General features: G+C 60.8%; 48 protein-coding genes (1 of these 48 running past the window's edge). 37 read left to right on the top strand and 11 right to left on the bottom strand.

What is annotated here, in order from left to right; genetic code table 11:
• Positions 1–1,290, bottom strand: the 5' portion of a protein-coding gene (gene nadB / locus ACFC20_RS11095; protein ID WP_375193080.1) for an L-aspartate oxidase. It extends 315 nt beyond the left edge of the window; only the first 1,290 of its 1,605 coding nucleotides appear in the window; the start codon lies at positions 1,288–1,290; its stop codon lies beyond the left edge, outside the window.
• Positions 1,291–1,425: 135 nt separating this feature from the next.
• Here nadB and rpoE point away from each other — a divergent pair, with 135 nt between their 5' ends.
• The 13 genes from rpoE (at position 1,426) to pdxJ (ending at position 14,820) form a co-directional block, all read left to right on the top strand.
• Positions 1,426–2,112 (top strand): RNA polymerase sigma factor RpoE, encoded by a 687-nt coding sequence (rpoE, locus tag ACFC20_RS11090; RefSeq protein ID WP_375193067.1) that lies wholly within the window; start codon positions 1,426–1,428, stop codon positions 2,110–2,112.
• 15 nt (positions 2,113–2,127) lie between these two features.
• Positions 2,128–2,688, top strand: a complete 561-nt coding sequence (locus ACFC20_RS11085) for a sigma-E factor negative regulatory protein (protein WP_375193066.1) — start codon at positions 2,128–2,130, stop codon at positions 2,686–2,688.
• 81 nt (positions 2,689–2,769) lie between these two features.
• Positions 2,770–3,720 carry a MucB/RseB C-terminal domain-containing protein gene (locus ACFC20_RS11080; protein ID WP_375193079.1) on the top strand — a complete coding sequence of 317 codons (951 nt, stop codon included), beginning with the start codon at positions 2,770–2,772 and terminating at the stop codon, positions 3,718–3,720.
• Complete coding sequence (locus ACFC20_RS11075; protein ID WP_375193065.1) at positions 3,717–4,166, top strand: SoxR reducing system RseC family protein; 450 nt, start codon at positions 3,717–3,719, stop codon at positions 4,164–4,166. Before ACFC20_RS11080 ends, ACFC20_RS11075 begins: the two co-directional genes overlap by 4 nt.
• Positions 4,167–4,316: 150 nt before the next feature.
• Positions 4,317–5,726: a DegQ family serine endoprotease gene (locus tag ACFC20_RS11070; protein ID WP_375193078.1), complete on the top strand. Its 1,410-nt coding sequence runs from the start codon at positions 4,317–4,319 to the stop codon at positions 5,724–5,726.
• A 149-nt stretch (positions 5,727–5,875) separates the two neighbouring features.
• Positions 5,876–8,602, top strand: a complete 2,727-nt coding sequence (locus ACFC20_RS11065) for an EAL domain-containing protein (protein ID WP_375193064.1) — start codon at positions 5,876–5,878, stop codon at positions 8,600–8,602.
• Positions 8,603–8,707: 105 nt separating this feature from the next.
• A complete protein-coding gene (gene lepA, locus ACFC20_RS11060; protein WP_375193063.1) occupies positions 8,708–10,510 on the top strand; it encodes a translation elongation factor 4 in 1,803 nt (600 codons plus the stop codon).
• Between the two features lie 12 nt (positions 10,511–10,522).
• Positions 10,523–11,326: a signal peptidase I gene (lepB, locus tag ACFC20_RS11055; RefSeq protein ID WP_375193062.1), complete on the top strand. Its 804-nt coding sequence runs from the start codon at positions 10,523–10,525 to the stop codon at positions 11,324–11,326.
• A 26-nt stretch (positions 11,327–11,352) separates the two neighbouring features.
• Positions 11,353–11,742 carry a DUF4845 domain-containing protein gene (locus ACFC20_RS11050; protein ID WP_375193061.1) on the top strand — a complete coding sequence of 130 codons (390 nt, stop codon included), beginning with the start codon at positions 11,353–11,355 and terminating at the stop codon, positions 11,740–11,742.
• Complete coding sequence (gene rnc, locus ACFC20_RS11045; RefSeq protein ID WP_091991523.1) at positions 11,739–12,428, top strand: ribonuclease III; 690 nt, start codon at positions 11,739–11,741, stop codon at positions 12,426–12,428. The genes ACFC20_RS11050 and rnc overlap by 4 nt, the downstream gene beginning before the upstream one ends.
• The gene (gene era / locus ACFC20_RS11040; protein WP_375193060.1) at positions 12,428–13,345 is read left to right on the top strand and encodes a GTPase Era; all 918 of its coding nucleotides are present in this window, start codon (positions 12,428–12,430) and stop codon (positions 13,343–13,345) included. The genes rnc and era overlap by 1 nt, the downstream gene beginning before the upstream one ends.
• Before the next feature lie 16 nt (positions 13,346–13,361).
• Positions 13,362–14,090, top strand: a complete 729-nt coding sequence (gene recO / locus ACFC20_RS11035; RefSeq protein ID WP_375193077.1) for a DNA repair protein RecO — start codon at positions 13,362–13,364, stop codon at positions 14,088–14,090.
• Positions 14,080–14,820, top strand: a complete 741-nt coding sequence (gene pdxJ, locus ACFC20_RS11030; RefSeq protein WP_375193059.1) for a pyridoxine 5'-phosphate synthase — start codon at positions 14,080–14,082, stop codon at positions 14,818–14,820. Before recO ends, pdxJ begins: the two co-directional genes overlap by 11 nt.
• 21 nt (positions 14,821–14,841) lie before the next feature.
• Here pdxJ and ACFC20_RS11025 read toward each other — a convergent pair whose 3' ends face one another.
• Positions 14,842–17,718, bottom strand: coding sequence for an ATP-binding protein (locus tag ACFC20_RS11025; protein WP_375193058.1), 2,877 nt, complete (start codon positions 17,716–17,718; stop codon positions 14,842–14,844).
• A 222-nt stretch (positions 17,719–17,940) separates the two neighbouring features.
• On the opposite strand from ACFC20_RS11025, the gene cysM reads away from it, so the two are divergent.
• The 5 genes from cysM to ACFC20_RS11000 all read left to right on the top strand — a co-directional run bounded on the left by cysM (position 17,941) and on the right by ACFC20_RS11000 (position 23,848).
• A complete protein-coding gene (gene cysM / locus ACFC20_RS11020; protein WP_091991514.1) occupies positions 17,941–18,834 on the top strand; it encodes a cysteine synthase CysM in 894 nt (297 codons plus the stop codon).
• 22 nt (positions 18,835–18,856) lie between these two features.
• Entirely contained in the window at positions 18,857–20,206 is a 1,350-nt protein-coding gene (rlmD, locus tag ACFC20_RS11015) for a 23S rRNA (uracil(1939)-C(5))-methyltransferase RlmD (protein ID WP_375193057.1), read from the top strand.
• A 69-nt stretch (positions 20,207–20,275) separates the two neighbouring features.
• Positions 20,276–22,513 (top strand): GTP diphosphokinase, encoded by a 2,238-nt coding sequence (gene relA, locus ACFC20_RS11010; RefSeq protein WP_375193056.1) that lies wholly within the window; start codon positions 20,276–20,278, stop codon positions 22,511–22,513.
• Positions 22,510–23,370 (top strand): nucleoside triphosphate pyrophosphohydrolase, encoded by an 861-nt coding sequence (gene mazG, locus ACFC20_RS11005; RefSeq protein WP_375193055.1) that lies wholly within the window; start codon positions 22,510–22,512, stop codon positions 23,368–23,370. Before relA ends, mazG begins: the two co-directional genes overlap by 4 nt.
• 133 nt (positions 23,371–23,503) lie before the next feature.
• A complete protein-coding gene (locus ACFC20_RS11000; RefSeq protein WP_008176163.1) occupies positions 23,504–23,848 on the top strand; it encodes a hypothetical protein in 345 nt (114 codons plus the stop codon).
• Between the two features lie 25 nt (positions 23,849–23,873).
• Here the strand turns inward: ACFC20_RS11000 and ACFC20_RS10995 are convergent, their stop codons facing one another.
• Positions 23,874–24,107 (bottom strand): hypothetical protein, encoded by a 234-nt coding sequence (locus tag ACFC20_RS10995; RefSeq protein WP_091991508.1) that lies wholly within the window; start codon positions 24,105–24,107, stop codon positions 23,874–23,876.
• 114 nt (positions 24,108–24,221) lie between these two features.
• Here ACFC20_RS10995 and ppc point away from each other — a divergent pair, with 114 nt between their 5' ends.
• From ppc to ACFC20_RS10965, 6 genes are all read left to right on the top strand, one after another.
• Positions 24,222–26,867 (top strand): phosphoenolpyruvate carboxylase, encoded by a 2,646-nt coding sequence (ppc, locus tag ACFC20_RS10990; protein ID WP_375193054.1) that lies wholly within the window; start codon positions 24,222–24,224, stop codon positions 26,865–26,867.
• Between the two features lie 59 nt (positions 26,868–26,926).
• Positions 26,927–28,297, top strand: a complete 1,371-nt coding sequence (locus ACFC20_RS10985) for an HDOD domain-containing protein (RefSeq protein ID WP_375193053.1) — start codon at positions 26,927–26,929, stop codon at positions 28,295–28,297.
• Positions 28,298–28,498: 201 nt separating this feature from the next.
• Complete coding sequence (gene adk, locus ACFC20_RS10980; protein ID WP_091991502.1) at positions 28,499–29,152, top strand: adenylate kinase; 654 nt, start codon at positions 28,499–28,501, stop codon at positions 29,150–29,152.
• Between the two features lie 34 nt (positions 29,153–29,186).
• Entirely contained in the window at positions 29,187–29,882 is a 696-nt protein-coding gene (gene tsaB / locus ACFC20_RS10975) for a tRNA (adenosine(37)-N6)-threonylcarbamoyltransferase complex dimerization subunit type 1 TsaB (RefSeq protein ID WP_375193052.1), read from the top strand.
• 120 nt (positions 29,883–30,002) lie between these two features.
• Positions 30,003–30,359 carry a UDP pyrophosphate phosphatase gene (locus tag ACFC20_RS10970; protein ID WP_375193051.1) on the top strand — a complete coding sequence of 119 codons (357 nt, stop codon included), beginning with the start codon at positions 30,003–30,005 and terminating at the stop codon, positions 30,357–30,359.
• Positions 30,359–31,186 carry a class I SAM-dependent methyltransferase gene (locus ACFC20_RS10965; protein ID WP_375193050.1) on the top strand — a complete coding sequence of 276 codons (828 nt, stop codon included), beginning with the start codon at positions 30,359–30,361 and terminating at the stop codon, positions 31,184–31,186. The genes ACFC20_RS10970 and ACFC20_RS10965 overlap by 1 nt, the downstream gene beginning before the upstream one ends.
• Before the next feature lie 26 nt (positions 31,187–31,212).
• Here ACFC20_RS10965 and plsB read toward each other — a convergent pair whose 3' ends face one another.
• The gene (gene plsB, locus ACFC20_RS10960) at positions 31,213–33,681 is read right to left on the bottom strand and encodes a glycerol-3-phosphate 1-O-acyltransferase PlsB (protein WP_375193049.1); all 2,469 of its coding nucleotides are present in this window, start codon (positions 33,679–33,681) and stop codon (positions 31,213–31,215) included.
• Between the two features lie 152 nt (positions 33,682–33,833).
• On the opposite strand from plsB, the gene nudC reads away from it, so the two are divergent.
• Both nudC and murI read left to right on the top strand, forming a co-directional pair.
• Positions 33,834–34,649, top strand: coding sequence for an NAD(+) diphosphatase (gene nudC, locus ACFC20_RS10955; protein WP_375183493.1), 816 nt, complete (start codon positions 33,834–33,836; stop codon positions 34,647–34,649).
• Positions 34,646–35,518, top strand: a complete 873-nt coding sequence (gene murI / locus ACFC20_RS10950; RefSeq protein WP_375183494.1) for a glutamate racemase — start codon at positions 34,646–34,648, stop codon at positions 35,516–35,518. The genes nudC and murI overlap by 4 nt, the downstream gene beginning before the upstream one ends.
• On the opposite strand, the gene ACFC20_RS10945 is transcribed toward murI, so the two are convergent.
• The 4 genes from ACFC20_RS10945 to ACFC20_RS10930 form a co-directional block, all read right to left on the bottom strand.
• Complete coding sequence (locus ACFC20_RS10945; RefSeq protein WP_375193048.1) at positions 35,496–36,503, bottom strand: DUF2156 domain-containing protein; 1,008 nt, start codon at positions 36,501–36,503, stop codon at positions 35,496–35,498. The genes murI and ACFC20_RS10945 overlap by 23 nt on opposite strands.
• Positions 36,504–36,548: 45 nt before the next feature.
• A complete protein-coding gene (locus ACFC20_RS10940; protein WP_375193047.1) occupies positions 36,549–37,202 on the bottom strand; it encodes a class I SAM-dependent methyltransferase in 654 nt (217 codons plus the stop codon).
• A 236-nt stretch (positions 37,203–37,438) separates the two neighbouring features.
• Positions 37,439–39,613, bottom strand: coding sequence for an EAL domain-containing protein (locus tag ACFC20_RS10935; protein WP_375193046.1), 2,175 nt, complete (start codon positions 39,611–39,613; stop codon positions 37,439–37,441).
• 24 nt (positions 39,614–39,637) lie between these two features.
• A complete protein-coding gene (locus ACFC20_RS10930) occupies positions 39,638–41,623 on the bottom strand; it encodes an HDOD domain-containing protein (protein WP_375193045.1) in 1,986 nt (661 codons plus the stop codon).
• A gap of 204 nt (positions 41,624–41,827) precedes the next feature.
• Between ACFC20_RS10930 and ACFC20_RS10925 the strand changes: the two genes are divergently transcribed.
• The 5 genes from ACFC20_RS10925 to ACFC20_RS10905 all read left to right on the top strand — a co-directional run bounded on the left by ACFC20_RS10925 (position 41,828) and on the right by ACFC20_RS10905 (position 49,473).
• Positions 41,828–43,156 carry a MinD/ParA family protein gene (locus ACFC20_RS10925; RefSeq protein WP_375193044.1) on the top strand — a complete coding sequence of 443 codons (1,329 nt, stop codon included), beginning with the start codon at positions 41,828–41,830 and terminating at the stop codon, positions 43,154–43,156.
• A gap of 223 nt (positions 43,157–43,379) precedes the next feature.
• On the top strand, positions 43,380–44,915 hold the full coding sequence (locus ACFC20_RS10920; protein ID WP_375193043.1) for a fatty acyl-CoA reductase: 1,536 nt from the start codon (positions 43,380–43,382) through the stop codon (positions 44,913–44,915).
• Between the two features lie 338 nt (positions 44,916–45,253).
• On the top strand, positions 45,254–47,203 hold the full coding sequence (gene acs / locus ACFC20_RS10915) for an acetate--CoA ligase (RefSeq protein WP_375193042.1): 1,950 nt from the start codon (positions 45,254–45,256) through the stop codon (positions 47,201–47,203).
• Between the two features lie 43 nt (positions 47,204–47,246).
• Positions 47,247–47,912, top strand: a complete 666-nt coding sequence (locus ACFC20_RS10910) for a LuxR C-terminal-related transcriptional regulator (protein ID WP_375193041.1) — start codon at positions 47,247–47,249, stop codon at positions 47,910–47,912.
• A 472-nt stretch (positions 47,913–48,384) separates the two neighbouring features.
• Positions 48,385–49,473, top strand: a complete 1,089-nt coding sequence (locus ACFC20_RS10905) for a fatty acid desaturase family protein (protein WP_375193040.1) — start codon at positions 48,385–48,387, stop codon at positions 49,471–49,473.
• Between the two features lie 48 nt (positions 49,474–49,521).
• On the opposite strand, the gene ACFC20_RS10900 is transcribed toward ACFC20_RS10905, so the two are convergent.
• Entirely contained in the window at positions 49,522–50,505 is a 984-nt protein-coding gene (locus tag ACFC20_RS10900) for a D-2-hydroxyacid dehydrogenase (protein ID WP_375193039.1), read from the bottom strand.
• A gap of 236 nt (positions 50,506–50,741) precedes the next feature.
• On the opposite strand from ACFC20_RS10900, the gene ACFC20_RS10895 reads away from it, so the two are divergent.
• Genes ACFC20_RS10895 through ACFC20_RS10885 form a run of 3 tightly spaced genes read left to right on the top strand, consistent with a single transcriptional unit; the run spans position 50,742 to position 52,737 of the window.
• Entirely contained in the window at positions 50,742–51,968 is a 1,227-nt protein-coding gene (locus ACFC20_RS10895) for a pyridoxal phosphate-dependent aminotransferase (RefSeq protein ID WP_375193038.1), read from the top strand.
• A 9-nt stretch (positions 51,969–51,977) separates the two neighbouring features.
• A complete protein-coding gene (locus tag ACFC20_RS10890) occupies positions 51,978–52,169 on the top strand; it encodes a CPXCG motif-containing cysteine-rich protein (RefSeq protein ID WP_091991466.1) in 192 nt (63 codons plus the stop codon).
• On the top strand, positions 52,162–52,737 hold the full coding sequence (locus ACFC20_RS10885) for a DUF1439 domain-containing protein (protein WP_375193037.1): 576 nt from the start codon (positions 52,162–52,164) through the stop codon (positions 52,735–52,737). The genes ACFC20_RS10890 and ACFC20_RS10885 overlap by 8 nt, the downstream gene beginning before the upstream one ends.
• A gap of 10 nt (positions 52,738–52,747) precedes the next feature.
• On the opposite strand, the gene ACFC20_RS10880 is transcribed toward ACFC20_RS10885, so the two are convergent.
• Complete coding sequence (locus ACFC20_RS10880) at positions 52,748–53,902, bottom strand: isocitrate/isopropylmalate dehydrogenase family protein (protein WP_375193036.1); 1,155 nt, start codon at positions 53,900–53,902, stop codon at positions 52,748–52,750.
• A gap of 179 nt (positions 53,903–54,081) precedes the next feature.
• Here ACFC20_RS10880 and ACFC20_RS10875 point away from each other — a divergent pair, with 179 nt between their 5' ends.
• A complete protein-coding gene (locus ACFC20_RS10875; RefSeq protein WP_375193035.1) occupies positions 54,082–54,852 on the top strand; it encodes an EAL domain-containing protein in 771 nt (256 codons plus the stop codon).
• A gap of 29 nt (positions 54,853–54,881) precedes the next feature.
• The gene (locus tag ACFC20_RS10870; protein WP_375193034.1) at positions 54,882–55,238 is read left to right on the top strand and encodes a hypothetical protein; all 357 of its coding nucleotides are present in this window, start codon (positions 54,882–54,884) and stop codon (positions 55,236–55,238) included.
• Positions 55,239–55,293: 55 nt separating this feature from the next.
• Here the strand turns inward: ACFC20_RS10870 and ACFC20_RS10865 are convergent, their stop codons facing one another.
• Positions 55,294–56,202 carry a LysR family transcriptional regulator gene (locus ACFC20_RS10865; RefSeq protein ID WP_375193033.1) on the bottom strand — a complete coding sequence of 303 codons (909 nt, stop codon included), beginning with the start codon at positions 56,200–56,202 and terminating at the stop codon, positions 55,294–55,296.
• A gap of 154 nt (positions 56,203–56,356) precedes the next feature.
• Here ACFC20_RS10865 and ACFC20_RS10860 point away from each other — a divergent pair, with 154 nt between their 5' ends.
• Positions 56,357–57,568, top strand: coding sequence for an acyl-CoA dehydrogenase family protein (locus ACFC20_RS10860; RefSeq protein WP_375193032.1), 1,212 nt, complete (start codon positions 56,357–56,359; stop codon positions 57,566–57,568).
• Positions 57,569–57,671 lie beyond the last annotated feature (103 nt).

The raw sequence follows: 57,671 nt of genomic DNA, 5'->3' as shown, positions 1-57,671 counted from the left end.
GGAAATGACCACGTCTTCATCGGAGTCCCGGACCTGGCTCTCGTCCCAGTCCGGCGCCTGTGGGGGCGATGGAATGTCCGCTTCCCGGCGGGCAATGTCGGCGGCCGCCGCGCGCCCGTACACCAGGCATTCCAGCAGCGAGTTGCTGGCCATGCGGTTGGCGCCGTGCAGTCCGGTAAAGGCCGCTTCGCCCACCACATACAGCTGATTGATGTCGGTGCGGGCACGCTCGTCGCTCATGATGCCCCCGCAGGTATAGTGGGCCGCGGGAACCACGGGGATCGGCTCCCGGGTTATGTCGATGCCGAACCCGAGGCACTTCTCGTAGATAGTCGGGAAGTGGTGCTTGATGAAGTCCGCCGGTTTATGGCTGATATCCAGCAGCAGGTGATCGGCACCCAGTCGTTTCATTTCATGGTCAATGGCCCGGGCCACGATGTCCCGGGGCGCCAGCTCGCCCCGCTCGTCAAACCGGTCCATGAAGCGGGAGCCATCCGGAAGTTTCAGCAGGCCGCCTTCGCCCCGTACCGCCTCGGTTATCAGGAACGATTTGGCGTGGGGGTGATACAGGCAGGTGGGATGGAACTGATTGAACTCCATGTTGGCGACCCGGCAGCCGGCCCGCCAGGCCATGGCAATGCCGTCGCCTGAAGCGCCGTCCGGATTGGTGGTGTAGCGATAGGCCTTGGACGCACCGCCGGTGGCGATCACCGTAAACCTGGCCCGGAACAGCTCTACATGATTGTCCTTCAGATTCAGGATGTAGGCGCCCACACAGCGATTCCCGGGTAGCGCCAACTTGCGGTTGGTGATCAGGTCTACCGCCACGCGGCCGGACATCAACTCGATGTTGGGCCTGGCCTGGGCCTGGCTGGTCAGTGTGGTGGACACTGCGTGGCCGGTGGCGTCGGCAGCGTGGATAATGCGCCGATGGCTGTGGCCGCCTTCCCGGGTGAGGTGGTATTGGGCATCGTCGTTGCGGGTGAAATCCACGCCTGAATCGATCAGCCAGTCAATGCTTTCCCGCCCGTGTTCCACGGTAAAGCGCACGGCATCCTCATGGCACAGGCCAGCGCCGGCGTTCAGGGTATCCGTGATATGGTTTTCGGTGGAGTCCTGGTCGTCCAGTACCGCCGCAATTCCGCCCTGGGCCCAGAGGGTGGCGCCACTGCTGATGTCGGCCTTACTCACCACGCAGACGCGCAGGTGCTCGGGCAGGTTCAGCGCGACGGTCAGGCCGGCAGCTCCGCTGCCGATAATGAGAACATCGTATTCGAAGGACTGTGGCATCGGGTCGTTATCGCGGGCCATAATGTGGACGTGTATTGAACTAAACTTTACGCGTGCTGTCTATTTGGCCTGACGGGGCACGCCGCCGGAACAGGTGGTGGACCCGACTCAATGAACGGAGGCCGGACAGCCGCAATGATCGAGAAACACCCGGTACAGGCCGGACAGTTGGCCATCAAATCAGAACTTCCCGGCAACCGGTCCATGACTGCTGATACAGACAAGGTACAAGGCGAACATCCCGAGAGCCAGACGGACCTGCAACTGGTTCGCAAGGTACGCAATGGCGATCGCGCTGCGTTCGACCTGCTGGTGGTCAAGTACCAGTCGCGGGTCGCCTCCATCATCAGCCGCTACGTTTACGATAGCCAGGAAGTCATGGATCTGACCCAGGAAACCTTCGTCAAGGCGTACCGCGCCATTGATCGTTTTCGGGGCGATAGCGCCTTTTATACATGGCTCTACCGCATTGCCGTGAACACCGCCAAGAACTTCCTCGAGGCGCGCGGGCGGCGACCACAGGGCAGCGCGGATTCGTCCGAGGCGGAAAACTTTGATGAGGGGGCCCGGTTGCGGGATACCGCCTCGCCGGAACGCCTGTTGCAGCGGGAGCAGCTCCAGAAGGAACTGAACAGGGCTATTGCGCAGTTGCCGGAAGAACTCCGGTCGGCGTTCCTGCTCAGGGAATACGATGGCCTCAGCTATGAGGACATCGCCGGCATACTCGAGTGTCCGATCGGAACCGTTCGCTCTCGAATTTTCAGGGCCCGGGACGCGGTAGACCGCCATCTCGGACCCCTGCTCAACCATTCGGTGACGTAATTGAGGTTGCATCCCATGGATGATCGTCTCAGAGAAACACTGTCTGCCATGATGGACGACGAGGCCGATGAGCTGTCGGTTCGCCGCCTGTTGTCCCATGACCGCCAGGACGAGGTGCGTGCCCAGTGGCAACGCTGGCAGGATGTGCGCGATCTCATGCACGATACCCATGTGCCGGCCGATCGCCTTGATATCAGCAAGGGGGTTCGGGAGGTTCTGGACGGTCGCCACTCGGCCCTGGACCGCTCCGGGGCGGGTGCCCTCAGGGCATCCACGAGACGCTGGCACTGGCCTGCCGTTGCCATGGTAGCCATGGCCCTGCTCGTGGGGTTTGGTGCCGGCGCGGGATGGGATTCCTCCGCGACCGGGACGGTTCAGCCGGTGACTGCGGCCACTACAGACGCTGCCGCACCGCAAGCGCCGGTTCGGGAAATCGCCCTGCAGGGGCTGGATGAGGAGCAGTGGCAACAGATGAGCCGGTACCTGCTGGAGCACGCGCAACACAACAGCGTCGGGGCTGGTCGCGGTGCAGTTGGCTATGCCCGACTGGTCAGCGCCAACGGCGGCGGATACTGAGTTCCCGGAGCGACAGTGAGTACTATGCAGACCCCAACCGCCCATCGACATCCCTGGTCAACGGCACTGCTCATTGTGTTGATGGCCTTCGCTGTGCCGGTTCTCTCCGATGAACAGGAAGCCTCTGACTGGCTCAAGCGGCTGGGCCCGGCGCTGAACATGACCTCCTACCAGGGCGTGTTTGTCTACGCCCGCGGAGACAGTGTTCACTCCATGCAGATTGCCCACCGTTACCACAATGGCGTGGTGGAAGAGCGGCTGGTGCTACAGGATGGCGGTAACGGCGAGATTGTCCGCAAGGGCATGAACGTGGTGTGTGTGCTCCCGGAGCGCGGTCGCGTGAAGCTCGACCAGGTGATTCCGTCAGGGCCTTTCGCCGAGGCGTTTACGAGCCAGCTGGTTCCGGTCAGTCGCTGGTATCGGGCAGAGATGAAAGGCGAAGACCGGGTCGCCGGTTATGACGTGGTTTCGGTGGCCCTGAGTGCCCGGGACGCCTACCGCTACAGCCATCGTCTTTGGCTGGAGAAAACCACGGGTCTGCTGGTCAAGAGCCAGGTCCGCAACGCCGACGGCGAGGTTCTGGAACACTTTCAGTTCACCAGCCTGAGAATCGGCAACGACATTCCGGACAGTGAGTTCGAGATTCGTACCGAGGGTCGCGAAATAGCGACCACCCTGGATGCCGGGAAGCCCGAGGCCTCCCGGATTGGCCAGATGGACGGCTGGCACCTCGGTTGGCGACCGGACGGTTTCATGCCCGCGGCGGCACCCCGTTCGGGCAAGGGGCAGGCCGTGGCCTTTTCCGACGGTCTGGCCGCGTTCTCGGTGTTTGTCGAGCCGGCAGGTCAGGTGGACATGCCCACCGGTGCCTCATTGATTGGCGCAACAACGGTGTACATGCACCAGGTGAATAAAGGCGGCAGTGGGTTCCTGGTGACTGTGGTCGGTGAATTGCCGCCTCACACCGCGCGGCAGGTGGCCGAATCGGTTCGCATCGAGAACGCCGTCGCCGCCCGATCGGAGAGCCCATGATCACGGAAACCGGAAAGGTCGTTGCCGAGAAAGGGGAGAGGGTCTGGGTCCAGACCATTCGTGCCAGTGCCTGCCAGAGTTGCGCCGCCCGCAGCGGCTGCGGGCAGCGCGTGCTCGCCTCGGCCACCGGTGGTCGGGCAAACCAGATTCTCGTGCCCAACTCGATCAACGCGCGGGTTGGCGATGAAGTAACCATCGGTATCGATGAGCGCGCCCTTCTGGGTGCCTCGCTGCTGGTCTACGCACTGCCACTCCTGCTGATGGTGGTGGCCAGTGTTCTGGGTCATCGCCTCAGCGGTGGTCAGGATGCACCGGCGATGATGGCCGCCGTCGTGGGCCTCGCCGCAGGCTTCTGGGGAGGACGTAAACTGCAAAGCCGGGTCGGCAGTCACTACGAGCCCCGTCTGGTTCGGGTGAACCGTATCACCTCCGCGAACTGTCCCTGAACCCTACGGTTTTTTAAGTTGAAAACGCCCTGGGTGATCCCAAAATCTACCGTCAGCCATGACAAAGAACTGGAGTTTATGATGTCAAGCAGAGCACACGTTGTTGAGCTGCCCTGGAATGCCCAGTCGCAGACCAGGCCCCTGGGTATGATGCTGGTTCTGAGCTTCCTGTTGCTGGTGGCCTGGAGTCAGCCGGGCTCCGCAAGAAGCCTTCCCGACTTCACCGAGCTGGTGGAGGAAAACGCCGGCGCAGTGGTGAACATCAGTACCACGACCGCCCCGAAAGCCAACACCTCGGGTAACCGGGGCATGCCGTTTGATGAGCGTCAACTGGAGCAGCTCCCTGAGTTTTTCCAGGATTTCTTCCGAGGGCCCCAGTCGCCCTATGGTGGCGGCCCCGGACAGTCGCAGCCGCGCCGCTCCATGGGCTCCGGATTCATTGTGTCCTCGGACGGCTACGTTCTGACCAACAATCACGTTGTGGAAGGTGCCGACGAGATCATCGTGCGCCTGAACGATCGAAGGGAGCTTCCCGCCACCTTGGTTGGCACTGACCCGCGCTCCGACATGGCCGTCCTGAAGATCGAGAACGGGGAAGATCTGCCGGTAGTCCAGATCGGGAAGTCGGAAGAGCTGAAAGTCGGTGAATGGGTGTTTGCCATTGGCTCACCGTTCGGATTCGACTACACGGTAACGGCCGGCATCGTCAGCGCCCTCGGTCGGTCCCTGCCGTCCGAGAACTACGTGCCGTTCATCCAGACCGATGTCGCAATCAACCCGGGCAACTCGGGCGGGCCGCTGTTCAACCTGGACGGCGAAGTGGTTGGCATCAACTCCCAGATCTACACCCGCTCCGGCGGCTTCATGGGCGTGTCTTTTGCCATTCCCATCGACGACGCCATGAACGTGTTCCGCCAGATCCGGGACAAGGGTTCCGTTTCCCGGGGCTGGTTGGGTGTGCTGATTCAGGAAGTCAATCGCGACCTGGCGGAGTCCTTTGGCCTCAGCCGGCCGCGGGGCGCCCTGATTGCCGAGGTGATGGCGGATTCCCCGGCCCAGGCGGCTGGTTTGCAGGCCGGTGATATTGTTCTCAGCTACGACGGAGAGGAAGTCGAGCTGTCCTCCGATCTGCCACCCATGGTGGGCCGGACGCCGGTCGGCGAGACAGCCAACCTGACGGTGCTGCGTGGCGGCAAGGAAATGGAGCTGCAGGTCGAGATCGGCCGTTTGCCGGAGCAGGGCGGTCAGCAGGCCTCGGCGCCCGCCGGTGACAGCAGCGGTCCCGCCTCCGCACCTCTGGGTATGACGGTTGAGCCGCTGCCCTCCAAGCTGGCGGAATCTCTTGGGGTTGAAAGCGGAGTGCTGGTCAATAATGTGGCCCGCGGCCCGGCCGCCGAGGCAGGCATTCGTCCGCGCGATGTGATCACCGAGATCAACCGCCAGAACGTGTCCTCGGTTGATGAGTTCCGGGAGGTTGTCCGCGGGTTGCCAGAGGGCAAGGCGGTGTCGGTCCGGATTGTCCGGGAAGGCCGTGCCCTGTATCTGGTGATGAAACCCTGATCGGCTGATCCCGAAGGAATCTGATCAGCAGCCCGTCTAACCAACGGGTGTACGAGCCCCCGGGGGTGTCCGCGAGGACATCCCCGGGGGCTTTTGTTATACTCAGCCGGTTAAAAGAAGAATGAATGGCCAGGGAACGGACCAGAACCATGATGAACCGACAGGAAATTTCCCTCCGAAAACTTCTGGAATTCCGTCACGCCTGGGTGGCCTGGCTCGTTTTCCTGGTGTCCATAGGGGTGACCGTGCTGCTCTGGCAGGTGTCGATACGCCTGGTGGAGGATCGCACCGAAGCCCGGTTTCGCACCCAGTCCCTGCAGCTGAAATCCGCCATCGAAGAGCGTCTGCTGAACTATGAGCAGGTGCTGGCTGGTAGCGCTGGCCTGTTTGCGGTCGCCGGCGAGGTTTCCCGGGATCAGTGGCGGGAGTACGTCGACAAGGTCGACATCAACCGTTACTACCCAGGCATCCAGGGTATCGGTTATGTCCGTCGGATTGGTGTCCGGCAGATGGCAGATCACATTTCATCGGTCCGGACGGAAGGTGTGCACAACTACCTGGTTAATCCGCTCGGCTCCGGCCCCTACTATTACCCGATGGTTTACCTTGAGCCGGGCACCGAACGGAATCGACGCGCGCTCGGCTACAATGCGTTCAGCGATCCGATCCATCGTCGCGCCATGGAGCGGGCCCGGGATGAAGCAACGCCCACGGTAACGGCAAAGGTGGTTCTGGTGCAGGAGGAGCTTGCCGAGGACCAGGCCAGCTTCCTGATGTACTACCCGGTGTTCCAGGGCGGAGACATTCCCGAGATCCGGGCCGAACGACGGATGATGCTGGCCGGGTATGTGTTCAGTGCCTTCCGCATGAACAACCTGATCGACGGCATTGTGGGCCTGATTTCGCCGTTTCTGGACGTTCGCATCTACGATGCGGGTGTGGTCGCCCGGCAAAACCTCATGTACGGCTCTAACCTGGGCTCTCTCGACAACGAGTTCAGCTTCCAGATGAGCCAGACCATCAGCCACGGGGGACGGGAGTGGCTGTTGCAGACCCGCTCCACTCCCGCGTTCGATTTCCTCGCGTCGGATCCCCGGCCGCCCATCGTGCTGGGCAGCGGGCTGGTGATCAGTGTTCTGCTGTTCCTGTTCGTGCTGGCCCTCATTCGCTCACGACTGATGGCGCAGGTGAGTGCCGGTCGGTACCGTGCCATCACCGAGGGCGCTGCCAACGTCACGCTGGTGATGGACCAGGATGGGCAGCCCCTGTACGCCAGCCCATCCAGTCTCGACATACTCGGTTTCGAGCCGGACGAAGTGCAGGCGCTGGACTTCGAGCAGCTGGTTCACGGAGACGACTGGCCGCAGCTGCAGAAGGGGTTCGATGAATCGCTGGCCGCCCCGGGCAAGCAGATGCCGGTGATTCGCACCCGGATAAGGGATGCGGAAGGCCATTGGCGGGATATGGAAGGCACCTTCACAGCCATGCTCTCGGTGCCCGGGGTAAACGGTGTGGTACTGAGCCTGCGGGATCTCACCCAGCTCAAGGCAGCCCAGTCCGAATTGCATCGCCTGGCCTTCTACGATCCCCTGACCGGGCTGGCCAACCGGCAGCTGTTCCGCGACCGCCTGGAGCATGTGGTCAGTCGCTGCCGACGAAGCGGCGAGCCCGCGGCGCTGATGTTCCTGGATCTGGATGGCTTCAAGCGTATCAACGATACCCTCGGCCACGACGCCGGCGACGAGCTTCTGAAGCAGGTGGCCCAGTGGCTCGTTGGCTGTGTCCGGGAAGAGGACTCCGTGGCCCGCCTTGGCGGTGACGAGTTTGTGGTGCTGCTGTCCCGCATCAGCGGGTCGGACGCCGCCGGCAAAGTCGCCGAAAGTATTCTGCGCAGCCTTTGCCAACGGATCCGGCTCAATGATCACGAGGTTGGCATTACCGTCAGTATTGGCATCACCATGCTCCCCCACGACAGCGAAGATGCCGGCACCCTGATGAAGTTCGCCGACCTCGCGATGTACCGGGCCAAGGAGTTGGGGCGCAACACCTTCCAGTTCTTCACGCCGGCCATGAACATCAAGGCCGCCCGCCGCCTGTTGCAGCAGGAGGAGCTTGCCAGCGCCCTCGACGGCGAGCGCTTCGTGCTTCATTACCAGCCCAAGGTGGATCTGGCGACCGAGCGTGTGATAGGCGTGGAAGCCTTCCTGCGCTGGCATCATCCGGAGAAGGGCCTGGTATCGGCCCAGCAGTTCATTGGCCTTGCCGAGGAAACCGGCCTGATCGTCCGGCTGGGTGAGCTGGCCCTGCGCCAGGCCTGCATTCAGGTGCAGGCGCTGGAGCGCGCCGGTTTCGAGTCCCTCAAGATGGCCGTGAATCTTTCGGTTCGTCAGCTCACCGATACCGGCTTCCTCGACATGATCCGGCAGGTGATCACTGAAACCGGCGTGGCACCGGAACGTCTGGAGCTGGAGATGCCGGCCGAGCTACTGAACGAAGACCCCCGGATGCTTCGGGAACTGCTGGTGTCCCTCCACGACCTGGGTGTTTGCCTGATTCTCGACGATTTTGGTACCGGTTCCTGTTCCCTGGTGGCCCTGCAACAGTTGCCCCTGGACGTAATCAAGATTGATCACCGGTTCATTCGCGACATTCCCTACAACGTCAGCGCCACCGACGTTGCCTCGGCGGTCATCGCCCTGGCCCGCAAGCTCCACCTCACCGTTGTCGCCGAGGGCGTGGAAACGCCGCAGCAGTTGAGCTTCCTCAAAACCCATGGCTGCGCCCAGTGCCAGGGCAATCTGTTCAGCTATCCGCTGGATGAAGATGCCCTTATTGGCTTCCTGATTCGCCAGTACGAGCGGCCGCTCATTTCCTGATCATGGCAATGGCGGCCGGTAACCGGTAAAATCACGCCGTTCCCGGACCGCGGTCGCGGCCCCTCCGGGCTCAATCCTTCGTCTTTTTATGAGTATTCATCGTCTGTGACTGAACTGAGCCGAATCCGTAACTTTTCCATCATTGCCCACATTGACCATGGTAAATCCACACTGGCAGACCGTTTTATCCAGGTCTGTGGCGGCCTGACCGACCGTGAAATGGCCGAGCAGGTTCTGGACTCCATGGATCTTGAGCGGGAGCGCGGGATTACCATCAAGGCCCAGAGTGTCACGCTGAACTACAAGGCCCGGGATGGCCAGGTCTACAAGCTGAACTTCATCGATACCCCGGGACACGTTGACTTCTCCTACGAGGTGTCCCGCTCCCTGTACGCGTGCGAAGGCGCGCTGCTGGTGGTGGACGCGGGTCAGGGCGTTGAGGCCCAGTCGGTGGCCAACTGCTACACGGCGATTGAACAGGGCCTGGAAGTGGTGCCGGTACTGAACAAGATGGACCTGCCCCAGGCAGAGCCGGAGCGCGTGGCCGCGGAGATTGAGGACATCATTGGCATTGAGGCCGGTGACGCGGTGCGCTGCAGTGCCAAAAGCGGCATGGGCGTTGAGGACGTGCTGGAGGACCTGATCCGGAAGATCCCGCCGCCCAAGGGCGATCGCAGTGCGCCGCTGCAGGCGCTGATCATCGACTCCTGGTTCGATAACTACCTGGGGGTTGTATCTCTCGTTCGGGTAACTGAGGGCGCCCTGAAGAAAGGCGACAAGATTGTCATCAAATCCACCGGCAAAGCCTGGAACGCTGACAAGGTGGGTATCTTCAATCCCAAGCCTACCGATACCGATGTGCTTGAGGCTGGCGATGTAGGGTTTGTTGTAGCCGGCATCAAGGACATCCACGGTGCGCCGGTAGGCGACACCATTGTGCACCAGAAATTTGCCGAGCAGACGCCCATGCTGCCGGGCTTCAAGAAGGTCAAGCCGCAGGTCTACGCCGGCCTGTTCCCGGTCAGTGCCGACGATTACAACGATTTCCGGGACGCCCTGGAAAAGCTGACCCTCAACGACGCCTCCCTGTTCTTCGAGCCGGAAAACTCCGACGCCCTCGGTTTTGGCTTCCGCTGCGGGTTCCTGGGCATGCTGCACATGGAAATCATCCAGGAGCGGCTGGAGCGAGAATACGACATTGATCTGATCACCACGGCACCGACGGTGATCTATGAGGTGGTTACCAGGCAGGGTGAGACCCTGTCGGTGGACAACCCCTCACGGCTTCCGGATATTGGTTCCATTGAGGAAATGCGCGAGCCGATCGTGGAAGCCAACATCCTGGTGCCCCAGGAGCATATCGGGAACGTGATCGCCCTGTGCGAGGAGAAACGGGGCATTCAGAAGAACATGCACTTCATGTCGACCCAGGTCCAGCTCACCTACGAGCTGCCCATGGCCGAGGTGGTGATGGACTTCTTCGACCGGATCAAGTCGGCCAGCCGGGGCTTTGCCTCGCTCGATTACCATTTCACCCGGTTCCAGACCGCCAATCTGGTTCGGTTGGACGTACTGATCAACGGCGAGCGGGTGGATGCCCTGGCGCTGATCGTGCACAAGGAACAGGCCCATCACAAGGGGCGTCAGCTGATTGAAAAAATGAAGGAGCTGATCCCCCGGCAGATGTTCGATATTGCGATCCAGGCTGCCATTGGCAACCAGGTGGTGTCGCGGGTGACTGTCAAGGCGCTGCGCAAGAACGTGACCGCCAAGTGTTACGGCGGCGATGTCAGCCGCAAGAAGAAACTGCTGCAGAAGCAGAAAGAAGGTAAAAAGCGTATGAAGCAGCTGGGTAACGTCGAGGTGCCTCAGGAAGCGTTTCTTGCCGTACTGAAAGTAGACAAATAAAAGGCGTCCTCGATGGATATCGATTTTCCCCTGGTTCTGGTGGTACTGACCTTTGCAACGGGTCTGATCTGGCTGGCGGACAAGCTGTTTCTGCGTGAACGTCGGATGGCGGCTTACCGCGCCAGTGGTGGCACGGCCGTTGACGCGGGCGAGGGCGCCGAGTCCGAGGAGCCCAGGGAGCCCTACCTGGTGGATCTCAGCCGGTCGTTCTTTCCGGTGCTGGCCATTGTTCTGGTGTTGCGATCGTTCCTGGTGGAGCCCTTCCAGATTCCCTCCGGCTCCATGTTGCCGACCCTGGAGGTGGGTGACTTCATCCTGGTGAACAAATACGCCTATGGCCTGAGACTGCCAGTGGTGGGCACCAAGGTGGTCGAGGTTGGCGACCCGCAGCGCGGCGACGTGATGGTGTTCAAGTTTCCGGAAGACGGCGAGACCAACTACATCAAGCGGGTGATCGGCCTGCCCGGTGACCGGATCCGCTACCGCGACAAGCAGTTGTATATCAACGGCGAGCGTGTGGAAACCCGCTTCATTGCCCGGTTGCCACCGGTGGAATTGCGCCGGGAAGACCTGGGCCGGGTGGAGCACGATATCTTCCTCACCCTCGGGCAACCCGGTGGCAGTGGCGAGGGCGAGTGGGTCGTGCCCGAGAACCACTATTTCGTAATGGGTGATAACCGCGACAACAGCAACGACAGCCGCTACTGGGGCACGGTCCCCGATGAAATGGTTGTCGGCAAGGCGTTTGCCATCTGGATGCACTGGAAATCCCTTACCAGTCTGCCATCCTTTGATCGTGTGGGCGGAATCGAGTAACTCGGACTATTCGGAGCGCAGTTGTAATGAAGAAAAGCAATCTTTCCGGCCTCGGCCGTCAGCGCGGTGCGTCGGCCCTGACCATGATGGTCATGGTGCTGTTTTTTGGTGGTCTGCTGACCCTGGTGATCAAGCTCGGTCCGGCCTACCTCGATGACATCACCATTCGGGAGGCGCTGGAAAGTCTCGATGGTACCGAGGGGCTCTCGCAGATGGGACCTGCCCAGGTGCGCACCCTGATCAATAAACGCCTGAGCGTGAATAACGTGCGTGGCTTTGATGCCAAGAATATCTCCGTTGAGAAAAACGGTGAGTTCGTGGTGATCAAGGTGGACTATGAGGTGCGCAATAACCTGTTCAGCAACGTGGACACGGTGGTCCACTTCAAGCACGAATACGAGATGAAGGGCAAGTGAGTTCGCAACCGGATCTGGATCAGCTACAGCGCCGCATTGGCTATCAGTTCAAATCGCCGGAGCGGCTGCTGCTGGCGCTTACCCATCGCAGTTACGGCAACCAGAACAACGAGCGCCTGGAGTTCCTGGGCGATTCCATTGTAAACATGGTGATTGCCGAGTACCTTTTCCTGCACTTTGAAAAAGCCCGAGAGGGGCAGCTGAGCCGCCTGCGCGCCCGCATGGTGAAGGGGGTGACTCTGGCGGAGATCGGGCGGGAGTTTCAGCTCGGCAACTACCTGCGACTGGGCTCCGGTGAGCTGAAGAGCGGCGGGTATCGCCGGGAATCCATCCTGGCCGACGCCGTGGAATCCATCATCGGTGCCATCTACCTGGACAGCGACTTCCACACTTGCCGGGCGCAGGTGTTGCGCTGGTTCGAGCACCGCCTGGAGAAGCTGGATCTGCAGGACACCCAGAAAGACCCGAAAACCCGGCTGCAGGAATACCTTCAGTCCCGACAGTTTCCGCTGCCGCGCTACGATGTGATTTCCGTGGATGGCGAGGCCCACAACCAGACTTTTCACGTGTCCTGTGCGCTCCCTTCCCTGGACCGGAAAACCACCGGCACCGGCAGCAGCCGCCGCGTCGCTGAGCAGCAGGCAGCCCGAAACGCCCTGAAAGAACTGGGCGTGGAGAACCAGTAATGAACGATATCACCCGTCCGGAGAATCCAGACAGCCGCTGCGGTTTTGTGGCCATTGTGGGCCGCCCCAACGTGGGCAAGTCCACGCTGCTGAATCACATCCTCGGCCAGAAGCTCAGCATCACCTCCCGCAAGCCCCAGACCACGCGCCACCAGGTGCTCGGTATCAAGACCGACGGGCCGGTACAGGCCATCTACGTGGACACGCCGGGTATGCACGAGGAGGAGCCACGGGCCCTGAACCGTTACATGAACAAAGCCGCTACCTCGGCCCTGGTCGACGTCGATGTGGTGGTGTTCGTGGTGGATCAGCTGGCCTGGACCACCGCCGATGAACTGGTGCTGGAGAAACTCAGCCGCCTGACCTGTCCGGTAATCCTGGCGGTCAACAAGGTCGACAAGATTGAAAAGCGGGAAAGCCTGCTGCCGCACCTGGACATGCTTTCCAGGAAGCGTGACTTCGCCGAGATCATCCCGCTGTCGGCGCTGAAAGAGACCAATCTCGAACCCCTGGAAGAGGCTGTGGGCCGCTATCTGCCCGAGAGCATTCACTTCTACCCGGATGACCAGATTACCGATCGCAGCGAACGTTTTCTGGCCTCGGAAATCGTGCGCGAGAAAATCACCCGGCAGTTGGGGGCCGAGTTGCCCTATTCGGTGGCCGTGGAAATCGAGGAATTCAAGCGTCAGGGCAAGACCCTGCACATTTCCGCGCTGATTCTGGTGGAGCGGGAAGGCCAGAAGAAAATCATCATCGGAGACAAGGGTGAGCGCATGCGTCGCATCGGCCAGGAGGCCAGGACCGATATGGAGCGGCTGTTTGACAGCAAGGTCATGCTCCGGCTCTGGGTCAAGGTCAAGCGCGGCTGGGCCGACAGCGACCGGGCCCTCAAGAGCCTGGGCATGAACGACCTCTGAGGCGCTGATGGCGCGGATGAAGGAGCCGCCGTCCCAGGAACCCGCCTATGTTCTGCATCGCCGTCCATGGCGTGAAACCAGTCTGCTGGTGGATGTGTTTACCCTCAACCATGGCCGGATGACGGTGATTGCCCGTGGTGCCAGCAGCGCGAAAAGCCCCCTGAAAGCCCAGTTGCAGCCGTTCCAGCCCCTGATGCTGGACTGGGCCGGTCGGGGCGATCTGAAAACCCTGACCCAGGTGGATGTTCGTCATGGGCCGACGCTGACCCGAACCGTCGCCCTGTACAGTGGCCTCTACCTGAACGAGCTGCTCCAGCGGGTGCTCCCCGTCGCCGATCCGCATCCGACCCTGTTTGCCGCCTACATCGAGGCACTTGAGCAGCTGTCCCAATCCACTGACGTGGAGCCGGTGCTCCGGCATTTCGAACGGGCCTTTGCCAGCGCCCTGGGCTATGACTTTGCCTGGGATCTGGCCACGGATACCGGCCAGCCCGTCGAGCCCGACGGCCAGTATTGTTATGATCCGGAGCAGGGCATAGTTTCGAACCCGGCACCCGGTGTGCGCCTGCAGAACCTTTCCGGGCAGGTGCTGCTGGATCTGGCCGGCGGAGACTTTCGGTCTGAGCCGTGCAGACGCATGGCGAAGCGGGTCATGCGTGTTCTGGTGGACTATCTTCTGCAGGGGCGGCCCCTCAACAGTCGCAGCCTGTTCATGCACCTTCGGGGAGAATCTGATGAATCCTAGAGTATTGCTTGGCGTCAATATCGATCACGTGGCCACCCTCCGTCAGGCCCGCGGGACCCGGTATCCGGATCCGGTGCAGGCGGCCCTGCTGGCTGAGGAAGCCGGTGCGGATGGCATTACTATCCACCCGAGAGAAGACCGTCGGCATATTCAGGATCGGGACGTCCTGCTGCTCAAGGAAGTGCTGCAGACCAAGATGAATCTTGAAATGGCCGTGACCGATGCCATGCTCGCTTTTGCCGAACAGGTGCGCCCGGAATGCGTCTGTCTGGTGCCGGAAAAGCGCGAGGAGCTGACCACCGAGGGTGGTCTGGATGTGGACGGCCAGGAATCCCGGGTGGCCAAGGCGTGTGAACGCCTCGGTCGCATTGGCGCCGAGGTGTCCCTGTTTATCGACCCGGACCCGTTGCAGATTGATGCTGCCGTGCGCTGCGGTGCACCGGTGGTGGAGTTGCACACCGGCGAATACGCTGAGGCCGACACGCCGGAGGCCGAAGACGCCGCGTTCCGGACCATTGCCGAGGCGGTGGCCTATGCCCGAAAGAAAGGGCTGGTGGTGAACGCCGGCCACGGTCTGCACTACCACAACACCGAACGGGTGGCGGCCATTGCAGGGATTAACGAACTCAACATCGGCCACGCCATCATCGCCCGGGCGGTCTTTACCGGCCTCAAGGATGCGGTCAGGGACATGAAGGCGATCCTGGAGCTGGCCCGAAACCGGGCCTGATCGGGCCCGGAACGGGAAAAGTCAGCTGGTCTCGGCTGCCTGGTGGCGCTCGCGGAACAGCTGCTGCCAGTCGGTCTGGTCGCTCCAGATCTGCAGCCGTTCCATGGCGGAGAGCAACTGATCCTTCTGGTGCTCAAGATCCGCCGCCGAGCACTTGATGGCCGTTTCCAGGCGATTGGCCGAGGCCCGCAATTCCGGCACACCGCAGTAACGGGTCGCGCCGTGAAGCTTGTGCACGCACTCAAGCAGTTCGTCCATGCGCTCAGCGCTCCATAATTCCGGAATGCGCTCCCTGTCGACGTGCACCTGCTCCAGCAGCATGCTGAACAGCTCCTCGGCCAGGTCGGCCTTGCCCGCAGCCAACTGGATGCTCTCGTCAACACTGACGCAATCCTGCTGAAGCTTTCTCGTGGATGGGCGCAGCGCCCGACGGGTGTCGCGAATCTCCGGTACCTGAATCCGGCCGCCGGTAGTGGCACCGGGACATACGTAACCGGTGTACTCGTGAATGATGTCATTCAGTTGGCCGCTGCTGATGGGTTTGGCCATATAGCCGTCAAACCCTTGCCGGGTGAGCCGGTCCTGTTCTTCGGCAAGGGCATGGGCGGTCAACGCGATAATGGGCGTGCGGTGGTTGCCGGTGTCCATTTCCCGAAGCCGCGCGGTGGTTTCAACCCCGTCCATTCCCGGCATCTGCAAATCCATGAACACCAGATCAAACGGCTTCTGTCGTGCCTTGCTGAGAGCCTCGAACCCGCTCGACGCGCCCTCCGCCTCAAGCTGGCAGTCGGCTAGAAGGGTCATGACAAGCTTCAGGTTGGCTTCGTTGTCGTCGACGGCCAGGACCCGTGGCACCGGGCTGCCGGTCAGGCGTTTGCCCGGAACTTCCTGTTCTTCCGGTAGTCGACCGCCCGTGTTGATGCCGTGCACCAGAAGCAGCAGCTCGTCGTACAGCGCGCCACGACACACCGGTTTGGTGAGGTGCCCGCTGGCCAGTCCGGACAGCGGTGTGTCGTGGGTTTCCAGTGTCGGGGTCAGCAGCAGGGTACGGCAATCGCGCTCGATTTCCAGGGTGCGCACCAGCCCGCAGTACTGGCTCGAGTTCAGCAGGTGGCGGGTGATACCGATGATGGCGAGCGCGTAACCGGTCTGGCTCTTCTGGGCTTCCTCTATCTGTTCCTGCAGCGCCCCTGGCGAGGCGACCCGGTCCACCACCATACCCCAGTCACGGAGCAGGTGTTCCACCGCCAGACCGGTGGTTTTCTGCTGTTCGAGGTAGATCACCCGTTCGCCCCGCAAGGCGTCTCTGGGGGCAACCGCCTCGCCTGCGCCGGTAAGTTCGGAGGTGAGTGTGAACCAGAACGTGGAGCCCTTGCCAAGTTCGCTTTCCAGGCCGATCTTGCCCCCCATCTCTTCCACCAGGCGCTTGGAAATGGCCAGGCCGAGGCCGGTGCCGCCGTACTGCCGGGCCGTGGACGCATCGGCCTGGCTGAAGGCATTGAACAGCGACTGCTGCTGTGCCCTGGAGAGGCCCACGCCGGAATCCGAGATGCTCAGGCGCAGGGTAACCTGGTTGGACTCGGCATCTTCTTCCTCCAGGCTGGCCCGGAGCACTACTTCGCCGGTCTGGGTGAACTTGATGGCGTTGTTCACCAGGTTGGTAATGACCTGTTTCACCCGAAGCGGATCGCCCATGATGTTGTCGGGCACATCGTTGTAGACCAGCGGCACCAGATCCAGGTTCTTGCTGTGGGCCGCCGGGGCCAGCATCACCATCACCTCCTCGACAATATCGCGAAGCTGGAAAGGCACCCGATCGAGGATCAGCTTGCCGGCCTCGATCTTCGAGAAGTCGAGAATATCGTTGATGATGGTCAGCAGTATCTCCGAGGACTTGCGGATGGTGCTCAGGTGGTCCCGCTGCTGCCGGGGCAGGGGGCTTTTGAGCAATAGCTCGGTAAACCCGATGATACCGTTCAGTGGGGTGCGGATCTCGTGGGACATGTTAGCCAGGAACTCGGATTTGATCCGGCTGGCCTCCAGGGCTTCCTTGCGGGCAAAGTCCAGCTCGATGTTCTGGATCTCGATGGTTTCCAGGGTTTCCCGGAGGTCTTCGGTGGCCTGATCGATGTTCTGCTGCATCTCGGCCTGGGCTTTGCTCAGTTCCTCGGCCATGGCGTTGAGGCCGGATTCCAGCTGCTCGAATTCGGGGCCTGCCCCGGTGTAAACCCGGGTATCCAGTTTGCCTTCCTTGAGCTTCGCCACGGCCGCGTTCAGCTCGAACACCGGGTTGGTGAAGGCCCGGCTCAGCCTCAGGGCGATCACCAGGCTGATGATGACGCCGGCGAGCACCAGCAGCAGTGAGATCAGCAGGGCTTTGTAGGTTTCCTTTTCGGTCCGGATGTGGGACATCTCCACCACCACCCAGCCCAGGGGTTCGCGCAGGCTCGACATGGATTGTCGCGCATCCGGGTCCAGCATGTTCTCGATCATCAGATCCTGGAGAAACACCGGTGTGACAAAGCGGGTGCTGTCCTGGCGGGAAACCCGTGTGGCCTGTTCCGCGTTCAGTTCACTTGCCTGGACCGTGTCCGAACTGCCCGGACCAGTGTGCAGCAGGCGCGAGCCGTCACTGCCGAAGAAGGTTATGGAGCGGACATCCTGCTCCTCGAGCAGGGCGTTGGAAAGGCTGCTTAACAGACTCCGGTTGGCGGTGAACAGGCCGTATTCGGAGCCGGCCGCCAGTTGCCGGGAGAGAGATTCGCCCCGATCCCTGAGCAGACTCTCGATGTTGTTGACCCAGCTGTAGGTAAAGAAAAGTCCCAGCATCAGCGTGGTCAGCAGGGTGGGAACCAGAGTTACCACCAGAACTTTCTTGCGAATGCCCCAACGTCGCATACGGTGTTCCTGAGTCAATGCCTTGCTCCGCACCCGGTGCGGAGTACGTCCCTGTGAAGAATAGTTGATCCGGAGGCGGATAACTGTGGTATCAGTCCCGGCTGCGCCAGATAATGCCGGCGGATATAGCCGCCGGTCATGGATATAGCGAGAAGCTGTATTGGGAGACCGGCGTCATTACGCGTATCATGCGAAGCCAAAAGTGTACCACAGGGTAATCCTATGCATTTTCCCACCATCGAAGATTTTGTTGGCCATACCCCTCTGGTTCGCCTGCAGCGTCTCCCGGGTGACACCAGCAATGTGATTCTGGCCAAACTGGAGGGCAACAACCCGGCCGGCTCGGTAAAGGATCGGCCGGCCATCAGTATGATCCAGGAAGCCGAGCGCCGGGGTGAGATCAAGCCCGGTGACACCCTGATCGAGGCGACCAGCGGCAATACCGGCATCGCCCTGGCCATGGCCGCGGCCATCAAGGGTTACCGGATGGTTCTGATCATGCCCGCCAATATGAGCGAGGAGCGCCGGGCGTCCATGCGGGCCTACGGTGCGGAGATTGTCACGGTGACCAAAGAAGAGGGCATGGAAACCGCCCGTGACCTGGCACTCAAAATGGAAGCCGAGGGCAAGGGCAAAGTACTCGATCAGTTCAGCAACCAGGACAACCCGCTGGCTCACTATCGCACAACGGGTCCGGAGATCTGGGAGCAGACCGGCGGCCGGGTCACCCATTTCGTCAGCTCCATGGGAACCACGGGCACTATTATGGGGGTTTCCAGGTACCTGAAGGAGCGCAACCCTGATATCCGGATTATCGGGCTGCAACCGAAGGAAGGCGCCTCTATTCCCGGCATCCGGCGCTGGCCCGAAGCCTACCTGCCGAAAATCTATGACGCCACCCGGGTGGATCAGGTGCTGGATATCGGCCAGGAAGAGGCCGAAAACACCATGCGCGCCCTGGCCTCTGAAGAGGGAATCTTCTGTGGCGTGTCTTCCGGCGGTTCCATTGCGGCCGCGCTGAAGCTTTCACAGCAGGTTGAAAACGCCATCATCGTGGCCATTATCTGTGACCGTGGCGACCGGTACCTGTCCACCGGTGTGTTTCCCGGCGCCTGAATCCTTTTCAAGAGAACCCAGTATGAGCAGACGACGCAGGAAGGTTCTTCCCAAAGAGCCCGTGCGCTGTGAGATTGAAACACTGAGCCATGATGGCCGTGGTATCGCCCGCCAGGATGGCAAGACTCAGTTCGTTGACGGTGCCCTGCCCGGGGAAACCGTGATGGCCAAGGTGGTCTCCAGCCGCAGCAAATTCGATGAGCTGCGCACCCTGGAGGTGCTCGAGCCGGCTGTAGATCGCCAGACCCCGCCCTGCGAGTTCGCCGACCTGTGTGGTGGCTGTAGCCTGCAGCACATGAGTGGCGATGCCCAGATCCGGTTCAAGGAAAATACCCTGCGTGAGCATTTTGCCCACTTCGGGGGCATTGAGCCGGAGCAGTGGATCGAGCCGCTTCGCTCGGAAAACAGCCTTGGCTATCGCCGCAAGGCGCGTCTGGGCGTGCGTTATGTTAAGGCCCGTGAATCCGTGCTGGTGGGGTTCCGGGAAAAGCGCAACAGCTTCCTGACCGATATCGACCGCTGTGTGGTGCTGGATCCCCGGATCGGTGAGCGCATCCTGCCGTTGCGCAATCTGCTTCATGACCTTGAGGCCTACAGCCGGATTGCCCAGGTGGAAGTGGCCTGTGGTGACGATGTGGCGGTGATGGTGTTCCGTAACATGGACGAGCTGTCGGCAAGCGATCGCGAGAAGCTGATTGCCTTCGGTCAGGCCCATCAATTGCATATTTACCTGCAGCCCAAGGGCCCTGACACCGTCCACCGGATCTGGCCGGAGTCTTCCGGCCCGCAGGACGAGCGACTGAGTTACCGGCTGGACGAGTTCGACCTGACCCTGGCGTTTCATCCCATGGACTTTACCCAGGTCAATGCAGGCATCAACCGGGCCATGGTACACCGGGCCGTGGAATGGCTGGATGTGCAGCCTGAAGACCGCGTGCTCGACCTGTTTTGCGGGCTGGGCAATTTTACCCTGCCGTTGGCCCGCAAAGGTGGCCAGGTAGTGGGCGTTGAGGGCGACGAGACCATGGTGGTCCGGGGTCGTGAAAACGCGGAACTGAACGGTCTGGAGAATGTCACCTTCCACGGCGCTGACCTGCATGGGGATTTTACCGGGCAGAGCTGGGCGAAGGAGGGGTTCGACAAGATCCTGATTGATCCCCCGCGTTCCGGGGCCGAGGACATCTGCAAATACCTGACCGCTTTCGGGGCCAGGCGGATTGTCTACGTTTCCTGCAATCCGGCAACCCTTGCCCGGGACGCCGGCGTTATGGTGCGCAACGGCTACCGGCTGAAGCGGGCCGGTGTGATGGACATGTTTCCGCACACCACCCATGTGGAATCGATTGCACTGTTTGAGCGCGACGCTGTCTGACGGGCTTGCTGAGAGGATAACGGCCAGTCAGGGATGGCTGAGCAAACCATCAGGAACAACAAGACTGATATGGTAAAAGTTCGAGAAGACTACGCGATGACCGGCGATGGCCAGGTGGACATTGAGGGCTGGGTAAACCAGATTGCCTCGCAAACCCACCTGGACAACCCGGACCAGTTCCGTCGCGCCTGCGAGAAGGCGGCCGAGATTGACCTGCAGGCGTTTCGGGAGGATCGCCTCTGGGCGCCCGGGTCCAGCAGCTTCCGCATTGGCATTGAAATGGCCCAGGTGCTGGCCGAGCTGCACCTTGATCAGGCCAGCCTGGTGGCTGCCATCCTTTACCGCGCCGTACGGGAAGAGCGGGTGCCCCTGGAGGAGATACGCAAGGCGTTCGGTGACGAGGTGGCCGGCCTGATCAACGGCGTCCAGCAGATGGCGGCGATTTCCTCCATTCACCATCCTCTCAAGGGCAACGTGTTGGGGCAGAGCGAGGGCCAGCTGGACAACGTCCGAAAGATGCTCGTGACCATGATCGACGACGTCCGGGTTGCCCTGATCAAGCTTGCCGAACGTACCTGCGCCATCCGGGCGGTGAAGAACGCCCCGGAAGAAAAGCGCATGCGCGTGGCCCGGGAAGTCTTCGATATCTACGCGCCGCTGGCACACCGCCTGGGCATTGGCCACATCAAGTGGGAGCTGGAGGATCTCTCGTTCCGTTACCTGCACGACTCGGCCTACAAGAAAATTGCCAAGCTGCTCGATGAGAAGCGCCTCGACCGGGACAGCTACATCAAGCGCGTCATCGAAACCCTGCAGACCGAACTGAAGGCCTATGGCATTGAGGCAGAGCTTACCGGTCGGGCCAAACATATCTACAGTATCTGGCGGAAGATGCGGCGCAAGGGCATCGACTTCTCCCAGGTCTACGATGTGCGTGCCGTTCGCATCCTGGTACCCGAAGTACGCGACTGCTACGCCGCCCTGGGTATCGTGCATACGCTCTGGCGCCACATTCCCAATGAGTTTGACGACTACATCGCCAACCCCAAGGAAAACGGTTACCAGTCCCTGCACACCGCCGTGATCGGGCCCGAGGGCAAGGTCATGGAAGTGCAGATCCGCACCCACAAGATGCACGAGGAAGCGGAGCTGGGGGTCTGTGCCCACTGGCTCTACAAGGGCACGGACAAGGGCAACAAGTCCACCGGGTACGATGCCAAGATCAACTGGCTGCGCCAGGTTCTGGAATGGCAGGAAGAACTGGGGGACCTGTCCGGGCTGGCGGACCATCTTAAATCCGACGTGGCCTCCGACAGGGTCTATGTGTTCACCCCCGAGGGGCATGTGGTGGATCTGCCCCAGGGCGCCACCCCGGTGGATTTCGCCTACCGGGTCCACACCGAGATTGGTCACGCCTGCCGTGGCGCGCGGGTGAATAGTCGCATCGTGCCGCTGACCTACCCCCTGAAAACCGGCGACCAGGTGTTCATCCTGACCTCCAACAACCCGGCGCCCAGCCGCGACTGGCTGAACCCTAGCCTGGGCTACATCCAGACCTCCCGGGCCCGGGCCAAGGTGACCCACTGGTTCAAGCAACAGGATCGTGGTCGCAATATCTCTGACGGCCGGGCCATTCTGGAAGACGAGTTCAAGCGCCTGTCACTGTATGACGTGGATCTGGGAGAACTGGCGGAGAAGGTGAATTATCACAGCGCCGAGGACATGTTTGCCGCGATTGGCGCCGGTGATCTTCGCCCCACCCACGTGGCCAACGTGGCCCAGCAGATGCTGGAGCCCAAGTCCGAGCAGCTGGATCTCAAGCTGACGACGGCGCGGCGTAAGCCCTACGATACTGAATCGGATATCCAGATTGTCGGTGTCGGCAAGTTGAAAACCCAGGTGGCGAAGTGCTGCAAACCCCTGCCCGGTGACGCCATCGGTGGTTACATCACAGTGGGACGGGGAGTGACGGTGCACCGCCAGGACTGTCTCACGTTCCTGAATCTGCGCGAGTTCGAGCCCAACCGTATTATCGAGGTGAGCTGGGGTGGTCGGCCAGCGGCGGTCTATCCGGTGGATATCGAGATAGAAGCCTACGACCGGTCTGGCCTGCTGCGGGACATTACCCAGGTGCTGTCGTCCTCCAAGAGTGATGTGCTGGCGCTGAATACCCTCAGCAACAAGGACGAGAACACCGCCACCATGACGGTCACCGTGGAGATTTCCAGTCTGGAGCAACTGGCGCGGCTGCTGGCGCAGATCCGCAACCTGCCCAATATTATCGACGTAAGGCGAAAGCGGGGATGAGATACACCATCGAGGACCTGAAAACGCTGATGGCGCGCCTGCGGGACCCGGAGACCGGGTGCCCCTGGGACATCAAACAGTCCTACCGGACCATCGTGCCCCACACCCTGGAAGAAGCCTACGAAGTGGCGGACGCCATTGAGCGGGAAGACTATCCGCACCTGAAGGACGAGCTGGGTGATCTGCTGTTCCAGGTGATCTTCTATGCCCAGCTGGGTCGGGAGGATGGCCACTTCGATTTTGATGGTGTGGTGGACCATCTGGTGCGCAAGCTGGTGCGCCGGCACCCCCACGTTTTTCCAGAGGGAACCCTGGACAGCCGGATCGACCCGGATAACCGGCCCGATGAAGCCTGGATCAAGGAAAGCTGGGAAAGGATCAAGGCGGAGGAACGGGCAATGAAGCCGGCTCCGGATGCCGAGGCGGCTACCAGTCGGCTGGATGGCATTGCCCGAACCCTGCCGGCCATGGCCCGGGCCGAGAAGCTCCAGAAGCGGGCGGCTCGCCACGGCTTTGACTGGCCCGAGATCGGCCCCGTGTTCGACAAGCTGCACGAGGAAATCGACGAGCTCAAGGAAGCGTGGCAGGCGGCGCATGCCGGAAGCGGCGATCTGGATGCCGTTGAAGACGAATTGGGCGACCTGCTGTTTGTCTGCGTCAATCTGGCACGGTTCATGAAGGTGAATCCTGAGCAGGCCCTAAATCGCACCAACCACAAGTTCGATGCCCGCTTCCGGGCCATTGAACAAGTGCTGGAGCGGGAGGGGCGTGACATGGACGAAGAATCGCTCGAGGCGCTGGATGCCGTCTGGCAGGCGGTCAAGGGTGTCGAGCGGGAGGGCGGGGGCCGCCCGTGACGGCGGTCCGGTAAGTACAATCCGTTACCAATTTCCTTGCCCCCGGACCGACGGCTTCGTCTACACTTCCGGAAACGGATGCACAGATGCAGTGCGCCGTACGCCAGCGAAAAGATGCAGGAGTGAAGGCACCATGAAGATCAAAGATCTGGTCAACTACTGGGACAAGCATGCACGCGGTCGGCTTACCCGAGACGCCTATTTCATGGCGTTGTCTGACCAGCATCACAAGCGCCTGGAAAAGCTTGCAGCACTCTACCCGATGAAATCGCCGCAGGATCTGATGCGCGATCTTATCTCTGCCGCACTGGATGAAATGGAAACCAGCTTTCCCTACGTTCAGGGCACCAAAGTAGTGGCCTACGACGAAGACGGCTTCGAGATCTATGAGGACCAGGGGCTGACACCGAAGTTTGTCAGCCTGAGCCAGAAGCACATCCAGCGGCTCAAGGCCCGGCAGTTGGAGTCGGTAGCCTGACGGGCAGCGGACTGCCCGTCACCGCTTACTTGTCTTTCCCTTCCAGTTTGTCCTTCAGCGGGCTCTGGCGAACGAGATCGTCCAGGGCCGCGCCAATCATGTCGTTCAGAATATCGCTCTCGCTGCGGTCGGGGTAGAGCTCGGCCAGCGCGGCAACCCGTGCAGCATCCTCCAGGGGCAGGCGTAGATTGTAGTCGTGGGTGCGCTCCACAGGCTCTTTTTGCTTTTCCCAGTGTTTGGGCAGATCGGTCACCTTCATGATGGCTCCTTACGGCTACTCGCGGCTACAGGCTTGAATCGCCAATAGACTTTCTCGTCGTTTCCTTAGTATCGTAAGTTTACTTTGCCTCCGTCAATTCAAAAGGACGTCAATGTGACTGAGCTACACCCCGATCTGCGAGAGAATGTCCGAATGCTGGGCGAGCTTCTGGGCCAGAGTATCCGCGGCTATCCAGGGCAGGAGTGCTACGAACTGATCGAGGAGATCCGGGCCGCCGCCAAGGCAGACCGGCGCCAGGAGAGCGGCTCCGGGCAGCGGCTGGTCAACCTTCTGGGCAAGCTCAGCGACGACGAACTTCTCCCGGTGACCCGGGCGTTCAACCAGTTCCTGAACCTGGCGAATCTGGCCGAACAGTACCACGGCATTCGCCGAAAACGTGGTCATCAGTCCGACCTGATGGTGGAATCCCTGGGGGAAGTGTTCGGGCGTCTGAAATCGGGCGGCATCAGTGCCGAGGAGCTGCACCGCCGGGTCTCTGATCTGCGGATTGAATTCGTGCTGACCGCGCACCCCACCGAAGTGGCCCGTCGGACCCTGATCATGAAGTACGACGAGATGTCCGATTGCCTGGCCAGGCTGGACCATGAGGACCTGATGCCGGCTGAGCGTGACGAGGTGGTCGACCGGCTGGCCCAGCTGGTGACCGAGGCCTGGCACACCGACGAAATCCGGCACGAACGGCCAACGGCGGTGGATGAGGCCAAATGGGGCTTTGCGGTGATCGAAAACAGCCTCTGGCAGGCTCTGCCCCAGTTTTTGCGCAGCCTGGATCTCTCCCTGGAGGAAGCCACCGGCAGCGGGTTACCCCTGGGGGCATCGCCCATCCGTATTGCCTCCTGGATGGGGGGCGACCGGGATGGTAACCCCAATGTGACCCATCAGGTAACCGAGCGGGTGTTTCTGCTCGGGCGCTGGATGGCGGCGGACCTCTACCTGCGCGATATCCAGGCCCTGCGAGCTGAGCTGTCCATGTGGCAGGCCAGCGATGAACTCAGGGCGGTCGTTGGCGATGCCCGGGAGCCCTATCGCCAGGTACTGGCAGACCTCCGCGAACGCCTGATTCGCACCCGGGACTGGGCCGAAGCCAGTGTCAATGGCGAATCCGCCGACGCCTCCGGCATCCTGTTCGAGAACGAGGACTTCACCGGGCCCCTGGAACTGTGCTATCGCTCCCTGGTGGAGTGCGGCCTGGAGACCATTGCCAATGGACCGCTTCTGGACACCATTCGCCGGGCCCACACCTTCGGTCTGCCGCTCATACGCCTGGATATCCGTCAGGAGGCCTCGCGGCACGCGGAGGCAGTGGCGGAAATGGTCAATTACCTTGGGCTCGGGGATTACCTGTCCTGGTCGGAGGCGGATCGTCAGGCTTTCCTGGTGAAGGAACTTCAGGGGCGGCGGCCGCTTGTGCCGCGCAACTGGGAGCCGTCTGATCCGGTTCGGGAGGTACTGGCCACCTGCGAAGTGGTTGCCCGACAGACCCCCGAAGCGCTGGGCTCCTACGTGATCTCCATGGCCAGCAAGCCCTCGGATGTGCTCAGCGTGATCCTGCTGCTGCGCGAATCGGGCATGAAATTCCCGATGCGGGTCGTGCCTCTGTTTGAAACCCTGGATGACCTGCGCGGTGCACCGGACAGCATGGCCGCCCTGTACGAGGTTGAATGGTACCGGGAGTACTGCCAGGGGCGTCAGGAAGTGATGATTGGCTACTCGGACTCGTCCAAGGACGCTGGCCAGTTGATGGCCGCCTGGGCGCAATACCAGGCGCAGGAGGAACTGACCCGGGTGGCCAGCGAATATGGCGTGCACCTGACCCTGTTCCACGGCCGCGGCGGTACCGTTGGTCGCGGCGGCGGTCCGGCCAACCGCGCCATCCTGTCCCAGCCGCCGGGGTCGGTGAACGGCAGTTTCCGGATTACCGAGCAGGGCGAGATGATCCGGTTCAAATTCGGTCTGCCCCGGCTTGCGGTCCAGAGCCTGACCCTCTACACCACGGCAGTTATTGAAGCCACCCTGGCACCCCCTCCGAAGCCCGAGGACAGCTGGCGGGAAACCATGGACTGGCTCACCGAGCGGTCCCTGAAGGCCTACCGGGATGTGGTGCGGGAGAATCCGGACTTCGTGCCCTATTTCCGGCAGGTAACGCCGGAGCAGGCCCTGGGCAAGCTGGCCCTGGGCAGCCGTCCTGCGCGCCGCAAGGCCACCGGCGGCGTGGAAAGCCTGCGCGCGATCCCCTGGATCTTTGCCTGGACCCAGATGCGGTTGATGTTGCCCAGCTGGCTGGGCAGTGATGTGGCGCTGGAAGAGGCAGCGAGGGATAACCGGCTGCCGGTGCTGCGGCAAATGATGCAGGGCTGGCCGTTTTTCCGCACCTATGTGGACATGCTGGAAATGGTTCTCGCCAAGGCCGACCTGCGGATTGCCAGCTACTATGAACAGACACTGCTGGATGATGACCGGCTCACGTCCCTTGGTGAGAGCCTGAGGGTTCGCCTGCAGGGTTGTATTCAGCGGTTGCTTGAACTCAAGGAGCAGAACGAGCTGCTCGAGGATGAGCCGGTGTTCGCTCATTCCATGAAAGTGCGTAACCCCTACACGGACCCACTTCATTATCTGCAGGCGGAGTTGCTCCGCAGGGACCGCGAGAGCGAGGGCAAGGGCGAGGTGCCCGAGCTGGTCGAGCGGGCCCTGAAGGTGACCATGGCCGGTATTGCCGCGGGCATGCGCAACACCGGCTGAGTATTGACAGCAGGGGCCGGAGGAACCGGCCGTTGATCATTATTTGACAGGAGCAGGGTGTGGCACTGGCAGCGCGTTTGGATCATTTCTTTGCCCGCAAAGGGCTCAACTACCGGGAGCTGCCGATCGATCAGGTCACCAGCCTCGACGCTGCTGTTATTGCCTCCGGGCTGAGCCAGGAGAAGATCATCCGGGCAACCCTGCTGATCGACATCAGTGGCGTGGTCATGGCCGTGCACCGGTTTGACAGTTCCCTCGATCCCGATGCGGTTCAACAACTGACTAGCCGACGCCTGCAACCCCTGACCGCCCGCCAGACCATGCGCCTGTTCGGGGACTGCGACCCGGGTTTCACGCCGCCGATCGGGCAGGCCTATGACCTGGCGGTTATTGTCGATGAAGATGTCATGCAGGCGGAAACGGTGGTGTTCACCAGTGGCACAGACCATTCCCTGGTGGAAATGACGGGCCGTGACTTCCGGCTGGCGCTCGCCGGCGCCCGAGAAGGCCACCTGGTGATTCGGGGCCCGGGCAATGGTGCCCGGGAAGCACTGACTCTGGAAGAGGTGGCCGACAAGCTGCAGCGGCTGTATCGCTTGCCGCCGATGCCGGCACTGGCCCTTCGTATCCTGAGGCTGACGGCCAATACCGACGCCACCGCCCGGGAACTGGCCGAGCTGATCGAGTTCGACCCCAGCCTGACCGCTCAGGTCATGCGTTACGCCCGGTCGGCGCTGTTCAACTATCCCGGCCAGATTCATTCGGTACAGGAAGCGGTTACCCGGGTTCTGGGATTTGACCGGGTGGCCCACATTGCACTGGGTATTGCCTCGGTGCGCGCCTTTGATGTGCCCCGCAAGGGCATGCTGGGGATGGACAGTTTCTGGCGCCATTCCCTGTATTGTGCGTTCCTGTGCCAGAGTATTGCGCCGCGCTGTGGCGCCGACAAAGGGCTTGCCTACCTGTGTGGCCTGCTGCACAACTTCGGGTTGTTGCTGGTGGGCCACCTGTTCCCCGCCGAGTTCGACGAACTCAACCAGCTCCGGGAGGCCAATCCCGAGGCCAGCATGCATTCCCTGGAGCAACAGGTGTTCGGTTCGGGTAACGGCCAGGAAATCCTGTCGGTGGGACACGGCGCCATCGGCGGCATACTGCATCGCCTCTGGCAGCTTCCGGATCCGGTGGTCAAGTCCGCGGGTGTCCATCAGCAGCCCGGTTATCACGGTGAGCACGAGCACTACGTGGTGATGGTGCAACTTGCCAACGCCCTGCTCAAGGAACGGGGCATTGGTGATGAGTTCAATCCCGACGATGTTCCCGCCATGTTGGACCAGTTGGGGCTGGGTCCGGACATCATCGGGGATCTGACCTCCGATATGGACCGTGTGGCGCCCGACCTGGACGCACTGGCCAACTCCCTGTCATCCTGACGATCAGCCCTGACCGGCCTCCTGATGCGTCCTTTCGGTGCATGATACGGAGGTCGACTTTCTCTGTGGTGGCTGAGTTCGTATAATGCGCCTTCGCCGGTCCCGGCTGACACCTGTTCCGGGCAGGAGAGGCTGTCGCAAAGGCAGAGGTTTTTGCCACAGCTTTTCAAACGATAATGACTACAACGGGAGCACAGCGTTATGCGAATCATCATGTTAGGCGCGCCGGGCGCAGGCAAGGGGACCCAGGCCCAGTTCATCACTGAACGGTTTGGTATTCCCCAGATCTCCACGGGAGACATGCTGAGGGCCGCAGTGAAGGCCGAGTCCGAGCTGGGCAAACAGGTGAAGGAAGTCATGGCCACCGGGGGGCTGGTCTCTGACGACATCATCATCGCGCTGATCGAGGAGCGTATCCAGCAGCCGGATTGCAAGAACGGCTTCCTGCTGGATGGATTCCCCCGCACCATTCCCCAGGCCGAAGCTCTGAAAGAGCAGGGCATCGCCATTGATTACGTGGTTGAGATCGCCGTGGACGACGAGGAGATTGTCAGCCGCCTGTCCGGCCGTCGAGTGCATGAGGCGAGCGGTCGTATCTATCACGTGAAATACGATCCGCCCAAGGTTGAAGGCAAGGACGACGAGACCGGAGATCCGCTGGTTCAGCGCGAGGATGACAAGGAAGAGACCGTTCGTCGCCGCCTGAAGATCTACCACGACCAGACGGCTCCATTGGTTGGCTACTACCAGGATTGGGCTGCCAAGGACCCCTCCGCAGCGCCCAAATACGTGCGGGTAGAGGGCGTGGGTAGCCTGGAAAGCATTCGCGACCAGATCCTGTCTGAGCTCAAGTAATCCGACCTTTTCCTGACCCGAGGCTTTCACACCCGTGAAACTGCTGGCACTGGATACCTCCTCAGAGGGCTGCTCCGCGGCCCTTCTGACGGATGGTGAACTTTCCGAGCGCTTCGAACTGGCACCCAGGGGGCATACCCGCCTGTTGATGCCCATGGTACGCGAGCTGCTGGCAGAGCATGGTCTGGTGCCCGCCGACCTCGACGCCCTGGCGTTTGCCCGGGGTCCCGGTTCGTTCACGGGGGTGCGGATTGCCACGGGTGTTGTCCAGGGCCTGGCCTGGGGGCTGGAAATTCCGGTGGTGCCGGTTTCCTCCCTGAGGGCGGTTGCCTTTGGAGCCATTGATACGTTCAACCTGGCGGACGGCCGGGGCATTGCCGTTGCCTTCGATGCCCGCATGGGTGAAGTCTACTGGGGCTGCTTTGCCGCCCGTGGGGGACTGCCTGACCCCCTGCGCGACGAGCAGGTGTGCCCGCCCGAGAGCGTTCTCCTGGCCGATGGTTACGATCCCTGGTGTGGCGTAGGTCCCGGATGGCAGTACCGATCGCAGATGCCCGCAGAGGTGTCTGACCGCGTCGCCACCGTAGACGAGACGCTGTTGCTTCGAGCCAGTTGGGTGGCAAGACTTGCAGAGGTAGACCTGGCGCGGGGACAGTCCGTTCCGGCGGAGCAGGCGCAGCCAGTTTATATCCGCGATGAAGTGACCTGGAAGAAACTGCCCGGTCGATGATTTTCGATGTTTGCTATCGAGATTCTGTGCAGAATTTGAGCAGTCGACTTTTCTTCCGCCGCTGAATCTTCCATAATTTGCTCCTGCATACAATCTCCATCCGGCCAGCGGTATCTGAACATGATTGGCGGCATTAATCCGGGCAACACCCTTGGTTTCCAGACTGGTAACAACAGTCCCCTGCGGGAACGCACTGACGTGGCCCGGGCGCCGGCGGCCGCTCCCGAGAAAGCGCCGGATCCGGCTCGCCGCGATCTGGCGGACCAGCCACAGGCTCCTGCCCGTGAGCGCAGTGTTACCGAAAGCCTGGAGCGTCGCGTAGAAGCCCGCCGGGCCTCTGAGGATGCCCGCCTTGAGCGTTTTCGGGCCGATGAGGTTTCCCTGCCGGCGGCACGAGCCCTGTCAACCTTTGCCTCTGTTGCCGCGGCCGGCCAGGACGCCGGCGCAGATGTCGCCGGTATCGATATCCTGGTTTGATGTCTGTATCCGACGACCCGGTTCTTACTTCCTGGCGCGACAGCGTTGCCGTTGCTCGCAGCCCTCTCGGTGACAGTCAGCAGGCTGCGGCCCTGGCGCATTCCCTTGAACTGACGGACCTTGGCGTGGTTGTTCCAAAAGCCGTGCGCGACTTTCCCCTTTTGCTGTTTCTTGATGACCAGGGGCTTAGCCTGCAGATGACCGGCAAAGGGGCGCCCGGGCCGGTGCGCGCCGAGTTTGTCAGCGGCAAGATGGGCTATCGCCGCGAGCATGGTGGTGGCACAGGACAGCTGGTGGCCAGGGCGGTGGGGCTACAGAAAACCCGGGCCTGTCTGCATGTGGTCGATGCCACGGCGGGGCTTGGGCAGGATGCCTTCGTGTTGGCCAGCCTGGGTTGTCGGGTAACGATGTTTGAGCGCCACCCGGTCATTCATGCCCTGCTGGAGGACGGTTTGGCCCGCGCCGCTCTGAACGTGGAGTGCAGCGACATCATTGGTCGCATGGAACTGCGCGGCGGCAGCAGCATTAACTGGCTGGAACAGGCAGAGAGCGAGTCCGCGGATGTGGTCTATCTGGACCCGATGTTCCCGCACCGGGACAAATCTGCGCTGGTGAAGAAGGAAATGCAGGTCTTTCGTCTGCTGGTGGGTGACGACGACGATTCCGAGCGGCTGCTTGCCGCGGCCCTGGGGCATGCCCGCTACCGGGTCGTGGTGAAGCGCCCGAGGAAGGCATCGGCCATTGCCGGCCCCGAGCCCTCCACCCGCGTGGAGGGCAAGAGCAGCCGGTACGACGTCTATGCCATCAGGGCCTTGCCCACCCAATAGGTGGCATCCCGGGCCTGAGGGCGCCCTCAGGCGCCCATCATGGTAACCTGCTGGATGGCCTGGCGTTTTTCCACGCTCAGCACCAGGCGGGCGTCATCCGCCACTTCGTCCAGACCTTCCCCATAACAGAGCAGACCGTCCTCGTCAGTGGTGATAACGCCGTTGTTCTGCATGTTGGCAATAAAGTTGCGGAACAGGCTCTTGTCGAAGAACTCCGGCGCGTTGAGGCCGAACAGGATCGACATCCGCTCGGCCAGCAGGGCGCTCTGCTCTTCCAGCTCCGTGGCGCTGATCTTGCCGGAGCCGTATTTACGCAGGATGCCAAGGGCGATGTGATAGCGCTCCACTGTCTGGATGATAAAGCGCGACAGTACCCGAAGACGCAGCATTGGCTCGGTGCCTTCCTCAGGGCGGCCAATCCGGTTATCCGCCAGCGGTATCAGCAGTCCCTGCTCAATCAACACGTCAATCCACTGGTTGATAACGGTTTCTGCCTCCTCGGGCTGGTACTTCAGGAACAGCTCCGACTGCAGGTAGGGGTAGGCCACGCTGGCCAGAAAGACAATCTTGTCCCGGGCCAGGGAGTCCTTGTTCTCGAACAGGCTGGCCACCAGCGAGGGCAGGGCAAACAGGTGCTGGATGTTGTTGCGGTAGTAGGTCATCAGAATGGCGTTGCTGCCCTCAAGGGCTATGATGTCGCCGAGCTTCTGGGGCTGGCGGGTAATCAGGCCCATGCCCTCGCAGTAGGCGACCCAGTCCTTGCCGCTGCCCTCCGGCAGGGTAACGGTCTCGGCATAGGGAAACGCCTTTAGCAGCGCGGCGTACTGGTCCATCAGCCGGATCAGCTGGCCCTCGTCCATGGCGAGGCGCTCGGTGCCCAGCAGCACCGTGGCCGTCATGCCAATGGGATTTACGGCAACCGAGGCGTTGATGTTCGAGGCCACCCGGAACGCCAGCTCCGAAACCGCCTGGTTCAGCCAGGCCGGCCGGTACTCGGAATCGTAGGCTTCATTGCGCCAGCTGTCGTGGACATCATCGAGCACTTCGGCCAGAGGAATGGCCTCACCGAAATTCACCGCAACGCGGCCGAAGGAGTTACTGAGTTTCCGGACGGTCTTGGCGAGGCCGAAGATGCTTTCTTTCTGTTTTTTCTTGCCGCGCAGCTCGCCCAGGTAGGAGCGACCCTCCATGACCTTCTCATAGCCTATGTAGACAGGCACGAAGACGATCGGTTTGCGGTGATCCCGCAGGAAGCTGCGCACGGTCATGGCCAGCATTCCCGGGCGAGGTTGCAGCATGCGACCGGTGCGACTGCGGCCACCTTCAACAAAGTACTCCACCGAATAGCCGCGGGAGAACATCACGTGCATGTATTCGTTGAACACGGTGGCGTACAGGGGGTTGTCCTTGAAGCTCCGGCGCATGAAGAAGGCCCCGCCGCGGCGGAGGATCGGCCCCACGATGGGCATGTTGAGATTGATGCCCGCAGCGATATGGGGCGGCATCAGGCCGTTCTTGTAAAGCACGTAGGACAGCAGCAGATAATCGATGTGTGACCGGTGGCAGGGCACGTACACCACGGCGTTGTCCTGGGCGACTTCCTTGACGACCCGAATGTTGTTGACGGCGATGCCGTTGTAGATGCGGTTCCAGAGCCAGGCCAGCACCACCTCCAGAAAACGGATGGTGACAATGGACATGCTGGCGGCAATCTCGTCGGCGTACTTGTAGGCCTTGGCCCGCACCTTTTCCGGCGGAATGTCATCTTTGGCCGAGGTTTCCCGGATCGCTTCCTTGACGGCCTGGGTCCGCACCAGTCCGGCAACGAGGGTGCGGCGATGGGACAGGTCCGGCCCCAACACCGCCTGGCGGACCCGGCGGAAGTGGGTCCGAAGTATTCGGGCGAGCTTGCGGTTGGCCCGCTCCTCGTTATGCCGGTACTCGTCGATGACCTGCTTCAGGGACAGCGGCTGATTGAACTGCACGTAGGTATTACGACCGTGCACCATGATGATCAGGAATTTCTGCAGGCGGCCGGCGATGGACCAGGTGTCGGAGAGCAGCAATTTGACAAGGGACTTTTCCTTGTCGGGCGAGCGCCCCCAGAACAGCGATACCGGCACAATCTGGACGTCCTGATCGGGGTGCTCCAGTCCATAATGAACCAGGGCCTGGAACTCGTTGGTCGGGGCCGGCGCCTGGCGGCCGCGGAAGAAGCCACCGATCCGGCGATACAGGAAGAAAAACGAATGGGAGGGCCCGTTCTTCACCGGTAGCGCTTCGGTTGCACCGGGCAGTCCGGCGCGGATGACTTCCTGTTCCAATACCAGGCGGCTGGACAGTGAGCTGTACTGCAGCACGTAGCAGACAGGCTTGTCAGGATCCAGGGCGAGGGCTTCAACGCTGTTGCCGCTGACATCGGTCCTGACCCAGATAAACAGGATCTTTCGAAAAAGGGCCAGGATCAGGCTGCGAATGCCCTGGTAAAGACGCATAAAGTGCAACTCCGTTATAGAAACAGGAGCCAAGTTTACTTGGTTGAGTACGGGGCGGAAAGTCGCGCCTGCGTTCTTGGCCGGTAAGGCAATGTGGTACATTTCAGCATGATCAATCAATCGCCCAGGCGAGCAAAAAGATGGTGGTCTCAATGAGTCAGTGGAAACCCGGTTGGACAACGGCGCCGCCCGCTGCGGGCGACCTGATCCTGGCGCTCCATCGTCAGGGAATCGTGAAGCCGTCGTCCGGCTGGTTGCACGCGGCAAACGGTGCCCTGTTTTCGCAGGGCATGCCGGAGGCCGTGTCGCTTGGAAGTCTGGGCGAGTGCGGCGTGTTCGTTACCGAGATGCCGGAAGATGCCGCTGCCGGGCGGGAGGTGATTCCGCTACGCGACGCCCTGCTGATGATGGAGGATGCGCCTGCGGCAATGCTCAGCACCGGTTTCCAGGTATGGCAGTGGTGGCGGGATCACAGGTATTGCGGCCGATGCGGTGAACTGACTGGCTTCCACGCTGTGGAGCGCGCCAAATGGTGTGATGCCTGTGGCATACCCTGGTATCCGCGGCTTGCGCCCTGTGTGATCGTGGTTATCCGCAGGGCGGATCGCCTTCTGCTGGCAAAATCGTCGAGGGTCAAGCGGCATTTCTACAGTTTGATTGCCGGGTTCGTGGAACCGGGTGAGAGCCTGGAGGAAGCGGTAAAGCGGGAAGTGAAGGAGGAGACCGGCCTGGACGTCAACAACATCCGTTACCACGCGTCCGAACCCTGGCCGTTTCCCCACCAGCTGATGGTGGGTTTCTTTGCCGACTACGCCGGTGGTGAGCTGGTGCTGCAGGAGGATGAACTGGCGGATGCGGACTGGTTCCTGCCCGGCGACACGCCCCCGGTGCCGCCGCAAACCACCATTTCCGGCCGGCTTATCCGGGCCATGGAGAAAGAGATCGCCGAGGGAGGCCTTCCGCTTTGAAGACAACGCGCGGCCCCAGGATTCTGGTATTCGACTCTGGCGTGGGCGGCCTCAGCGTCGCCGACTGCATTCATCGGCAACTGCCGGGGCTGGATCTGGTGTACCTGGCCGATAACGCCGGTTTCCCCTACGGCGACAAGCCGGAGGCCGAGGTTGTCGAGCGCTGCACCCGCCTGATTGCGAGCGCACTCGGGGTGTACGCCCCTGATGTGATTGTGGTGGCCTGTAACACGGCCAGCACGGTGGTGTTGCCCCACCTGCGCGCAATGACCAGCGTACCCGTGGTGGGTGTGGTGCCGGCCATCAAACCGGCGGCGGCAAAAACCGTCAATCGCAGAATCGGGCTCCTGGCAACACCCGCTACGGTGCGCAGGCCCTACATTGACCGTCTGATCGAGGAATTTGCCAGCGACTGCCTCATCGAGCGTATCGGTCACCCGGGGCTGGTGAGCTGGGCTGAGAGGCTGGTTGCCGGGCACGCGGTTCCGGAAGGAGAACTGACCGAAGCAATGGCCCCTTTCCGGTCTGCGGCGGTGGACACGGTGGTGCTGGGCTGCACCCACTACCCGCTGTTGCTCGAGAGCCTGCGTAAAAGTTTGCCCGGGGTGCGCTTCTGGGTGGACTCCGGCGAAGCGATTGCCCGGCGGGTGGCCTGGCTGCTGGCCGAGGCGGGGTTGGCGGTTCCTGGCGCGGACGTTCACCCGGATGATGCATTGGCAGGCGAAAAAACGGCCGTGCTGGCAGCTCTGTTTTCCGGTCCCGCGCCTGAGGGCATTGCCCCGTTCATGGCTGGGCTGGGCCTGTTGCCTGCACAGGTTGCCGGTAACTGGCCGGCGGAGCCCGGCGTCAGAGCAGCCGGGTCAGCTTGAACATGGCCAGGAACTCAACCACCGGCAGCGCCCGGCGATGGCAGCAGTAGGTCTTGAAATTCTCGCCGCGGAAACGTGACTTGGTGAACTCCAGCCCCTTGAAGTTATACAAGAAGTTGCCTTTCTCATAGACCCCGTGCATCAGCCGCTTCAGGAGCCGGCTTTCCTGGTGCTCGGTAGCAGGATCCAGTGACAGCGGGATAAGGCCGAGATCGAGAAAGGGCACCCCTTCGGACTTGAAGACCTCCATGGCATGGGCCATGAGGGTGTAGAAAATGCCCTGGCGGAAGTCGGCGTTGGCCCGGGAGATGTTCGGCACGTAGCTGATGATTTCGTTATTCCGGTAGATCGGGTCAAAGTAGATGAAGCCGACCGCCTTGCCATCCTGGTAGGCGTAGAAATGCCGCTCATTCTCCCGATAGTCCATCTCCATGGGGCGGATCAGGAACCGGATTTCATTGCTCTTGCACTTGCGGGTACGGATCCAGGCTTCGGAAATTTCCCGGGTATGGTCGTCGCTGAAACGCTCCTTGACCACAATGCCGTTCTTCTCGGCCTGGTTCAGGGCCGTGCGCAACACCTGCTTTTTCTTGCCGGTCAGGGACCAGCGGGCCAGATCAATGCGGGACTCGCAGCCAAACTGGGTGCCGTAAAGGCCAAATCTCAGATGCAGAAAGTCCACCACGGCCTTGGAAACCTGAATGTAGCAGGCGTTGGGGAACCGCTGGTGGAAGCTTTCCAGCAGGCTGCCGAAGTCTTCCGGGGCGCACACCGGATCGGACAGTACGAAGGTACCGCCCCACTTGCGCATGTAGGCAATGTAGCCGACGCCCGGTACATCGAAATATTGCATGCCCGGCTGCAGGGTGGAGAAGGATTGGGAATGGATGCCGTATTTTTTCAGGTAGCCGACACGTTCACTGAAGGTGAATGAACCGCTTTCCAGTGCGCCGATCCTGTCCAGGGCAAGTATCTGATCCGTCATGTCTCTGCTCCCCGTGTCTTGTTATTGGTGGTTACGTGTCGGCGCTCAGGCCTGCTTGCGCCCGAGAATGGACCAGTAGCAGTTCATGTTCAGAAGCTTGAAATGCTTCTTGTCGGTAACCTGCAGGCCCAGTCGCTGCATGTGTTCGGGGTAGTTGTAGATTTTGTGAAAGGCGTTGTTGGCGAACAGCCAGAAGATGAAAACGGCCATGTACCAGTAGAGTTTCTTGAACAGACGCGAGAGGACGTTGCCGGTGGGATAGCAGAAATCGCCTACCACGACCCGTGCGTCGGCCTTGCCGAGGCGGATCAGGTGCTCAAGCACTCGCACCATCATGTCTTCGTCAAACACGTTCAGGAAGAAGTTGGCCACCACCATGTCGTATTGCTCGAACTCTTCCACCTTCATGATGTCGCTGTGAATGCGGCGGATGGTCAGCTCGGGTGCTTCTTTTTCCTGGGCCTCGGCAAACTTGCGCAACATGGTTTCCGAGAGGTCCACCACGGTAACGTCGGCGCCGAGTTCGGCGGCGCGGATGGCATCGCGGCCATGACCCACGCCGGCAAACAGGATGCGATCGCCGGGACGGACCGTTTCCACGTCGAGCATGGCGGTTTTGCACCGGTGGATGTTCTTGCCGCTGTATAGGTTGCTGAGGAAATCGTAAACCGGACCAATGTACTTGTACTTGTCGCGCATGATGACAGCTGCCTGTTTTTGTTCCCTGGATGCCACCACCTTTGTTGTCGTTTTCGGCCCGAGCGAGGGCAGGCCGTATCGGTGGTTGGCGCCTTGTGAAAATGAGCTTAGAGAACAGGGTGGGAGAAAGATGTGCAGCACTGCGCATTTCCGGATACATAAAGTAACGCACTGCAATACTTTGCTAACCAGATCGCGCTTTTATATCGGAGTGTCCGACAATGGATAATTGGTATTCAGAAGGATGCGGCGCGGGCCTTGGTAACTCCCAGGCTTCGGGACACTTCAGCCGCTGGCCGCGCGGGGCCGTAGAAGAAGCCCTGCACCTGGTGGCAGCCCAGACTTCTCAGATATTCCAGTTGTTCGTCAGTCTCCACGCCTTCGGCGACAATTTCGAGCTTCAGGCCATGGGCCATGGCCACAATGGCGTTCACAATGCAGGCGCCGTCTTCACCGCTGCGGATGGCCTTGACGAACGACTGGTCCACTTTCAGCGTATGGATGGGCAGTCGGTGGAGGTAATTCAGTGAGGAGTAGCCAGTACCAAAATCATCGATGGCAATGCGGACGCCGAACGACGCCAGTTCCCGCAGTTTCTGACTGATCTGCTCAAGATCGTTCATGATCACGTTCTCGGTGATCTCGATCTCCAGATTGCCGGGTGGGAAATCGTGGGCCTTGACCTGCTGCATGAGGGTTTCGACAAAGCGGGGGTGCTCCACCTGGATCGGTGACAGGTTGACCGCCAGTCGAAGGTCCGGATGCCCGGCACGGATCCAGTGGCCCACATCCTGGCAGGCCTGGTCGAGCACGCGCTCGCTCAGTTGCCCGATCAGCTTGGTTTCTTCCGCCAGGGGCAGGAAATCCCGAGGGTAGAGTAGCCCCCGCTCAGGGTGCTGCCATCGCACCAGTGCTTCCAGGCCAACCACCCGGTTGGTGCGGGAGCACACCTGGGGCTGATAGAACACCCGCAGCTCGTCCCGTTCCAGCGCCTGGCGCAGGTCCCGTTCCAGGTTCAGCCGGTTGGCGGTGTCGATGCTCATGCTCTGCGAGTAAAAACGATAACCGTCCTTGCCCTTGGCCTTCACGTGGTACATGGCAATATCGGCGTTCTGGATCAGTTGATCCATGCTTTCGCCGGCTTCCGGGAAGATGGTGATGCCGATACTGACGCCCACGAACACCTCGTGATCGCCAAGCTGGAAGGGCGCGCGGAGGGCGTCAATGAGCTTCTTGGCAATCTGCCGGGCATCTTCATGATTGTGGATCGAGGGAAGCAGCAAGGTGAACTCATCGCCGCCAAAGCGGGAGAGGGTGTCGCCCTTGCGCAGGCACTTTTCCAGCCGGTGCGTGACCGCCTGCAGCAACCGGTCGCCCATGGCGTGCCCCAGGGTGTCGTTGATCACCTTGAAACGGTCGAGGTCCAGGAACATCACCGCCAGCTTCTGCCCGCCCCGTTTGGCATGGGTGATGGCCAGCTCGAGGCGGTCCTTGAACAGGGCACGGTTGGGTAAGCGGGTCAGCAGGTCGTGGTAGGCCTGGAAGTTGATGAAGGCTTCCGCCTCCTTTCTTTCGGTTACGTCACGGGCGGTTCCATAATAACGGGCACCGTTGCCGTTGCCGCCGCCCTGGGTGACGCCGGAATGGGGCCAGGTCTGTGGATCAATGGGGAAGGCGGTGATTTCAAAGTGGCGTGTTGCCCGCCGGCTGCCCCGGGTTTTCAGGCGCAGTTCCAGGGTTCTCGGGTTGTCAGCGGTGATGTTCGGACCTTTAAGGGCCAGGGTTCCCCGGGTGACGTCACGATCGTCGAGAATGTGCCTGAAATGCTGTCCGCACAGCTCCTCCGGTCGGTAGCCCAGCAGGCTCTCCACCTTGCTGTTCACAAAACAGAAGCGCCCTTCCTGGTCCAGCATGAACACAATGTCGGGCGAGCTGTTGACGATGTACCGATGCAGGGCCTCGGATTTCTCCAGGCGCATCTGGATGTGCTGGTGGGCTTCCAGAAGCGTCTTCTTGCCGATGACGCTTTCCACGGTGGCGAGCAGCTCTTCCGGGTCGAAGGGTTTGCGGATGTAGTCGAGGGCGCCGCGCCGGAGCGCGCGGCTGACGGAGCTGAACGAACTTTCTCCGCTGACCACAATAATTCCGCAGTCCGGCTGACTCTCGGCAAGACGCGCCATCACGTCGAACCCGTTTACTTCCGGCATTCGCAGGTCCAGAAGCGCCAGATCGAAGGCCTGCTGGCTGATCAGGTCACAGGCTTTTTGCCCGCCGTGGGCTTCGAAAACATCGTAGCCCCGGCTACGTAGCAGCGAGGCCAGCGTATTGAGCAGGCGGGGTTCATCGTCTGCTACCAGAATCCGTGCCGTTAACCCGTGACTGAAAGGCTGATCAGAGTGTTCAGGTGCCATCGGTCTGTGTCCATTGTTTCTGCGTCAGTCGTTCTCGTTCTTTTTGTGGCTGGCCGCCGGCAGCAAAATCCTGAAGGTGGTGCCTTCCTGCCCCGTGCGACAAGCGATGATGCCCTCCATGTCATCAACCAGCTGCTTCACAATACTCAGGCCCAAACCGCTGTGGCCCTCTCCTTTGGTGGTGCTCACCGGCGCGAACAGTCTGTCCCGGATCTCATCGGGAATCCCTGCGCCGGTGTCTGAAATTTCGAGCTCTACCCAGGTTCGCTGATTCTGCCATACCGGGGAAGCTGTCTGTAGGGTAACGGTGCCGCCGGTCTCCGGCAGGCTTTCGGCGGCGTTGCGTACCAGGTTGATCACCACCTGGCGTATGCCGGTGGGCCCAGCCGCTACCAGAGTTGGGCTGGCGCAGAGCTTCAGGGCCAGTTGCCGGTTGCCCTCGCTGAACACACTATCTTCAAGGATCCGGGCCAGGCTTTCCAGTTCCGTGTTCAGTTCCACCCCTCCGCCACCGTCGCCAAGGGTATCGGCGTGGCTCATCTGCAGCAGCAGGTTGCCCGCCCGGTCCAGTTCGTCCCGTATCACATCCAGTTCCTGCTGCACGTCGGCGTCGTCCATCCGGCTGCGCAGCTGGTAGATGTACTGGCGAATGATGGTCAGCGGGTTGCTGACTTCGTGAACCTGTCGGCGCAAACGTTCCCGGGCCATGTCCTGGTCCAGCTTTCTGGCATCCAGTCCACCCGCACCTGTATGCATGGCCCGGTTGGCAAGCACCGAGGCAAGCTCGCTGGTAAAAATCTGTGCCAGCTCGCGGGTATTTTCGAGCGCGTCGTTGTCCGTGCCGAGCGCAAAGACCCCGGGGCAGTGCGCGCCGCTCTGCACCGGTATGGCCAGCAGGGAAGGGGTGTGAAGCAGTGACAGCAACTGTCTGTCGAGCACCGTCGGGGCGCGGTCGCCAAGACCCACCGGCAGGCCTGAGATAAACGCCTCGGTGAGTACGCTGCCCCCGGCTTTGGCGGTCACCGCCAGTTCCGGTACCTCGCCGATGGTTCCTGAAAGGAGCACAAGGTTGTCGCCTGCATGTCCGAAGCACAGGGCGGGGAGACCGGTTACCAGGGTCAGGCTGTTGACGGTTTCGGCGAGGATGTCATCCACCTCGCCGTTGATATCAGCCAGACCGATGGCCTGGCTGGCCATGGCCTGGCGCAGGATCGTCTGTTTGAGTTGGCGCGACGCACTTTCCCCGCAGTAGTCCTCGTCCAGGGGAATGCCGAGCGAGGCCGCCATGCCGGATACTTCGTTACTGATTCGCCGGTTGATTTCCCGGGTAAGTTCTTCATTCAGACCAAACACAGTGCCGGCTGCGGCAATGCCGGCGGCGTCCGAGAGTGCGAGCCGGGTTGCCAGGCTGATCAGTTTCACCAGGTGGCCCGCGTCTCGCAGCTCGTTGGGCAAGGCCTGCTGATACCGCATGGCATCGGCGGCCATGGGCCCGAGACCCCACGCGGTGACCAGGTCTGCGGCAATTTCCGCCTGGCAGTCAAGATAGTGTTGCTTCGCCTCGGTCGCTGGCGTTTTAATAGCAATCAATTCACCAATGTTGTGCAGCATGCCCAGCATGAAGGCCTCGTCCGGCTCCCGGTACCGGGTGAGGGTGGCGAGGGCTCGAGCGGTCAGCGCGGTGGTCAGCGAGTGACGCCAGAAATCCCTGAGCTGCTGCCATTCGTCACCGCCGAGCTCGAACAGGAGCTGACGCAGCGCGGCAGTGAGCACCAGGGTGTGGAATCTATGGGTGCCCAGGCGCAACAGGGCCTGGTCCACCGAGCGGATCGGCGTTGAGGGCCCGTACAGGGCTGAATTGGCAAGGGCCAGTATGCGGGCGACCAGGGCGGTGTCGGCCGAGACAATCTCGCTGATGGTCCTGTAGCTTTCGTCCTGATGACATGCATCGAGCGCCCGCAAGGTAACTTCCGGGAGGCTCGGTAGCTGTAGATCAGGCGCAATGTGCATAGGCTTACCTGCCGTGCAGTGAGACAGTCTATATATGACGGAGTGTTCATTCTTATTGTCGAAAAGAGCTTAGACAATAATCCGTCGTTATTAAATACTTATTGCTCTTTTTTTAAGCAATATATTATCTAATCCGTGATATGTGTAGAATTTTTACAGATTAGATGATCCAGACCGTAAAATCAGGGACTCCGATTACCGGTGATGAACGCCAGAGAGCCTTCCAAGCACAATCCGAACCAGCCCCGGACGATCGCCGTCACCGGGGGTAAAGGTGGGGTAGGCAAAACGTCGGTCGCCCTCAACCTGGCGTTGACCCTGGCGCGGCAGGACAAGCGCGTGCTGCTGCTTGATGGCGATACCGATCTGGCGAATGTCAGCATCATGGTGGGGTTGTACCCGCGCAGGACTCTCGCCAATGTCATGGCCGGGGAGTGTCCGCTTGAAGACATAATTCTCGAATCCGACTACGGCCTTCACATCGTGCCCGGTGCCTCCGGGGTTCAGGACTGTATGGATATGGGGCAGGCCGAGAGTCTGCGAATACTCCGGGCGCTGAACAACCTCGAGAGCCGTTACGACTATGTGATCACTGATACCGCCGCCGGCCTCCAGGCTGCCGGCCTGCACATGATCGCAGCGGCTGAGCTGGCTTGCGTGGTTGTTACCCCCGATCCGGCGTCGCTCACGGATGCGTTTTCCCTGATCAAGGTGTTGCGGCGCCGTGGCTACAGCCGGATTCCCAGTATCCTGGTCAACATGGCCCAGGGCGCAAGCCAGGCCCGCTCAGTGTTCCAGCGCCTGGACTCCGCGGCGCAACGTCACCTGGGCATTACCCTGCATTACATGGGCGGTATCTGGCGGGACGAAACCCTCCGCCAGTCCGTTCTCAACCAGAAGCCTGTGGCCCTGCTCCCGGTATCCGACCCTTCGTGCCGCCAGTTCCACACTCTGGCCGACATGCTGGATGTCCGGTTGTCCCAGTTACCGCCTCGCAAGGCCGGTATTGCTGCCTACTGGCACCGGGTTTCCCGCCGGGACGCCCCGAAGCCGGATGGCCAGCAAACGCAGTCGAATGGTGAGCAGCCGGCAACCCGGCCGGCGCCCCGGAAAGAAAGTGTTCTGGAGGCGGTCGGTGAACTCGAGGCGGTGTTCGGCCAGGGTGAGGTGGAGCCTTTGCTGCGTTATGAGGCGTTTACCCGCCTGTTTGCACTGTTGGGAAGCACGCTCGACAGCGATGCAGTGGAGATCATCCAGACCGGTCTCGGTTCGATGAACTGGGAAAACCTGGATATGGAACGCCGGAATCACCTGGCGGCCCATCTCCGGAACCTGGCGGACCAGGTGGCCCCGACAGCGGCGCGAGTTACCCCGGAAACCCAGCGCGCGCCGGCCCAGAGCGAACCGGTCTATGACCGAATCAGCTTTGGCGAGCAGGACCGCCTGGTGCGGGTCCTGCGGGAGCAGCCCGCCGATATCTCCCTTGATCAGCTGCTGCGTTCCCTGTCTGGCAACAGCCGCGACGGGTCCTGAACCACCCTCCACATCTGCCACCATTTTTGTCATTTTATTAGCACTTTTTGTAGCGTAACTTTGCTCTGTGTCACCGCCCTGTCACGAGAGTTGTGCAAGGATTGACCATATTTCGTGATCGTGGCCCGTAATATGCAACGGGTCTGGTGCAGTCGGTTCACCTATTTTTAACAGCCGGCAGGCCCTGGCCGGTGTAGCACAGTCATTGAGAAGGAGTTCTCCCATGGCAAAACAGCCGTTGAATCCCAACGCGTCTTCACGAGTCCTCGAGCAGCTCCGGGGAAAGCATGTTCTGATCACCGGTACCACAGGTTTTCTGGGAAAGGTGGTTCTTGAGAAGCTGATTCGGGCTGTTCCGGATATCGGTGGCATCCACCTGCTGATCCGAGGCAACAAACGCCACCCCGACGCCCGCGAGCGATTCTTCGAGGAAATTGCCACCTCGTCGGTATTCGACCGCCTTCGCCAGGAAGACCCCGATGGCTTCGACACCTTCATCGATGAGCGCGTTTTCTGTGTGACCGGCGAGGTTACCGAGCCACTGTTCGGCCTGCCCGCGGAGCGTTTCCGCAAGCTCGCAGCGGGTCTCGATATGGTGATCAACTCCGCGGCCAGCGTGAATTTCCGCGAAGAGCTGGACAAGGCACTCGCCATCAATACCCGGTGTCTTGATAACGTTGCCGAACTGGCTCGCCAGAACGCGGCCCTGGCCGTGCTTCAGGTCTCCACCTGCTACGTCAATGGCATGAACTCCGGTCAGATTACCGAATCGGTGATCAAACCCGCGGGCGAGGCGATTCCCCGAAGCACTGAGGGATACTACGAAATTGACGAGCTGGTGCGACTGCTGGATGACAAGATAGCGGATGTCCGCTCGCGTTATTCCGGTAAGCAGCTGGAGAAAAAGCTGGTGGACCTGGGTATTCGCGAGGCTAACCGCTACGGCTGGAGCGACACCTACACCTTTACCAAATGGCTGGGTGAGCAGCTCTTGCTGAAGGCGCTCTCCGGCCGGGCATTGACCATTGTGCGTCCATCGATAATCGAAAGTGCTCTGGAGGAGCCGGCACCGGGCTGGATCGAGGGCGTGAAGGTGGCTGATGCGATCATCCTGGCCTACGCCCGGGAAAAGGTCACCCTGTTCCCCGGCAAGCGCTCGGGCATCATCGATGTTATTCCGGTGGACCTGGTGGCGAACGCCATCATCCTGGCAGCGGCAGAGGCCCTGGCCGAAGTGCCGAGACACCGGATCTATCAGTGTTGCAGCGGCAGCTCCAATCCGGTGACGCTGGGGCAGTTCATTGATCACCTGATGGCCGAGTCGAAGGCCAACTATGCCGCCTACGACCAGCTCTTCTACCGTCAGCCGACCAAGCCCTTCATGGCGGTAAACCGCCGGCTGTTCGATGCGGTGGTTGGTGGCGTGCGCCTGCCCCTGACGCTGACCGGCAAGGTTCTGCGCATGTTCGGGCACGATCGTGAACTGAAGATCCTGCGCAACCTGGATACCACGCGCTCTCTGGCGACCATCTTCGGGTTTTACACCGCGCCGGACTACATCTTCCGAAACGATGAGCTGTTAGCCCTGTCGTCCCGCATGGGCGAGCTGGACACGGTGCTGTTCCCGGTGGACGCCCGCCAGATCGATTGGGCAACCTACCTGCGCAAGATCCACCTTGCTGGTCTCAACCGGTACGCCCTGAAAGAGCGCAAGGTATACAGCCTGCGTTCGGCCAAGGCCCGCAAGAAGGCGGCCTGATGGCCTGACCCCGGCCCCGGGTCTGCCCCGGGGCCGGGTCTGCTTGCTCCCTGTTATTGCTCCTGACCCTCTCCACAACGCCCGCTCGGGTTTGCCATTCGTGGTGTTGCAACTATCCTTAGTAAAGCTTCTCGTTCGATGCACGATACCGTTGTTTTCGTGCGCTTTACCGACAGGATCTGTCTAAAAGTTGAGGCGGATTAGGACGTTAGTCTAATTCATTGTGTAGCGGTTCACATGGTGAACTACCTCTATCCGTCTTCAGGGCCGGAGAGGCCCGATTGCTCTGAATTCCAGAACCGATAATGACAACAGTCTCTAGACTAAGGGGGAGCACAATGACTGAGAAGCACCTGTATCCGGTGAGCCCGGAAGTGGCCAAGCAGGCCCTTCTGAACCGTGAACAATACGAGGAGATGTACCGCCAGTCGGTCGAAGACCCGGATGCCTTCTGGGCAGAACACGGCAAGCGGATCGACTGGATCAAGCCCTTCACCAAGGTCAAGAACACGACCTACGACTACAACAACCTGTCCATCAAGTGGTTTGAAGACGGCCAGCTGAACGCCGCCGCCAACTGCCTGGACCGCCATCTGGAAAAGCGCGGTGACCAGACTGCCATCATCTTTGAAGGCGATGATCCCGCCGATTCCCGTCACGTGACTTACCGTGAACTGCACGAGGAAACCAGCAAGTTTGCCAACGTGCTGAAGGGCCTGGGGGTCAAGAAAGGCGATGTGGTAACCATCTACATGCCGATGATCGTCGAGACTGCCGTGGCCATGCTGGCCTGTGCCCGTATCGGCGCCATTCACTCGGTGGTGTTTGGTGGCTTCTCGCCAGAAGCTCTGGGCGCGCGGATTGTGAACGGCAAGTCCCGTTTTGTGGTAACCGCCGATGAAGGCGTTCGCGGCGGGCGGAAGATCCCGCTCAAGAAGAACGTGGATGCGGCCCTGAAGAACGAAGACACCGCCAACGTCGAGAAAGTGGTGGTGGTTACCCGTACCGGCAACTCCGAGGTGCCCTGGAACGACGCCCGGGATGCCCGGTATGAAGACCTGATGAAGTCGGCCTCCGCCGACTGCCCGCCGGAGCCCATGAACGCCGAAGACCCGCTGTTCATGCTGTACACCTCCGGCTCTACTGGTGCGCCGAAGGGTGTATTGCACACCACCGGTGGCTACATGGTCTATGCCTCCATGACTCACCAGTACGTGTTCGATTACCACGACGGCGATGTCTACTGGTGTACCGCAGACTTTGGCTGGGTTACCGGTCACAGCTACATCCTGTACGGCCCGCTGGCCAACGGTGCCATTACGGTTCTGTTCGAGGGTGTGCCCAACTATCCGGACACGTCCCGTATGGGGCAGGTGGTCGACAAGCACAAGGTCAACATCCTGTATACCGCGCCGACCGCCATCCGCGCCCTCATGGCTGAAGGCGAGTCCTGCATGAACGGCACCACCCGCGAGAGCCTGAAGCTGCTGGGTTCCGTTGGCGAGCCGATCAACCCCGAGGCCTGGGAGTGGTACTACCGTGTAATCGGCAACAGCAAGTGCCCGATCGTGGATACCTGGTGGCAGACCGAAACCGGCGGCATCCTGATTTCTCCGCTGCCTGGCGCCATTGATCTCAAGCCTGGTTCTGCCACTGTGCCGTTCTTTGGTGTTCAGCCTGCGTTGGTGGACAACGACGGCAACATCCTGGAAGGCAAGACCGAGGGTAACCTGGTGATCCTGGACAGCTGGCCCGGCCAGATGCGCACCATTTACGGCGATCACGAGCGTTTCGCCCAGACCTACTTCAGCACCTACAAGGGTATGTACTTCACCGGTGACGGTGCCCGTCGCGACGAGGACGGTTACTACTGGATCACCGGCCGGGTGGACGACGTTCTGAACGTGTCCGGCCACCGCCTGGGTACGGCCGAAGTGGAAAGTGCCCTGGTGGCACACGACAAGGTCGCCGAGGCCGCCGTGGTTGGCTACCCCCACGAGATCAAGGGGCAGGGCATCTATGTCTATGTCACCCTGGTGCACGGTGAAGAGCCCACCGACGAGCTGAAAAAGGAGCTGGTTCAGTGGGTGCGCAAGGAGATCGGCCCGATTGCCTCTCCGGATGTGATCCAGTGGGCGCCGGGACTGCCAAAAACCCGTTCGGGCAAGATTATGCGTCGGATTTTGCGTAAGATTGCTTCCAACGAGCACGACCAGTTGGGCGATACCTCTACCCTGGCCGATCCGGGTGTGGTGGACGACCTGATCAGCGGTCGTGCGAACCAGTAACGCCTGTGTGTTACCAGGCCTTGTACCTGTAAGGAACCTTTGAATGGCACAAACAATTATCGTCGCTGATGATCACCCGCTGTTCCGTGCAGCATTGAAGCAGGCGGTCAGTCAGGCGGTGCCGGATGCCGAGACGGTGGAAGTCGACAGCATCAAGGCATTGCAGGCGGCGGTAGAGTCGCACCCGGATGCGGATCTGGTCCTGCTGGATCTCAATATGCCGGGTGCCCACGGTTTCTCGGGGCTCGTGTTCATGCGCGGGCAGTACCCGGGGCTCCCGGTGGTGGTTGTGTCAGGATCCGAGGAATTGCAGGTGATGCGTCGCTCGATCGACTACGGCGCTTCCGGCTTCATTCCGAAGTCGGCGCCGTTGCCCACCATCACCGAAGCGATTCAGGCAGTGCTGGAAGGCGATGTGTGGCTGCCGGATGGCGTCGCCGAGAAGATCGAGCGGATGCATTCAGATGCCACGGATTTCTCGGAGAAGCTGGCGTCGCTGACGCCGCAGCAGTTCCGGGTGCTGGGTATGCTGGCCGAGGGGCTTCTGAACAAGCAGATCGCCTATGATCTGGATGTGTCGGAGGCGACCATCAAGGCGCATATTACGGCGGTGTTCCGGAAGCTTGGGGTTCGGAACCGGACTCAGGCGGTGATTGCGATCCAGCAGATGGAGATCGATCCTTCGGATCAGTCGTTGTCTGGTAGTTGATCGGTTTTTACTGGTTTTAATGGATAGTGAGCGGGAGCCATAGGGCTCCCGTTTTTTTTGCTTTTGGTTTTGGTCCGTTGCCATTCGAGTGGTGCAGAGTGCGGAAGGGCCCCCGCAGGAACGCTACGAGCACCCGCAAGCGGGTCCAGCCAGCAATCATAGATTGCTGGCGTTCGGCTGTCGCATGAAGCTTCGCTTCATAAACGCTCGGCCTCACCCATGTGCGCTTGGCTTTGGCCATCCATGGCCAAAGACATCCTGCGGGGGCCCTTCCGCACCCCGCACTTCAGCTTCCGTGAACGACTTTCCTGCTTAATTAAAACGGTACAGCTGTTCCAGTCTATTTCGTATTCTTCTCATTTTCTGAATTTTGGTATTGCGATAACTGCATTTGTTAGTTAAATTCAGCGCACAGTTGTACTCTGAAATAATGTTTCGTGACTGTATTTAACCGACTAACCAAAGGTGACAAATGAACGCTGCCGTACAACCCGAATCTCTCGGTCATGCCGTTTTTGGTAAGCCCGATGAGCGGGAACTCAGGGACAGGATGAAGAAGGAGCTGCCGGCGGATACGTTCAGGCCGCAAACCTGGCGGGTGGTCTGGTTTCTGCCGTTGCAGTTGATGATCTGGGGTGGCATTGCCACCATTCTGCTGGCGGGGTTGCCCTGGTATGCGAATCTGGGGCTTGGGTTGCTGGTGGGGCATACCATCGGTTGCCAGGCGTTGCTTGCCCATGAGGTATTGCACGGGGCGCTGGGGATGAGCCGGCGCTGGCAAAATTTTTTTGGCTGGCTCGGGTTCGGGCCGTTGATTGTGCCGCCGGAGTTCTGGCGTCGTTGGCACAACGTGGTGCATCACGGTAATACCAACGCCGGCGATACGGACCCGGACAGTTTCGGGACGTTGCGGCGTTACAAGACGGACCCGAAGCAGAAGAAGTTCACCAAACTGGCTCCCGGTTCAGGGACGTGGTACAGCTATCTGTTCCTGACTTATTCCTTTACCTTCCACGCCCAGCTGGTGCTCTGGTTCCAGGCGAAGCGGCGGAAGCAGTTCAAGGGGTTTGACCGCCGCAAGGCCATCCAGCAGTCGTTTGCCTGTGTGGCGGCCTGGGTCGTGCTGGCAATTTTGTCAGGGCCCCTGGCTGTGTTTACCGTGCTGGTTCCGTTCATGGCGGCCAATGCGCTGGGGCAGGGGTATATTCTCACCAACCATTTCCTGCGACCGCAAACGGCGACCAATAACCCGCTCGACAACTCCATGAGCCTGCGCAGCCACCCGCTGCTGGATCGGCTGCATTTCCGGTTCAGTCATCACGTGGAGCACCATTTCTTCCCGAAAATGGGCCACAACATGGCGCCCCGTGTGCGCCGCTGGCTGGAGGAGAATCATGGTGGGCGGTATGTGGCCATGCCGCACAGTACGGCGCTGAAGCTGCTGTACAGCACCCCCCGGGTTTACAAGTCATCGACCGAACTGGTGGATCCGAATAACCCGGAGAGGGTGTTTGATTTGTTGCCCTTGCAGAGCCAATACGCAGCAAAAACTCAGAGCTAAGGTTTCGGCTAACTCTGAGGAGTGAGCGCCGGGCTAGAATGAGCACTCTTACTTGCTCCCGGCGTACCCCAGTTCCTTGTCCACCAGGTTGAACAACTCCTCGCCTTTGTGCCAGCGGTCAAAGTTCTCCAGGAACTGGTCGGTAAGCGCCCGCTTCCAGCCGATGAAATCGCCGGCCATGTGGGCAGTCATGGTCACGTTTTCCATGTCCCACAGAGGGTGATTTTCCGGCAGTGGCTCCTCCTCGAAGACATCCAGGCCGGCGCCGGCAATCTCGCCGCTCTGGAGGGCGGCGATCAGGTCGTCGGTCTTTACGATGGGGCCACGGCCAATGTTGATCAATCGGGCGGACTTTTTCATGGCCTTGAATGCCTTCTCATCGAACAGGCCTTCGGTCTGGGGTGTCAGGGGGGCGGCGATTACCACAAAATCGGCGTGCCCCAGCTGCTCGTACAGGTCGTCGTTGCCGTGTACCGCCACAAAATCCGGATCCTCCTTGCGGGGCTTGCGGGCAATGCCGTGGGCCTGCAGTCCTGCGGCGCCAACCAGGCGGCCGATCTGGCGACCGATGGAGCCGGCGCCCACCACAAGTACCTGCTTGCCTTCTGCCCGCTCGGTATCCCGGTGCTTCCATTCGTGTTTCATCTGCAGGCGTATGGAATTGGGAAAATCCTTGGCAAACATCAGGATGGTGCAGAGCACATACTCGGCAATTGTGCGGTCAAAAATGCCCCGGGCATTGGTGACAACGACGTCGCCCTTGATCAGGTCCGGAAACATGAGCGCGTCCACGCCCGCGCTGGTGGCGTGGATCCATTTCAGCCTGTCGGCCGTGTGCCAGGCGGCTGCCAGCGCTTCGGTCCGGAAATCCGTGACCATCATGATGTCGGTTCCCGGCAGGGTATCCCGAAGAGTTTGCTCATCGCAGGCGAATCGCACATCGGCCCGGGCCCGGACTGCGTCCATTCCCGGCGGCTCCTGCTCGCCCGGCGCGGTGAGAACGGTTACAACGGGTTTGTTGTGCTGGGTCATTGGGCCTCCGCCTTGTCCGATGAGTGAACGTGCGCCCGGTGCTTTCGAGGGCACATAAACAGTCTGGTCGGCGGGTCTCGCCGGGTCAACTTCGCTGGCCGATGAATTTGCCCTGAAAGCGCCCATGACCGTACTTTCACGTACCTCATCTTTCTGCCGTTTTGTCTTGTAGAGGCTTCCTATACTGACTAACCTGCAAGAGACGATGAAATCAGCCCTGTCTGCAGGAGGTGTTTATGGCAGAAGCCGCCAATAAAGATACTGGCCAGTCCAAACCGCGTCGTGTGAAATACCGCAAGACCAAGGCCAGCTGGAACCCTGCCATGCAGGCCATTCCGGTGCCGGGCATCCGGCGCATGGTGAACATGGCGGCCACCATGAAGGATGTGATTCACCTGTCAATCGGCCAGCCGGATCTGCCCACCCCCAAGCACGTGATTGATGCCTACATTGATGCACTCAACGCCGGGCAAACGGGCTATACCATGGATGCCGGTCTGCCGGAGCTTCTGGTGGCCCTGCGGGATTATTACGGCAAGCGCTACAACCGGAAGCTGACGCGGGACAACATCCTCATTACCAGCGGCGCCACCGAAGCCATGTACCTGGCGATTTCCGCCACCTCCGCGCCGGGACGGCAGTTCATTGTCACCGACCCGTCGTTCCTCCTGTACGCGCCGCTGATCCGCATGAATGGTGGTGAGGTGAAGTTCGTGCCGACCAGGGCCGAGAATAACCACCAGCTGGATCCGGATGAAGTAATCCGGGCCATGGGATCCCGCACCTTCGCGCTGATCCTGAACAACCCGAACAACCCGACCGGGGCCGTGTATCCGCGCAGTACCGTGGAAACCATCCTGGAGGAGTGTGCCTACCGGGGCATCCAGGTCTACGCCGACGAGGTCTATGACCACCTGATCTTTGATGACGATGACTTTGCCAGCGTGCTGAACTGCTCGATGGACCTGGACAACATCATGTGCATCAGCAGTTTTTCAAAAACCTACAGCATGGCGGGGCTGCGGGTCGGCTGGGTGATTTCGAGTCAGGCCGCCATCAAGTCGCTGCGTCGGTACCACATGTTCACCACCTCGGTGGCCAACACGCCCTCCCAGTATGCCGGAGTGGCGGCGTTGACGGGTGATCAGCAGTGCGTGCGGGACATGGTGGATATCTACCGTGAGCGGCGCGACAAGGTCGTGGAGCTGGTCGACCAGACCCCCTACATGACCGGCTACAAGCCCGGGGGTGCGTTTTTCGCGTTTCCCGACCTGCCGCCCCACGTGGACGGTTCGGACCTTGCTCTGCGAATGCTCAAGGAGACCGGGGTGTGCATGGTGCCCGGTGATGCCTTCGGGGAGCACTGCACCAATGCGGTCCGCATCAGTTTCTCCACGACCTGTGAGAAGCTCGAGGAGGCCTTTGATCGCGTCATCCCCTGGATGGCTAAGCAGCAGTTCTGAGGAATCGCCATGTCCGCCCTCGACTCCGTGCTGGTCCAGTGCCCCTACTGCTGGGAAACACTGGATATCAGCATTGATCCGTCGGTGGCCGAGCAGGAGTACGTCGAGGACTGTCAGGTATGCTGCCAGCCGATTCTGTTACGGGTTGTCATAGATGACAACCTGACCCCACACGTAGAGGCCAGAGCCGAGAATGAATAGAACACCCTGGAGAACCCTGTGTTCTTCGCTTTTACTAGTGACGCTGGCTCTGGCCAGTGGCTGTGCCAGCATGTCGCCCTATTCGATCTCCGAGGGTGAACTGGAACGCCACCTGAAGGATGTGGTGAGCGAGTACGACCGAAAACAGCTCAATAGCGGATCACCCCTGAGCCTCAGTCTCGAGGGCGCTGACATTACGCTGGGTCCCGACGGGCGGGACGTGGCCGTGATTGATGTGCGGGGGCAGGTGGCACTGAATGCCCTGCTGACAAAGCTGCCGGTAGATATTGCCCTGAAGGTGGAGGGTGCGCCTGTCTACGACAGTGCCGAGAAGGCAATCTTCATCCGGCGGCTGCAGTTGCTGGAGAGCAGCATCGACTCGCCATTGTTCAAGGGCGATCTGAAGCCGGTCACGGATACCGTGATGCGGGTGGTGGCCCAGATGCTGGAAACCATGCCCGTCTACCGGCTGAATGAGGCCAATTTTGCGGAACGGATGTTCGGCATGATGCCGGTGGACGTGCGGGTTGCCCCTGGCCGGCTCGAATTCGTGATGGCCGACCAGTAGGGCATTTGCCTTACGCCTGCAGGCGTTGACACACGGCGGAGCCGATCTCGTGGGTGCCGCGTCTGGCGCCGGCGTTCTCCGCCAGATCTGCCGCCACCGCATCGAACAGTTCCTTGCCTGCCGCGGCAATGGCCGGGTCCTTGCGTCCCAGCCATTCCAGCATGCGGGCAGTGGTAAACAGCATCGCAGTGGGATCCGCGAGGCCCTGGCCGGCAATGTCCGGGGCGCTGCCATGGGTAGGCTCGAACATCGACGGCATGTCGGCATCCGTGGGGTTGAGGTTGCATGAGGGTGCCACCCCCATTCCACCGGACAGCACCGCGGCCAGGTCGGTCAGGATGTCTCCCTGAAGGTTGCTGGCCACCACCACGTCGAACGCCCAGGGGCTCTGCACGAACTTCATGCAGGCGGCGTCTACCAGCTCATGGTGGGTAGCGACATCCGGGTACTCCTGGCTGATCTCCTCAAAGGCTTCGGTATACATGTCGCCCCAGTAACGGAGGGCGTTGCGCTTGGTGATCAGGCACACCTGGCTTTCGCAAGTGCGGCCGTCCAGAGTTCTGAAGGTTCGCGTGCGGCCCTCCTTCACCCGGTCTGCTGCACGGTTACGGGCCTGCTCAAAGCCGTAGCGAATGATGCGATCGGTCGCCTTGCGGGTAAACACTTCCATCTGGGTGGCCACTTCGTCCGGCGTGCCCTTGCGCAGGCGACCGCCCTGACTCACGTACTCACCCTCCGAGTTTTCCCGGATTACCAGCATGTCGATGTCTTTGGCCCGCTCGTCAGCCAGGTACTGGCGCGCCCCCGGCAGGAGCCGGGCCGGACGCTCGCATACCCACTGGTCGAAGCCCTTGCGCATGTCGAGCAGGGGCGCGAGTGAAATACTGTCGGGAAGCAGGTAGCGGTCAGGGTCGTCCACCGGTCCCGGATCGCCCAGTGCTCCGAGCAGGATGGCGTCGTACTTCCGCAACTGTTCCAGGGCATCGGCGGGCATCGATTCGCCATGCTCTTCATGCCAGGCGTGGGACGGCCAGGGAAAACGGGTCCACTCGAGGGCAAGGCCATGTTTGGCACGCAGGCATTCCAGGCACCGGACCGCCTCAGCCACCACTTCAGGGCCAATGCCATCGCCCGGGGTGACCGCGATTCGGGTAGATTGGGCCATCAGAAAACTCCTTTTGGGACTATACGCGTATAAAGTAAGTTCCAGTTTAGTCATGTGAACGCCGGATGCCACCGTAAACTGAAAACGGTTTTACCGGCGAAGTGTTCACAGCTATAGTGAATCGAAAATACGTATTAGAAATCCGAAAATACCGCCAGCAGTAGAGTGCAGGAGTTTCTGTGAATCAGCCCGCCGTGTTGTTTGATGAGTCTCATTGCGAGCAGTGTGCCTGTGGTGAGGGGTTGGATTTTTCCTTCACTTTCGCCTTTCAGCCGATCGTCGATGTTCTTAACAAGAGCGTTTACGCCTACGAGGCCCTGGTCCGGGGTACCGAGGGTCAGGGTGCCATGAGCGTGTTGTCTCAGGTAAATGACCGCAACCGGTACGCCTTTGATCAGGTTTGCCGGGTGAAGGCCGTCAAGCTCGCTGCGAAGCTGGGTATGGACACCATGCTCAGCATCAACTTCATGCCCAATGCCGTGTATCGCGCGGAATACTGCATTCGTACAACGCTTGCCGCCGCCAAGACCTATGATTTTGATACCCGGAAGATCATTTTCGAGCTGACCGAGGACGAGAATCTCACATCCACCTCTGTTGACCATCTTGTGTCGATTATTGAGGCGTATCACGAGATGGGATTCAGCACGGCCATCGATGATTTCGGTGCGGGATTCTCCCGATACAACATCATGATGGCGAGCCCGCCCAACCTTTTGAAACTGGACATGGCGCTGGTGCGTGACATTCACGACAAGCCCAACAAGCAGGCTGTCGTGGCAGGGATCATCACCATGATGAAACAGCTGGGCGGTCAGATCATTGCCGAAGGCGTGGAAACCAAGGAAGAATACTTCTGGTTGAGGTCTCAGGGCATCAACCTCTACCAGGGCTACCTTTTCGCGAAGCCCGGTTTCGAGAGCCTCCCCGAGCCGGAGTTTCCGGCTTGATCCGGGCCTGAACAGACGGGAAACATACCTTGCTCTATCGAATCATTACTGTCGTCGGCGGGCTGGTGTTCGTCATCATCCTGTTCGGGCTGGTCTGGTTTTTTTGCCGGAAGTTCCTGGAACATCATGGGGTGACCGATCAGGTCAAGGACCGTGCCACCGTCCTGGCTACCTGGACCTTTGCGGGTATCAGTGTGGGCCTGGTCTTCGCCGTGGTGGGTGCCCTGGTACTGGGTCCCTGGGCCTTCTATCGGACGCTCAGAGGCCACGGCGTGGACATCTCCGATGGTGTCGCCGTCTGGTGGGGGTTTGCCATTGTTCTGGCGTCACTGCTTATTACCGCACTGGGTTTTTTCGGTTTTCTGATGCTGGTCGGCGCCTACTGACCGGCTCTTTCGCCCGCCCTGTTCTGGATTCTTAGGATGATGCCTCGCCGGGATTTCAGGTCGCAGGCGAGCCGCTGACAGCCCGCAGTTGCTCACGAAACCAGATAAGTGCCGGCTCCCGTTCGTAGGCTTTGTGCCAGTAAAGATGCACATCGATTGAAGGCAGGTCCGCTGGCGGATCCATGATCCGGATACGGGCTCGCTCGGCAATGATACGGGCGTAGGCCTCCGGCATGGTCAGCAGCAAATCGGTTTCCTCGACCACCCGGCAGGCCGCGTAGTAATGCTGGCACCTCAGCCGGATATTGCGCTGCACCCCGAGCCGGGAAAGCTCGAAATCCTCAATGCCCGGGCCTTCTGCCCGCGATGACACCAGAACATGCCTGGCAGAGAGATAGCCGTTCATGTCCAGTTTGCCCGAAGCCAGCGGGTGTCCCTCCCGGGCCAGCACCACCAAACGATCACGACGCAGTAGCTCGTGGGCCGTCTGGTTGCTCACCGGTAGCAATACATCCACGGCGAAATCCAGTTTGCCCGCCGCAAGCTGCGTCTCCATCTCCCGCCGCGCGACGCGCTGACTGGCGATTTCCAGTTCCGGATAGGCGTTGAGCCGACGCATCAGGCGGGGCAGGAAGGTGGATTCAAGAATATCGCGCAGGCCCAGGGAATAGGTTTTACGCTGGGTGGCCGGGTCGAATGCGTGAAACTGGTTGACCGCCCCCTGGATCTGGGTAAGGCCCGGGCGCATGGATTCCAGGAAACGGCGGGCGAGTGGTGTTGGCACCATCTGGTTGCCCTGGCGGGTGAACAGTGGGTCGTTGAAATGATCCCGCAGCCTCGAAAGTGAATGGCTTACCGCCGGCTGTGTCAGGTGCAGGGCCCTGGCGGCCCGCGTCAGGCTCCCCTCCCGATAGATAGTGTCGAAAACATGGAGCAGATTCAGGTCGAGGCGATTGAGGGCCATGATCGAAGTCCGTTAATCAGGTCGCTGTGAATAAGTCATTCTTATGATAAACGATAAGAAAAATTCAGTCGCGTAATACTTTGCCCATCCCCTAGACTGTTTCCAACGTGAATTTTCGTGCACCCCGGGTGCAACCGTCAGCGAGGATACGGCGATGGATTTCAATATTTCCGAAAAAGGCCAGGATTATCTGAACCGTGTAAAGCGCTTCATGAAGGAGGAGATCTATCCGATTGAAGAGCAGTATCACAGGGAGCTGGCTTCTCTGGACAACCGCTGGGTGGTGCTGCCCATCATCCGGGAGCTGAAGGAAAAGGCCAGGGCCCAGGGCCTGTGGAACATGTTTTTCCCCGACGAGAAATACGGCTGTGGCCTGCTGAACTCCGATTACGCACTGATTGCCGAAGAAACCGGTCGCAGCTTTATCGCGCCGGAGATCTTCAACTGTAACGCGCCGGACACCGGCAATATGGAAGTTCTGATCCACTACGGTTCGGAGGAGCAGAAAGCCGAATGGCTGCCGCGCCTGCTCAGTGGCGAGATCCGCTCTGCCTTCTGCATGACCGAACCGGGCGTTGCCTCCTCCGACGCCACCAACATGGAAGCGACCGCGGTGGTTGAGGGCGACGAGGTGGTGCTCAATGGCCGTAAGTGGTGGAGCACCGGCATTGGCCACCCGGACTGCAAGGTCGCCATCTTCATGGGCCTGACCGACCCGGATGCCCACAAGCACCGCCGCCACTCCATGGTGCTGGTGCCGTTGGATACTCCGGGCGTGAAGGTGGAGCGCATGCTGCCGGTGTTTGGCGCCTACGATGAGCCCTACGGCCATGGTGAGGTGGTGTTCGATAACGTACGCCTGCCCAAGAGCGCGTTCATCGCAGGTCCCGGCCGAGGTTTTGAAATTGCCCAGGGCCGCCTTGGCCCGGGTCGGGTACACCATTGCATGCGCGCGATTGGCGCGGCCGAGCGTACCCTCGAAATTCTGATCAAGCGGGCGGTGAGTCGCGAGGCTTTCGGCCGGCCCATTGCCAAGCTGGGCGGTAACCCGGACATCATCGCCAATGCCCGCATGGCCATTGAGCAGGCCCGGCTTCTGACTCTGAAGTGCGCCTGGGCTCTGGATACCAAGGGCATCATGGGGGCGCTGCAGGAGGTCTCGATGATCAAGGCGGTGATCCCGAACATGCTTCAGACCATTGTCGATCAGGCCATTCAGATCCACGGCGGTGCCGGGGTCAGTGATGATGACTTCCCGCTGACCCAGTTGTTTGCCTATGCTCGGGTATTGCGCCTGGCCGACGGGCCCGACGAGGTTCATCGAGCCATGGTTGCCCGGCTGGAGCTTCGGAAGTACAAGAGCTAATACCTCGGTGCTGGAGCGGGCGGGGCTGGCCGTCCACGTCATCCGCGTCCCCGACGGCGAGCAGGCCAAGTCCACCGAGACCCTGGCCGCGCTGTGGAGCCGC

Source organism: Marinobacter sp., assembly GCF_041984545.1.
Lineage (GTDB): Bacteria > Pseudomonadota > Gammaproteobacteria > Pseudomonadales > Oleiphilaceae > Marinobacter.
The sequence above is the reverse complement of the archived record's forward strand: the minus strand, read 5'-3'. Positions and strand labels throughout refer to the sequence as shown.

Bases quoted from the DNA above. Each gene is read 5' to 3' on its own strand.
- plsB (WP_375193049.1), bottom strand. From the start codon at position 33,681: ATGCGTCTTTACCAGGGCATTCGCAGCCTGATCCTGGCCCTTTTTCGA.
- rlmD (WP_375193057.1), top strand. From the start codon at position 18,857: ATGAGCAGACGACGCAGGAAGGTTCTTCCCAAAGAGCCCGTGCGCTGT.
- ACFC20_RS11050 (WP_375193061.1), top strand. From the start codon at position 11,353: ATGAAGAAAAGCAATCTTTCCGGCCTCGGCCGTCAGCGCGGTGCGTCG.
- ACFC20_RS10890 (WP_091991466.1), top strand. From the start codon at position 51,978: ATGTCCGCCCTCGACTCCGTGCTGGTCCAGTGCCCCTACTGCTGGGAA.
- ACFC20_RS11065 (WP_375193064.1), top strand. From the start codon at position 5,876: ATGATGAACCGACAGGAAATTTCCCTCCGAAAACTTCTGGAATTCCGT.
- ACFC20_RS10925 (WP_375193044.1), top strand. From the start codon at position 41,828: ATGAACGCCAGAGAGCCTTCCAAGCACAATCCGAACCAGCCCCGGACG.
- ACFC20_RS10970 (WP_375193051.1), top strand. From the start codon at position 30,003: ATGATTGGCGGCATTAATCCGGGCAACACCCTTGGTTTCCAGACTGGT.
- mazG (WP_375193055.1), top strand. From the start codon at position 22,510: ATGAGATACACCATCGAGGACCTGAAAACGCTGATGGCGCGCCTGCGG.
- ACFC20_RS11000 (WP_008176163.1), top strand. From the start codon at position 23,504: ATGAAGATCAAAGATCTGGTCAACTACTGGGACAAGCATGCACGCGGT.
- nudC (WP_375183493.1), top strand. From the start codon at position 33,834: ATGAGTCAGTGGAAACCCGGTTGGACAACGGCGCCGCCCGCTGCGGGC.
- era (WP_375193060.1), top strand. From the start codon at position 12,428: ATGAACGATATCACCCGTCCGGAGAATCCAGACAGCCGCTGCGGTTTT.
- ACFC20_RS10895 (WP_375193038.1), top strand. From the start codon at position 50,742: ATGGCAGAAGCCGCCAATAAAGATACTGGCCAGTCCAAACCGCGTCGT.
- ACFC20_RS10965 (WP_375193050.1), top strand. From the start codon at position 30,359: ATGTCTGTATCCGACGACCCGGTTCTTACTTCCTGGCGCGACAGCGTT.
- ACFC20_RS10910 (WP_375193041.1), top strand. From the start codon at position 47,247: ATGGCACAAACAATTATCGTCGCTGATGATCACCCGCTGTTCCGTGCA.
- ACFC20_RS10920 (WP_375193043.1), top strand. From the start codon at position 43,380: ATGGCAAAACAGCCGTTGAATCCCAACGCGTCTTCACGAGTCCTCGAG.
- ACFC20_RS10900 (WP_375193039.1), bottom strand. From the start codon at position 50,505: ATGACCCAGCACAACAAACCCGTTGTAACCGTTCTCACCGCGCCGGGC.
- relA (WP_375193056.1), top strand. From the start codon at position 20,276: ATGGTAAAAGTTCGAGAAGACTACGCGATGACCGGCGATGGCCAGGTG.
- ACFC20_RS10905 (WP_375193040.1), top strand. From the start codon at position 48,385: ATGAACGCTGCCGTACAACCCGAATCTCTCGGTCATGCCGTTTTTGGT.
- pdxJ (WP_375193059.1), top strand. From the start codon at position 14,080: ATGAATCCTAGAGTATTGCTTGGCGTCAATATCGATCACGTGGCCACC.
- ACFC20_RS11070 (WP_375193078.1), top strand. From the start codon at position 4,317: ATGCTGGTTCTGAGCTTCCTGTTGCTGGTGGCCTGGAGTCAGCCGGGC.
- ACFC20_RS11075 (WP_375193065.1), top strand. From the start codon at position 3,717: ATGATCACGGAAACCGGAAAGGTCGTTGCCGAGAAAGGGGAGAGGGTC.
- ACFC20_RS10995 (WP_091991508.1), bottom strand. From the start codon at position 24,107: ATGAAGGTGACCGATCTGCCCAAACACTGGGAAAAGCAAAAAGAGCCT.
- adk (WP_091991502.1), top strand. From the start codon at position 28,499: ATGCGAATCATCATGTTAGGCGCGCCGGGCGCAGGCAAGGGGACCCAG.
- ACFC20_RS10930 (WP_375193045.1), bottom strand. From the start codon at position 41,623: ATGCACATTGCGCCTGATCTACAGCTACCGAGCCTCCCGGAAGTTACC.
- ACFC20_RS10945 (WP_375193048.1), bottom strand. From the start codon at position 36,503: ATGACGGATCAGATACTTGCCCTGGACAGGATCGGCGCACTGGAAAGC.
- ACFC20_RS10935 (WP_375193046.1), bottom strand. From the start codon at position 39,613: ATGGCACCTGAACACTCTGATCAGCCTTTCAGTCACGGGTTAACGGCA.
- cysM (WP_091991514.1), top strand. From the start codon at position 17,941: ATGCATTTTCCCACCATCGAAGATTTTGTTGGCCATACCCCTCTGGTT.
- ACFC20_RS11085 (WP_375193066.1), top strand. From the start codon at position 2,128: ATGGATGATCGTCTCAGAGAAACACTGTCTGCCATGATGGACGACGAG.
- ACFC20_RS10940 (WP_375193047.1), bottom strand. From the start codon at position 37,202: ATGCGCGACAAGTACAAGTACATTGGTCCGGTTTACGATTTCCTCAGC.
- ACFC20_RS10860 (WP_375193032.1), top strand. From the start codon at position 56,357: ATGGATTTCAATATTTCCGAAAAAGGCCAGGATTATCTGAACCGTGTA.
- rpoE (WP_375193067.1), top strand. From the start codon at position 1,426: ATGATCGAGAAACACCCGGTACAGGCCGGACAGTTGGCCATCAAATCA.
- ACFC20_RS11025 (WP_375193058.1), bottom strand. From the start codon at position 17,718: ATGCGACGTTGGGGCATTCGCAAGAAAGTTCTGGTGGTAACTCTGGTT.
- recO (WP_375193077.1), top strand. From the start codon at position 13,362: ATGAAGGAGCCGCCGTCCCAGGAACCCGCCTATGTTCTGCATCGCCGT.
- ACFC20_RS10865 (WP_375193033.1), bottom strand. From the start codon at position 56,202: ATGGCCCTCAATCGCCTCGACCTGAATCTGCTCCATGTTTTCGACACT.
- ACFC20_RS11080 (WP_375193079.1), top strand. From the start codon at position 2,770: ATGGCCTTCGCTGTGCCGGTTCTCTCCGATGAACAGGAAGCCTCTGAC.
- acs (WP_375193042.1), top strand. From the start codon at position 45,254: ATGACTGAGAAGCACCTGTATCCGGTGAGCCCGGAAGTGGCCAAGCAG.
- lepB (WP_375193062.1), top strand. From the start codon at position 10,523: ATGGATATCGATTTTCCCCTGGTTCTGGTGGTACTGACCTTTGCAACG.
- ACFC20_RS10880 (WP_375193036.1), bottom strand. From the start codon at position 53,902: ATGGCCCAATCTACCCGAATCGCGGTCACCCCGGGCGATGGCATTGGC.
- ACFC20_RS10885 (WP_375193037.1), top strand. From the start codon at position 52,162: ATGAATAGAACACCCTGGAGAACCCTGTGTTCTTCGCTTTTACTAGTG.